At 68.5% G+C, this 53,991-nt stretch carries 43 protein-coding genes and 2 tRNA genes; 19 read left to right on the top strand and 26 right to left on the bottom strand.

Translation table 11 applies throughout. The features are described from left to right. Positions 1-551: 551 nt before the first annotated feature. Positions 552-624: transfer RNA gene (locus ACFYW7_RS12085), tRNA-Ala, on the bottom strand. Between the two features lie 182 nt (positions 625-806). Here ACFYW7_RS12085 and ACFYW7_RS12080 point away from each other — a divergent pair. Then, the gene (locus tag ACFYW7_RS12080) at positions 807-1,355 is read left to right on the top strand and encodes a transcriptional regulator (RefSeq protein ID WP_037614940.1); all 549 of its coding nucleotides are present in this window, start codon (positions 807-809) and stop codon (positions 1,353-1,355) included. A 129-nt stretch (positions 1,356-1,484) separates the two neighbouring features. Further along, on the top strand, positions 1,485-3,572 hold the full coding sequence (locus ACFYW7_RS12075; protein WP_389500846.1) for a protein kinase: 2,088 nt from the start codon (positions 1,485-1,487) through the stop codon (positions 3,570-3,572). A gap of 56 nt (positions 3,573-3,628) precedes the next feature. On the opposite strand, the gene ACFYW7_RS12070 is transcribed toward ACFYW7_RS12075, so the two are convergent. Then, entirely contained in the window at positions 3,629-5,173 is a 1,545-nt protein-coding gene (locus tag ACFYW7_RS12070; protein ID WP_389500844.1) for a hypothetical protein, read from the bottom strand. A 225-nt stretch (positions 5,174-5,398) separates the two neighbouring features. After that, complete coding sequence (locus ACFYW7_RS12065; RefSeq protein WP_217710499.1) at positions 5,399-5,527, bottom strand: DLW-39 family protein; 129 nt, start codon at positions 5,525-5,527, stop codon at positions 5,399-5,401. 327 nt (positions 5,528-5,854) lie between these two features. On the opposite strand from ACFYW7_RS12065, the gene ACFYW7_RS12060 reads away from it, so the two are divergent. Beyond that, positions 5,855-6,265, top strand: a complete 411-nt coding sequence (locus ACFYW7_RS12060) for a DUF6344 domain-containing protein (RefSeq protein WP_389500841.1) — start codon at positions 5,855-5,857, stop codon at positions 6,263-6,265. An 832-nt stretch (positions 6,266-7,097) separates the two neighbouring features. On the opposite strand, the gene ACFYW7_RS12055 is transcribed toward ACFYW7_RS12060, so the two are convergent. The 9 genes from ACFYW7_RS12055 to dnaA all read right to left on the bottom strand — a co-directional run bounded on the left by ACFYW7_RS12055 (position 7,098) and on the right by dnaA (position 20,980). Then, a tRNA-Ile gene (locus tag ACFYW7_RS12055) sits at positions 7,098-7,174 on the bottom strand. Positions 7,175-7,275: 101 nt separating this feature from the next. Next, positions 7,276-7,998, bottom strand: a complete 723-nt coding sequence (locus ACFYW7_RS12050) for a DUF3566 domain-containing protein (RefSeq protein WP_389500839.1) — start codon at positions 7,996-7,998, stop codon at positions 7,276-7,278. 18 nt (positions 7,999-8,016) lie between these two features. Then, positions 8,017-10,608, bottom strand: a complete 2,592-nt coding sequence (gene gyrA, locus ACFYW7_RS12045) for a DNA gyrase subunit A (protein ID WP_389500837.1) — start codon at positions 10,606-10,608, stop codon at positions 8,017-8,019. Positions 10,609-10,650: 42 nt separating this feature from the next. After that, the gene (gene gyrB, locus ACFYW7_RS12040; protein ID WP_389500835.1) at positions 10,651-12,714 is read right to left on the bottom strand and encodes a DNA topoisomerase (ATP-hydrolyzing) subunit B; all 2,064 of its coding nucleotides are present in this window, start codon (positions 12,712-12,714) and stop codon (positions 10,651-10,653) included. A 1,046-nt stretch (positions 12,715-13,760) separates the two neighbouring features. Beyond that, positions 13,761-14,336 (bottom strand): DUF721 domain-containing protein, encoded by a 576-nt coding sequence (locus ACFYW7_RS12035; protein WP_389500833.1) that lies wholly within the window; start codon positions 14,334-14,336, stop codon positions 13,761-13,763. After that, positions 14,333-15,457 carry a DNA replication/repair protein RecF gene (recF, locus tag ACFYW7_RS12030; protein WP_389500831.1) on the bottom strand — a complete coding sequence of 375 codons (1,125 nt, stop codon included), beginning with the start codon at positions 15,455-15,457 and terminating at the stop codon, positions 14,333-14,335. The genes ACFYW7_RS12035 and recF overlap by 4 nt, the downstream gene beginning before the upstream one ends. Positions 15,458-15,597: 140 nt before the next feature. Further along, positions 15,598-16,473 carry a phosphogluconate dehydrogenase (NAD(+)-dependent, decarboxylating) gene (gnd, locus tag ACFYW7_RS12025; RefSeq protein WP_389500828.1) on the bottom strand — a complete coding sequence of 292 codons (876 nt, stop codon included), beginning with the start codon at positions 16,471-16,473 and terminating at the stop codon, positions 15,598-15,600. Between the two features lie 192 nt (positions 16,474-16,665). Beyond that, the gene (dnaN, locus tag ACFYW7_RS12020; protein ID WP_389500826.1) at positions 16,666-17,796 is read right to left on the bottom strand and encodes a DNA polymerase III subunit beta; all 1,131 of its coding nucleotides are present in this window, start codon (positions 17,794-17,796) and stop codon (positions 16,666-16,668) included. 1,141 nt (positions 17,797-18,937) lie between these two features. After that, on the bottom strand, positions 18,938-20,980 hold the full coding sequence (gene dnaA / locus ACFYW7_RS12015) for a chromosomal replication initiator protein DnaA (protein WP_389500824.1): 2,043 nt from the start codon (positions 20,978-20,980) through the stop codon (positions 18,938-18,940). Positions 20,981-21,380: 400 nt separating this feature from the next. Here dnaA and rpmH point away from each other — a divergent pair, with 400 nt between their 5' ends. The 9 genes from rpmH to ACFYW7_RS11970 all read left to right on the top strand — a co-directional run bounded on the left by rpmH (position 21,381) and on the right by ACFYW7_RS11970 (position 28,513). Then, a complete protein-coding gene (gene rpmH / locus ACFYW7_RS12010; protein ID WP_100597229.1) occupies positions 21,381-21,518 on the top strand; it encodes a 50S ribosomal protein L34 in 138 nt (45 codons plus the stop codon). A gap of 21 nt (positions 21,519-21,539) precedes the next feature. Next, entirely contained in the window at positions 21,540-21,911 is a 372-nt protein-coding gene (gene rnpA, locus ACFYW7_RS12005; protein ID WP_389500820.1) for a ribonuclease P protein component, read from the top strand. After that, on the top strand, positions 21,908-22,261 hold the full coding sequence (gene yidD, locus ACFYW7_RS12000; RefSeq protein WP_266760612.1) for a membrane protein insertion efficiency factor YidD: 354 nt from the start codon (positions 21,908-21,910) through the stop codon (positions 22,259-22,261). Before rnpA ends, yidD begins: the two co-directional genes overlap by 4 nt. A gap of 3 nt (positions 22,262-22,264) precedes the next feature. Continuing rightward, the gene (gene yidC / locus ACFYW7_RS11995; RefSeq protein WP_389500818.1) at positions 22,265-23,593 is read left to right on the top strand and encodes a membrane protein insertase YidC; all 1,329 of its coding nucleotides are present in this window, start codon (positions 22,265-22,267) and stop codon (positions 23,591-23,593) included. A gap of 15 nt (positions 23,594-23,608) precedes the next feature. Next, positions 23,609-24,121, top strand: a complete 513-nt coding sequence (locus tag ACFYW7_RS11990) for a protein jag (protein ID WP_389500816.1) — start codon at positions 23,609-23,611, stop codon at positions 24,119-24,121. Between the two features lie 200 nt (positions 24,122-24,321). Further along, the gene (gene rsmG, locus ACFYW7_RS11985; protein ID WP_389500814.1) at positions 24,322-25,038 is read left to right on the top strand and encodes a 16S rRNA (guanine(527)-N(7))-methyltransferase RsmG; all 717 of its coding nucleotides are present in this window, start codon (positions 24,322-24,324) and stop codon (positions 25,036-25,038) included. 368 nt (positions 25,039-25,406) lie between these two features. After that, the gene (locus ACFYW7_RS11980) at positions 25,407-26,480 is read left to right on the top strand and encodes a ParA family protein (protein WP_389501630.1); all 1,074 of its coding nucleotides are present in this window, start codon (positions 25,407-25,409) and stop codon (positions 26,478-26,480) included. Next, positions 26,477-27,568, top strand: coding sequence for a ParB/RepB/Spo0J family partition protein (locus tag ACFYW7_RS11975; protein WP_389500812.1), 1,092 nt, complete (start codon positions 26,477-26,479; stop codon positions 27,566-27,568). Before ACFYW7_RS11980 ends, ACFYW7_RS11975 begins: the two co-directional genes overlap by 4 nt. A gap of 327 nt (positions 27,569-27,895) precedes the next feature. After that, complete coding sequence (locus ACFYW7_RS11970) at positions 27,896-28,513, top strand: GNAT family N-acetyltransferase (protein ID WP_389500810.1); 618 nt, start codon at positions 27,896-27,898, stop codon at positions 28,511-28,513. Between the two features lie 124 nt (positions 28,514-28,637). Here the strand turns inward: ACFYW7_RS11970 and trxA are convergent, their stop codons facing one another. The 7 genes from trxA to ACFYW7_RS11935 all read right to left on the bottom strand — a co-directional run bounded on the left by trxA (position 28,638) and on the right by ACFYW7_RS11935 (position 38,676). Further along, entirely contained in the window at positions 28,638-28,967 is a 330-nt protein-coding gene (trxA, locus tag ACFYW7_RS11965) for a thioredoxin (protein WP_153289627.1), read from the bottom strand. Between the two features lie 44 nt (positions 28,968-29,011). Continuing rightward, entirely contained in the window at positions 29,012-29,977 is a 966-nt protein-coding gene (trxB, locus tag ACFYW7_RS11960) for a thioredoxin-disulfide reductase (RefSeq protein ID WP_389500807.1), read from the bottom strand. A gap of 249 nt (positions 29,978-30,226) precedes the next feature. Next, positions 30,227-31,144 carry an anti-sigma factor family protein gene (locus tag ACFYW7_RS11955; protein ID WP_389500805.1) on the bottom strand — a complete coding sequence of 306 codons (918 nt, stop codon included), beginning with the start codon at positions 31,142-31,144 and terminating at the stop codon, positions 30,227-30,229. Then, positions 31,141-31,866, bottom strand: a complete 726-nt coding sequence (sigM, locus tag ACFYW7_RS11950) for an RNA polymerase sigma factor SigM (protein WP_389500803.1) — start codon at positions 31,864-31,866, stop codon at positions 31,141-31,143. Before sigM ends, ACFYW7_RS11955 begins: the two co-directional genes overlap by 4 nt. Positions 31,867-32,167: 301 nt before the next feature. Next, positions 32,168-33,862, bottom strand: a complete 1,695-nt coding sequence (locus ACFYW7_RS11945; protein WP_389500801.1) for a protein kinase family protein — start codon at positions 33,860-33,862, stop codon at positions 32,168-32,170. 118 nt (positions 33,863-33,980) lie between these two features. Then, positions 33,981-36,221, bottom strand: a complete 2,241-nt coding sequence (gene murJ, locus ACFYW7_RS11940; RefSeq protein ID WP_389500799.1) for a murein biosynthesis integral membrane protein MurJ — start codon at positions 36,219-36,221, stop codon at positions 33,981-33,983. Between the two features lie 46 nt (positions 36,222-36,267). Then, positions 36,268-38,676 carry a DUF6049 family protein gene (locus tag ACFYW7_RS11935; RefSeq protein WP_389500797.1) on the bottom strand — a complete coding sequence of 803 codons (2,409 nt, stop codon included), beginning with the start codon at positions 38,674-38,676 and terminating at the stop codon, positions 36,268-36,270. A 224-nt stretch (positions 38,677-38,900) separates the two neighbouring features. On the opposite strand from ACFYW7_RS11935, the gene ACFYW7_RS11930 reads away from it, so the two are divergent. Beyond that, positions 38,901-40,367 carry a CCA tRNA nucleotidyltransferase gene (locus tag ACFYW7_RS11930; RefSeq protein ID WP_389500795.1) on the top strand — a complete coding sequence of 489 codons (1,467 nt, stop codon included), beginning with the start codon at positions 38,901-38,903 and terminating at the stop codon, positions 40,365-40,367. A gap of 108 nt (positions 40,368-40,475) precedes the next feature. On the opposite strand, the gene ACFYW7_RS11925 is transcribed toward ACFYW7_RS11930, so the two are convergent. From ACFYW7_RS11925 to ACFYW7_RS11910, 4 genes are all read right to left on the bottom strand, one after another. After that, on the bottom strand, positions 40,476-40,970 hold the full coding sequence (locus ACFYW7_RS11925) for a hypothetical protein (protein WP_389500793.1): 495 nt from the start codon (positions 40,968-40,970) through the stop codon (positions 40,476-40,478). A 112-nt stretch (positions 40,971-41,082) separates the two neighbouring features. Beyond that, the gene (locus ACFYW7_RS11920) at positions 41,083-42,345 is read right to left on the bottom strand and encodes an MFS transporter (protein ID WP_389500790.1); all 1,263 of its coding nucleotides are present in this window, start codon (positions 42,343-42,345) and stop codon (positions 41,083-41,085) included. 78 nt (positions 42,346-42,423) lie between these two features. After that, positions 42,424-43,506 (bottom strand): inositol-3-phosphate synthase, encoded by a 1,083-nt coding sequence (locus ACFYW7_RS11915; RefSeq protein WP_389500788.1) that lies wholly within the window; start codon positions 43,504-43,506, stop codon positions 42,424-42,426. A 43-nt stretch (positions 43,507-43,549) separates the two neighbouring features. Continuing rightward, the gene (locus tag ACFYW7_RS11910; protein WP_389500786.1) at positions 43,550-44,233 is read right to left on the bottom strand and encodes a PadR family transcriptional regulator; all 684 of its coding nucleotides are present in this window, start codon (positions 44,231-44,233) and stop codon (positions 43,550-43,552) included. A 374-nt stretch (positions 44,234-44,607) separates the two neighbouring features. Between ACFYW7_RS11910 and ACFYW7_RS11905 the strand changes: the two genes are divergently transcribed. Both ACFYW7_RS11905 and ACFYW7_RS11900 read left to right on the top strand, forming a co-directional pair. Then, positions 44,608-47,349 (top strand): transglycosylase domain-containing protein, encoded by a 2,742-nt coding sequence (locus ACFYW7_RS11905; protein ID WP_389500784.1) that lies wholly within the window; start codon positions 44,608-44,610, stop codon positions 47,347-47,349. A 118-nt stretch (positions 47,350-47,467) separates the two neighbouring features. Further along, a complete protein-coding gene (locus tag ACFYW7_RS11900; protein ID WP_389500782.1) occupies positions 47,468-48,976 on the top strand; it encodes a glycosyltransferase family 87 protein in 1,509 nt (502 codons plus the stop codon). A gap of 90 nt (positions 48,977-49,066) precedes the next feature. Here ACFYW7_RS11900 and ACFYW7_RS11895 read toward each other — a convergent pair whose 3' ends face one another. The 3 genes from ACFYW7_RS11895 to ACFYW7_RS11885 all read right to left on the bottom strand — a co-directional run bounded on the left by ACFYW7_RS11895 (position 49,067) and on the right by ACFYW7_RS11885 (position 51,833). Then, entirely contained in the window at positions 49,067-50,098 is a 1,032-nt protein-coding gene (locus tag ACFYW7_RS11895; protein ID WP_389500780.1) for an alanine racemase, read from the bottom strand. Between the two features lie 128 nt (positions 50,099-50,226). Next, positions 50,227-51,348 carry a peptidoglycan bridge formation glycyltransferase FemX gene (gene femX / locus ACFYW7_RS11890; protein WP_389500778.1) on the bottom strand — a complete coding sequence of 374 codons (1,122 nt, stop codon included), beginning with the start codon at positions 51,346-51,348 and terminating at the stop codon, positions 50,227-50,229. Between the two features lie 164 nt (positions 51,349-51,512). After that, complete coding sequence (locus ACFYW7_RS11885) at positions 51,513-51,833, bottom strand: hypothetical protein (RefSeq protein WP_389500776.1); 321 nt, start codon at positions 51,831-51,833, stop codon at positions 51,513-51,515. A 286-nt stretch (positions 51,834-52,119) separates the two neighbouring features. On the opposite strand from ACFYW7_RS11885, the gene rpsF reads away from it, so the two are divergent. From rpsF to rplI, 4 genes are all read left to right on the top strand, one after another. Beyond that, entirely contained in the window at positions 52,120-52,410 is a 291-nt protein-coding gene (rpsF, locus tag ACFYW7_RS11880; protein ID WP_055610618.1) for a 30S ribosomal protein S6, read from the top strand. A 77-nt stretch (positions 52,411-52,487) separates the two neighbouring features. After that, positions 52,488-53,090: a single-stranded DNA-binding protein gene (locus ACFYW7_RS11875; RefSeq protein WP_389500774.1), complete on the top strand. Its 603-nt coding sequence runs from the start codon at positions 52,488-52,490 to the stop codon at positions 53,088-53,090. Between the two features lie 57 nt (positions 53,091-53,147). Further along, the gene (gene rpsR / locus ACFYW7_RS11870) at positions 53,148-53,384 is read left to right on the top strand and encodes a 30S ribosomal protein S18 (protein WP_003949403.1); all 237 of its coding nucleotides are present in this window, start codon (positions 53,148-53,150) and stop codon (positions 53,382-53,384) included. 18 nt (positions 53,385-53,402) lie between these two features. Further along, entirely contained in the window at positions 53,403-53,849 is a 447-nt protein-coding gene (gene rplI / locus ACFYW7_RS11865; protein WP_389500772.1) for a 50S ribosomal protein L9, read from the top strand. Positions 53,850-53,991: the final 142 nt, after the last annotated feature.

Genomic DNA, 53,991 nt, shown 5'->3' with positions numbered 1-53,991 from the left:
GGCCCCCGGGGGACCCGCCCACGCACGGCGTGTAGGGGGGGGCGGCGCGCCCCCCCCCCAATTTATCCCCACACACCACCCCCGGGGCGGGGGGGGGGGGCGGGCCCCCCCCCCCGCGGCGATGTTTCACGTGGAACAGCCGGGCGGGACCGGCGGTGCCCTGCGGGCGATTTACCCGAACCGCTCACGGTGACGTTTGCAACGGTCTTCATGTGCGGCATCCGTGGAGATGTTGTTGACGGAATGCGCCGACCCGGTTACTCGGCAGCCCGCACGGCAGCTCACACAAGGGCCCTGGCCGGACCCGTCGCGCGCCGGTGGCGCCCCGGCCGACCGCGCGGCGGATCCCCGGGCCCCGCGCCGGCCATCCGTTTGCGCAAAGAAATGCAACGACTGCAAACCCCCTCTTTGTGACGCACGTCACCGAGGGCCGGCGCATGGGTCTCCGGCCTGCCCGACGACCACCTCACGGCAGGTCCGCACACGGTCGAAAGGGGGACATACGAAAACCGGCCAGACGCCGTTGTCGGGCGTCTGGCCGGTCCGAGGTGTGGAGCCTAGGGGAGTCGAACCCCTGACATCTGCCATGCAAAGACAGCGCTCTACCAACTGAGCTAAGGCCCCGTAAGGGGAGCGTCCGACCACAGAAACCATCCGTCGACGGGCGCCGCAGACCAGAGTACCGGGTCACCCCCGGGATCTCGCAAAAAAGATGGGGGTCCCCGTGGACGACCACTCTCCGTAAGATGCTCGACGTGGTTCGCTGTCGCGAACCGCGGTACTTGGGGAAGCGATGGGGAGACGCAATGGACGCCGCACAGCAGGAAGCAACCGCGAGAGCCCGGGAGCTGCAGCGGAACTGGTACGGGGAGCCGTTGGGGGCGCTCTTCCGTAGGCTCATAGAAGACCTGGGCCTGAACCAGGCGCGTCTTGCCGGGGTGCTGGGGCTCTCCGCGCCCATGTTGTCGCAGCTGATGAGCGGCCAGCGGGCCAAGATCGGCAATCCCGCGGTGGTCCAGCGCGTGCAGCTCCTGCAGGACCTGGCGGGGCAGGTCGCCGACGGGAGTGTCAGCGCCGCCGAGGCCACCGAGCGGATGGACGAGATCAAGAAGTCCCAGGGGGGATCGGTGCTCAGCAACACCACGCAGTCGACGACGAGTTCAGGAGCTCCGACGGTCAAGCGGGTCGTCCGCGAGATCCAGTCGCTGCTCCGCTCGGTCGCGGCGGCCGGGGACATCATCGACGCGGCGGACACCCTCGCCCCGACCCACCCGGAACTGGCAGAGTTCCTCCGGGTCTACGGCGCCGGCCGTACCTCCGACGCGGTCGCGCACTACCAGTCCCACCAGAGCTGAGCCGACCGCCCGGCCGTCGACCGCCCGGCGCTGGAGGCCCGAACAACCTTCCAGCCGCCGCACGTCAGGCAGCCGGGCGCCTCGGAAGAGGTCTCCGGACCGACCGCCGAAGGGGAGCGACGCACGACCATGGGTGAGGTCTTCGCAGGCCGGTACGAACTGGTCGACCCGATCGGGCGCGGGGGAGTCGGTGCGGTGTGGCGCGCCTGGGACCACCGACGGCGCCGCTACGTGGCCGCCAAGGTGCTCCAGCAGAGCGACGCGCACGCGCTGTTGCGCTTCGTGCGGGAACAGGCGCTGCGCATCGACCATCCGCACGTACTGGCTCCGGCCAGTTGGGCGGCCGACGACGACAAGGTCCTGTTCACGATGGACCTGGTCGCCGGGGGCTCCCTGGTCCACCTGGTCAACGACTACGGCCCGCTGCCTCCCCTCTTCGTCTGCACCCTGATCGACCAGCTCCTGGCGGGCCTCGCCGCCGTGCACGCGGAGGGGGTCGTCCATCGCGACATCAAGCCCGCCAACGTGCTCCTCGAGGCGACCGGCACGGGCCGGCCGCGGTTGCGCCTGTCCGACTTCGGCATCGCGATGCGGCTCGGTGAGCCACGGCTCACCGAGACCAACTACGTGGTGGGAACCCCGGGTTACTTCGCGCCGGAGCAACTGCTGGGCTCCGAACCCGATTTCCCCGCCGACCTGTTCGCCACGGGTCTGGTCACCCTGTACCTCCTGGAAGGCGCCAAGCCCGACGCCAAGGCGCTGATCGAGTACTTCGCCGAGCACGGCACGCCGTCCGCCCCACGAGGGATACCCGAGCCTCTGTGGCAGGTCGTGGCGATGCTCCTCCAACCGGACCCGGACGCCCGCTTCCGCACCGCCACAGGGGCGCGCAAGGCCCTCGCCGCGGCAGTCGAGTTGCTGCCCGAGCCCGGCCCCGACGACGAACTGATCGAGGTCTTCGACCAGATCGGCCCGCTGCCGGAGGGATTCGGCCCCACGGGCCCTTCGGAAGGGGGCAACGCCTCCGCGATCGGTCCACGAGCCGTGTCCTCCCGTCGCCGTCCGGAGACCGGAACCGGAACCGGCACAGGCACAGGCACCGACACCCGGACCGACACCGGGGTCGACACCCGAACCGGTACCGGCATCGAGCCCCGTGCCGGTACCGAGTCCGGTGCGGCTGTTGAGTCCGGTGCCGCTACCGACTCCGCCTCCCTGTCGGCCTCCCGCCCGCCTTCCCGCTCCACCTCAGGGTCCGGTTCCGACTCCCGCCCCCACCCCGATTCCGGTTCGAGCCCCGTCCCCGACCCCCGCTCCGAAGTCTTCCGCGCCCCGGATCCCTCGCCCGCCCCTGACGAGGGATCCAGCTCCGGACAGGTCCCCGGAGTGGGGAAACCCGTCCCGGGGAACGTCCGGCCCGGTCCCGGGGCCGAAGCGGAGAGCGCGGATCTCGGCGCCGAACGCGGGCTCCCGGAATTCCGCCCCGGAGACGAGGGGCAGGCCCCCGCCCAGGGCGCCGTGGACCCGAGGCCCGCCGAGGACGGCGTACAGCCTCGGCCCGCTCCCGTCGACGCGCGAGTTCAGCCCGCCCCTGAGCCTCCGCGGCCGCTGGCCGCCCCCGCCGCCGTCCAGCCCCTGCCCGCTTCCGAGGACGCCGGGCTTCTCACCGCCCCGGGTGCCACATCCCCGGACCCCGTCGTCTCCAGGACCTCCGCTCGACCCTCGTCGATGTCGGACACCGGCAGTTTCCATCTGCCGCCGCCGCGCTCCGAGACCGGCACCGGCTCCCCGCGCCGGCCGCGGGCCGAGGCTCCGCCCCGCCTGCCCCCGTACCCCCCGGAACAGCGGCACCACCAGGCGGCGCCGGAGACGCCGCCCAACCCGCCCGCCTCCGTACCGCCCCCCGCCCCGCTCTATCCGCCGCCCTTCGACCCGACCCCGACGCCCACGACCGCTGCCACACCCGTACCCGCGCGAGCGGCGGCCCCCCATCGGCTCCCGGCCCCGTCCCCCGACGTCCAGCAGCACACGTACGCCCCCACCGCCGCGTACACCGCTCGGTCCGTTCAGAATCCGCCTCGGACGACGGTGGTCACAAAGGGCCGCAGAAGGCGCGCCCGACCCCGTCCGGGGCCATCCGCCAAGATCGCGGTGCCGATGCTCCTGGTCGCCCTGGCCTGTTTCGCGGTGGGGTTCTGGGCACTGAGCCAGGTCTGAGGCCACGGGTGGGGCGGCCGAGGGCCGAGAGGCACCACGGACGGGGCGGCCGGGTACTAGCCGCTCCGTGGTGCCCCGTGCTCCCAAGGCGCCCGCACCGGTGCCGACGGCCGGCCCGAAGCGGTCTCCGCCTCCTCCGGCGCGGGCCCGTAGGCCGTCGCCGCCCGCCGCCTCGCGACCAGGGTCCACAGGCCGAGCGTCAGCGTCAGTACGGTGCCGGTGCCGATTCCCCCCGCAGCGACCAGCTTCATGGTCCCGCTTCGGCCCTGGCCACCACTCCCACCGTCCCCCGTGCCCTCCGTACCGTCGCCGTCGGCGTCGTCGGAGTCCCCCGTCGGCACCGCGAAGACGTCCTGGGGCCTCGCCGGTCCCGCGTACTCGGGGCCCGCACCCGCCGCTCCGGCCGTGCTCACCCGCAGGGTCAGCCCGAACGGTCCCTCGCCGAAGTGGTCGCCCACCTGCGCGGCGAGATGGACCACCAGGTAGTAGGAACCCGCGAACCGCATTCCGCTCACACGGTCGCTCAGGGCGTAGCGGTTCTCGTAGGCGACGGGAGGAAGGGGGCGGAACGCGGCGGAGCGCTGGCCGCCGGCGTATCCGGTGGCGACGTCGTCGACGAAGCCGCGTACCGGGTTGTAGAGGGACATCGTCATGGCCGTGCCCACAGAGCCGTCGCCGCCGCTCGAACTGCCCAGGGACGCGGTGGCGTAGAGCTGCTGGCCCCAGCCGACCGGCACCTTGTAGAAGCGCGTCTGCCCGGGGCCGATGGCGTCCTGCCAGACTCCCTGTCCCAGTGAACCGGCCCTGCTGAATCCCGCCCCGCCGACGCGGTGCTTCGGGTCCCCCGCCACGGCCTCGGGCGACGCGGAGTTCCAGGCCTCCGGAGCGCTCGTCGAAGCGGGCGCCTCCTTCAGACCGGGCTCCGAGACGCAGCTGAGTTCCAGGTCCCACACGCGGGACGGGGAGGACGTCGTGGCGGCCGGATCCGTCCCGCCCGCCGCACCCGGCGCTCCGGTGCGTTCGACGACCACGTAGTACGTTCCCGCCGTCTGGCAGGCGTACCGCTTACCGCCCGTCTCCCGGGAAGCCCCGGCGGCGATGGGATGCGGGCTCTGGGTGGCCCCGAAGTGAGCCGTTCCGGAGGAGCCGCAGTTGCGGCCGTCGGCGTCCTGGAGGGAGACCTTGAGGCCGTCCGAGTAGGAGACCCGCACGCCGGGCCGCGGGATCGCGGTGGCGGCCACGTACGCGGTGGACACGGAGTCGAGTTCGAGACGGTAGTAGAGCCTGCCCTCCCGGCCCGCGGGTCCTACGGAGCTCTTGTACGTGTGGCCGGGCTCGAGGCGCTCGGAGTAGGTCGTGTCCACCGCGCCCTCGACGGTGGTGGCGTCCTCGGCGAAGGAGTACGGCCCGGGCGTCCCCTCGACGGCCGTCCTCGTGCCGGCCGCCGCGGTCCGGACCCCCGCGGGCTCGGAGGCGGCGGCCCGGTCCACCAGCGTCGGGGACCCGCACAGCGCGGCCGCCGCCATGACGGTGAGCACCCGGCCGTGCCACGACCTCGCGCCCCGGCCCTCGGCACGCCGGCCCCCTGTGCGCCGCCCCATCACGCGCCACCCCTCGTCGCAGCCCTGAGGCGGACCATCCTGCCCCGTCGGCCTCCGCGGCACCCGCGCTATCGGCGGGAGCGGCCGAAAGGCAACGGCCGCCCGGCCGTCATTGTCCGCGGGTCCGCCCGTTTCGCACGCTTTCGCGATGCGTCCGGGCTCCGGAAAACACAAAACCCCGACCGCGAGGGCGGCCGGGGTCTGGTCCGAGACTGTTGTCGGTACTCACGAACCCGTGGGCACGGAGTCAGTTGCCTCCGTCCACAGGTCCTGCTCGGCGCGATCCGCCTGGATCTGGCGGTACACGAGGAGCCCGCCGATGGCAGCCAGTGCGATCAGGAGAAGCTTCTTCACCGCGCGACCTCGTCTTTCGTTGATTTAGGGGACCTCTGCCGCCCGACTATACACACCGACCGATATCGATCGGTGACCTGGATCGGCCCTCAACTACGGCCCCTCACGCAGCAGTAGACAGGGATCCGACCGCTCCGATCTCAGGGTGATCACGCATCGCGGAAAGTAACTTCCCCTGTCATCCATGGACTTTTCTTGGCTTTTACTGCCAAACGGGTGGTGTTCATCTGAACATCAACGCGCCACGTGCGCAGGTCCACCACTTCGCGGCCCGCATACACATGATGAGGAAAGTACGCAAATCGCCCGACCCGAAAGTGAGGGGCCATGACCCAGAACAAGGTCATGAAGCTGTGGACCGCCATCGTCACCGCCTTCCTGGCGCTGTGCACGACGCTGGGACTCATCACGACCACCGCGGCCGCCGCGGTACCGCAGGCCGGCCCGGTCCGCAACGCCGAGGTGTCCGTGACGGCCCCTGCGCCGACTCAGGGAACCTGGTCCCACAGCCGGGCACTGCCCCCCACCATGAAGCAACGCATCCGCGCCGAGGCCCACGGCTCCTCGCCGAGCTGCCGCCACCGCACACCGGCGGACGACGCCCTGACGGACCCCGCCGCCCCCGCCGATCCGGAGGCCGCCGTCGGCCCCGAAGCCTGCTCCGGCCCCGAGGCCCTCACAGCGCCCGCCACGGAGCCCCTGACCCGCCTCGCAGCCTCGGCACCCCTCCAGCGCTGAGACCCGCGCGGGGAGCACCGTACGAGGTCGGCACGAGAAGTCGGCACGAGCGGCGAGCACCCTGAGAGAAGTCGGTACGAGAAGTCGGTACGAGCAACAGGCACGGGACCCGGTCCTCCGCCCGGGGCCTCCAGCACGGGACGCCGTCCCTCGCCGGTCACCCGCGGTCGACACAGCGCGCCTCCCCGGCCCCTTCCCGTCCTTGCGCCCCTCTCCTCCCCTTCTCCCCCTCACAGCTCCTCCCGGTCGCGCACGCGCCCCTTCATGCGGCCCAGCGCGTGACCCACACCCCTCACATACCCTGACGTAGCGGCGAACTTGCGTACAAAGCACCCAGGGCGAAGGCCCGGCGACTCGGACGAGTCGCCGGGCCTTCGACGTTTCACGGAGCCAGGACCGACCTTCTCTTCAGAGCCCGGTGGAACGGTCAGCCCGAAAGGGCTCCTCACGGACCTTCAGCCGCCCGGTGGGCCTCGCGGTCTCCACCCGATCGGCGTCCGGCGGGCCCGCCACCGCGGCGGCACCCTGCGGCCACCGCCACGGGACACAGCCCGCCGGAAGTCCCCCGCTTCGACCGGCGCGCCCCGAACGCCGCCACCGACCGGATCCACACCGGCCCTACGAGGATGGGCGCGCCCTGGAGGATCCAGGGGCCGGTTCCGGCCCCTGGAAGCCCGCTCCAGGCTCCCGCGTCCCAAAGAGACCGTCATGGCCGGGGCGGCGCCGTCTACTCCGACTCCATCAGGATCGGGATCGGTCATCGCGCCGCAGGACGGATATCAGCCGTGGACGCCGAAGAACCCCGGTCCAAAAGGACCGGGGTTCTTCGTACTGGTGGGGCTAACAGGATTTGAACCTGTGGCCTCATCCTTATCAGGGATGCGCTCTAACCAACTGAGCTATAGCCCCGCCGCGCTTTGCGGTGTGTGTCCCGCGCGCTGACCTCTGAAGATTAGCGCACGACGCGGCCAGTCCCAAAATCGATAGTCGGAGGGCGTTTGAGCGGACCCTCACTCGTCCTCTGCGAGCGTCAGCTCGACACCGCCGACGAAGCCGGCGGAGAGGTTGTAGATGAACGCTCCGAGGGTCGCCAGAGCGGTCGCGAGGACCACGTCGATGACCGCGATGACGGACGTGAACATCAGGACGTGCGGGAGCGAGAGGAACGACTGCAGGTCGAAGCCGTTCGACTCGTTCGAGCCCGTCGCCTCGGAGATCGTGCCGCCGACGGTCGAGAAGACGCCCATGGCGTCCATGACCATCCACAGCACCGCGGCCGCCACGATCGTGCAGATGCCGAGCGCGATGGAGAGCAGGAAACTGACCTTCATCACCGACCACGGGTCGGCCTTGGCCACCCGCAGCCGAGCCTTGCGCGTGCGCGGCGTCGTGCGGGCCCCCGTGCGCGGTCGGCGGACCGCGCCCGACGGCGGCTGCGCCGGATACGCCTGCGGCGGGTGGTACGGCTGCGTGGGCTGCTGGCCCGGTCGCTCACCGGGCAGCGGCGACGGCGACACCGGCGCCGGACCTGCCGACGGCACGCTCGGCGGCGTGGGCGCCCCGACCGGAGCCGCCTTCCCGCCCGCGTACTGCTGGGCCTGCTGGTCTCGGGTGTCCGTCACAGTTCCCCCCTGGGATCCATGAGAGTCATGGGAGTCAGTCGCCTCCGTGGCGGTGCCACGGCCGCCGTCCGTTTCCGTACCGGTCGATCCGGCGCCCGTGGCTCCGCTCACGAATACTCACTCCTCGCGCTACTCGGCCGAGGACGACTCGCCCTCTTCCGTACCGACAGCCTCGATGCCTTCGGCGTTCTCGTCCACGGCGTCACCGCCGTCGACCTCTTCCGCCTCACGACCGGCCTCGGCGTTACGAGCGATGCCGACCACGGCATCGCGCTTGCCCAGGTTGATCAGTTGGACGCCCATGGTGTCACGGCCCGTCTCCCTGACCTCGTTGACTCGCGTACGAATCACACCACCGGACAGTGTGATGGCGAGGATCTCATCGGTCTCCTCGACCACCAGCGCGCCGACGAGGGAACCGCGGTCCTCGACGATCTTGGCGGCCTTGATACCCAGGCCACCACGACCCTGGACGCGGTACTCGTCGACGGCGGTCCGCTTCGCGTACCCACCGTCTGTCGCAGTGAACACGAACGTACCGGGTCGAACAACATTCATCGAGAGAAGCTCATCGCTCTCGCGGAAACTCATGCCCTTGACGCCCGAGGTCGCACGGCCCATCGGTCGCAAAGCGTCATCCGTCGCGGTGAACCTGATCGACTGAGCCTTCTTGCTGATCAGAAGCAGATCGTCCTCGGCCGAGACGAGTTCGGCTCCGATCAGTTCGTCGTCGGATCCGTCCTCCGTCTCACGGAGGTTGATCGCGATGACGCCACCGGCGCGAGGCGAATCGTAATCCTTGAGCGGGGTCTTCTTGACCAGTCCGCCCTTGGTGGCCAGCACCAGGTAGGGCGCCGCCTCGTAGTCACGGATGGCGAGGATCTCGGCGATCGCCTCGTCCGGCTGGAAGGCCAGCAGGTTCGCCACGTGCTGTCCACGCGCGTCGCGTCCGGCGTCCGGGAGCTCGTACGCCTTGGCCCGGTAGACGCGGCCCTTGTTGGTGAAGAACAGCAGCCAGTGGTGCGTCGTCGACACGAAAAAGTGGTCGACGATGTCGTCCTGCTTCAGCTTCGTACCGCGGACGCCCTTGCCGCCCCGCTTCTGCGAGCGGTAGTCCTCCGTCTTGGTGCGCTTGATGTAGCCGCCGCGCGTGATGGTGACGACGATGTCCTCTTCGGCGATCAGGTCCTCGATGGACATGTCACCGTCGAAGGGCACCAGCTTGGAGCGCCGGTCGTCACCGAACTTCTCGACGATCGCGGCGAGCTCGTCGCTGATGATGCCGCGCTGGCGCTCCGGCGAAGCCAGGATCGCGTTGTACTCGCGGATCTTGGCCTGGAGCTCGTCGTGCTCCTGGATGATCTTCTGGCGTTCCAGGGCGGCCAGTCGGCGCAGCTGCATCTCGAGGATCGCGTTGGCCTGGATCTCGTCGATCTCCAGGAGGCCCATCAGGCCCTCTCGCGCGATCTCCACGGTGTCGCTGCGCCGGATCAGGGCGATGACCTCGTCGATGGCGTCCAGGGCCTTCAGGAGGCCCCGCAGGATGTGCGCGCGCTCCTCGGCCTTGCGCAGCCGGAACTTCGTCCGGCGGACGATGACCTCGATCTGGTGCGTCACCCAGTGGCGGATGAACGCGTCCAGGGAGAGGGTGCGCGGCACTCCGTCGACGAGCGCCAGCATGTTCGCGCCGAAGTTCGTCTGCAGATCGGTGTGCTTGTAGAGGTTGTTCAGGACGACCTTGGCGACCGCGTCCCTCTTGAGCACGATCACGAGCCGCTGACCGGTACGCGAGCTGGTCTCGTCACGGACGTCCGCGATGCCGCCGACCTTGCCGTCCTTGACCAGGTCGGCGATCTTCTGCGCGAGGTTGTCCGGGTTGACCTGGTACGGGAGTTCGGTGACCACCAGGCACTGGCGGTTCTGGATCTCCTCGACGTCGACGACCGCGCGCATCGTGATGGAGCCGCGGCCCGTGCGGTAGGCCTCCTCGATGCCCTTGCGGCCCACCACGAGGGCGCCGCTCGGGAAGTCGGGGCCCTTGATGCGCTCGATCAGCGCGTCCAGGAGCTCCTCGTGGGAGGCCTCGGGGTTCTCCAGGTACCACTGGGCGCCGGCCGCGACCTCGCGCAGGTTGTGCGGCGGGATGTTGGTGGCCATACCGACCGCGATGCCCGCCGAGCCGTTGATCAGCAGGTTCGGGAAGCGGGCCGGCAGGACCGTCGGCTCCTGGTTGCGGCCGTCGTAGTTGTCCGTGAAGTCGACGGTCTCCTCGTCGATGTCACGGACCATCTCCATGGACAGCGGCTTCAGCTTGCACTCGGTGTACCGCATGGCGGCCGCCGGGTCGTTGCCGGGAGATCCGAAGTTGCCGTTGGAGTCCACCAGCGGCATCCGCATCGACCACGGCTGCGCGAGGCGGACCAGCGCGTCGTAGATCGAGGAGTCGCCGTGCGGGTGGTACGTGCCCATGACGTCGCCGACGACGCGGGCGCACTTGTAGAAGCCCTTCTCGGGCCGGTAGCCGCCGTCGTACATGGCGTACAGGACGCGGCGGTGGACGGGCTTGAGACCGTCCCGTACGTCGGGCAGCGCGCGCGACACGATGACGGACATCGCGTAGTCGAGGTACGAGCGCTGCATCTCGGTCTCGAGCCCGACGGGCTCGAGACGCAGGACGATGTCGCCGTCTTCAGGAGTGCTCGGCGTGTTCTCGTCGGTCATTGCTGGTGAAGATCCTTTCTGACGCGGTCAGCTGAGACCGACTCAGATGTCGAGGAAGCGGACGTCCTTGGCGTTGCGCTGGATGAACGCGCGGCGTGCCTCGACGTCCTCGCCCATGAGGACCGAGAACAGGTCGTCGGCCTGGGCGGCGTCGTCGAGCGTGACCTGGCCGAGCACGCGGTGCTCCTGGTCCATGGTCGTGATGCGCAGTTCCTCGGCGTTCATCTCGCCGAGACCCTTGAAGCGCTGGATCGAGTCCTCGCGGACCCGCTTGCCGGCCTGGCGGCCGAGCTCGATCAGCGCGTCGCGCTCGCGGTCCGAGTACGCGTACTCGAAGTCGTCCCGGCCCCACTTGATCTTGTACAGCGGCGGGCGGGAGAGGAACACGTGCCCGGCCTCGACCAGCGGCCGCATGAAGCGGAACAGGAAGGTCAGCAGCAGGGTGTTGATGTGCTGGCCGTCGACGTCGGCGTCCGCCATCAGAATGATCTTGTGATAGCGGAGCTTCGCGATGTCGAAGTCCTCGTGGACCCCGGTACCGAAGGCGGAGATCAGTGCCTGGATCTCCTGGTTCTGCAGGATCTTGTCGATCCGCGCCTTCTCGACGTTGAGGATCTTTCCTCGGATCGGGAGGATCGCCTGGTACTGCGGGTTGCGGCCGGACTTGGCCGAGCCGCCGGCGGAGTCACCCTCGACGATGAAGATCTCGCACTTGGTGGGGTCGTTCGACTGGCAGTCGGAGAGCTTGCCCGGCAGCGACGCCGACTCCAGGAGGCCCTTGCGGCGGGTGAGGTCACGCGCCTTGCGGGCCGCCACGCGCGCGGTGGCCGCCTGGATGGACTTGCGGATGATGTCCGCGGCCTCGTTCGGGTTGCGGTCCAGCCAGTCGTTGAGGTGCTCGTAGACCGCCTTCTGGACGAAGGTCTTGGCCTCCGTGTTGCCCAGCTTGGTCTTGGTCTGGCCCTCGAACTGAGGCTCGCTCAGCTTCACCGAGATGATCGCGGTCAGACCCTCGCGGATGTCGTCACCCGTGAGGTTGTCGTCCTTCTCGCGAAGCAGCTTCTTGTCGCGCGCGTACTTGTTGATGAGCGAGGTCAGCGCCGCACGGAAGCCCTCCTCGTGCGTACCGCCCTCGTGGGTGTGGATGATGTTGGCGAAGGAGTAGACGCCCTCGGTGTAGCCGCTGTTCCACTGCATCGCGACCTCGAGGGACAGGCTCTTGTCCTTGTCCTCCGCCTCGAGGTCGATGACGGTGGGGTGCACCGCGTCTCCCTTGCGGGAGTTGAGGTACTTCACGAAGTCGACGATGCCGCCTTCGTAGTGGTACGTGACGGTCTTGACCTCGTCCTTCTCGTCAGCACCCGCCTCGTCCGCCCCGGCGGTGGCCTTCGCCGAGTCGCGCTCGTCAGTGAGTTTGATCGTCAAACCCTTGTTGAGGAACGCCATCTCCTGGAAACGCCGCGAGAGCGTCTCGAAGGAGTACTCCGTGGTCTCGAAGATGTCCGCGTCGGCCCAGAAGGTCACCGAGGTGCCGGTCTCGTCCGTGGCCTCGTGCTTCGAGAGCGGGGCCGTCGGAACGCCCAGCTTGTAGTCCTGCGTGTACCGGTGGCCGTCCGTCTTGACCTCGACGGAGATCTTGCTCGACAGGGCGTTCACGACGGAGACGCCGACGCCGTGCAGACCGCCGGAGACCGCGTAGCCGCCGCCGCCGAACTTGCCTCCCGCGTGCAGGACGGTCAGCACGACCTCGAGGGCCGGCTTGCCCTCGGACGCGACGATGCCCACCGGGATGCCGCGGCCGTTGTCGACGACGCGTACGCCACCGTCCGGGAGGATCGTGATCTCGATCGTGTCCGCGTGGCCGGCGAGCGCCTCGTCGACCGAGTTGTCCACCACCTCGTACACGAGGTGGTGAAGTCCACGCTCGCCCGTCGAACCGATGTACATGCCGGGTCGCTTGCGGACCGCGTCCAGACCCTCGAGGACGGTGATGGCACTGGCGTCGTACGAGGCTGTGACCTCGCCGTTCGCGCCGATGTCGGTGGACGGGATGTTCTCGTTGGGGTTGCCGGAATCGGCCACGAAGCGCCCTTTCTGGCACAGCACAAGCCGAACTCCCGGCGGGTGGCCGGAGCGGCTGCGGCGTGATGCGTTGGTAAGCCTTGGTCAGCGTTGCTCGGTGCGTCCCACAAGTGGGGCGGGATTATCTTCCAGTCTACCGGTAGCGCCGACAGTGATGGGGGTTTGCCGGTACCTGAGTCCGCATGTGCCGCCCTGAACCGGACTCGTCCGACTCCCCATATACGGACCAGGGCCCAAAGAGGCTTACAGCGGCACTCAGCGCTTCGAGGTGTCAACCCTTGGCTACTGACGAGTCAGGGCGAGGTCCGGCACCGCGCGCGGTTGACCTCGGCGGTCGTCCGGAGCCTCTCCGAAGAGACCTCGCGGGACGGGCGGAGCGGGTTCCTGGCGGCGTCTGACATGGCTCTGACCAGGGACGATCGATGGTGGGGCGCTTCCGGGAACGGGGCCGGCGAAGTGCCGGGACGGCCGCGGTCGAACGCACCCGCCGACCCGAGGGATCGGCGGGTCGTCCGCGGGCGGGGGCCCCGACAGGGGCGAAGCCGCGGCCGACGCCGACCGCCCCTGACGTACGGCGACCGCGCGCGGGCCGAAGGGGCCCTCGAAGCGCTCGTTCTCGGCCACGCACGACCGCCCGAAAACATTCCTCGTCGATCGGCTCCACGGTCGGGCGCGGCCACGATCACCGGGCTCGGCGACCCGGCTCTCCCACCGCCCGACGGAGCGAACGGCACCACGCCGGCAGGGTCGTTCGCGGTGGAGGGCGGAACATGGCCGGAGTCGCCCGCCCCGAGGTCGCCGCCGCCGACGGCGGCGTCCGTCACGGCCTGCCGGGGGCGGGACCGGGGCGTCGTTCCGGGTGCCGCCGCGAACGGTCGCCGCCAGGGGAGCCGAGGTTCGCCGAGGGCCGGGTGGACGGTCCTCCGCAGGGACTCAGGGACGACCGACACCGGCGACCGCGGGTACCGGGTCGATGCGCCTACGGAGGCGAACGACAGGTGTGGCGCGGGCCGGTCGGGCTCCGACGCGCACGGCGGACCTTACGCGGCCCGCCGGTCACCGTCGGCCGGTCACCCGTAGGTGTCGCCGGGGCCCGTGCTGCCCGGGGCGCGCAGCGGCCCGAAGCGGCGCGGCGGGCCTGCGGGCCCCTGGACCTTGATCAGACGTACCGCGCCGTGACCGAGGTCCTGGTTCAGCCGTGCGACCAACTGCGGTGCCAGCAGGCGCAGCTGGGTCGCCCAGGCGGTCGAGTCGCACTGGACCGTCAGCACCCGCTCGGCCGGGTCGTCGTCGTAGCGCAGCGGAACACAGTGGTTGGCCAGGTCCTCGCCGACGATCTGCGGCCAGCGGCCCATCACGCCGCCCACCGCGGCCGGGGTCTCCCAGCCGCGCTCGGTGAGCAGCCGGTTGATGGCGGCGCCGAGCGCCAGGGGGTCACGTCCGTCGGCACCCGAGCCGGAGCGCAGACCGCCGCCACGGCGGGCCTGCTTCTTCTGCTGGGCCGCGTCCCCACGCGCGCGTGCCTGCTCCTTCGCGGCGCGCAGCGCCACGCGCGCGAGGTCGACGCCGGAGTGCTCGGGGGTCTTCCCGCGGGGTGCGGCGCCGGAACCGCCCTCGGCTCCGGCTCCCGATGTGTTCTCCGTCATACGCGCTCCACCGTTCCTTCGGACACGGCGTACCGCGTCCCGGTCAGAACATCCGGCACGTCGTCGTCCACGGCGGCCGTCACCAGCACCTGCTCACCGGGGGCGACGAGCTCCGCGAGGCGTTCCCGGCGGCGGCTGTCCAGCTCCGCGAAGACGTCGTCGAGGACCAGCACCGGCTCGTTGCCCTCCGCCCTGAGCAGGTCGTACGAGGCCAGCCGCAGCGCCAGCGCGTACGACCAGGACTCGCCGTGGGAGGCGTACCCCTTGGCGGGCAGCTGCCCGAGCCTGAGCACCAGATCGTCCCGATGGGGCCCTACGAGGGTCACGCCCCGCTCGATCTCCGGCTTGCGGGCCTCTTCCATGGCGGCCATCAGCTGCGCGTAGAGCTCCTCGCGCGCGTGGGCCGTGATGCCGGGCGAGGACGGCTTGTACTCCAGGGCCACGGGCCCGCCGCCGGGCGCCAGCTGTTCGTAGGCCTTGTCGGCCAGCGGTTGGATCGCGGCGACCAGTTCGAGGCGCTGGGCGAGCAGTTCCGCGCCCACCCGGGCGAGGTGCTGGTCCCACACCTCGAGCGTGGACAGGTCCATGGTGCGGCCGCCGTGCCGCCGTGCCAGCGCGGCCGACTTCAGGAGGGTGTTGCGCTGCTTGAGGACCCGGTCGTAGTCGGACCGGACGCCCGCCATGCGCGGGGAACGGGCGGTGATCAGTTCGTCGAGGAACCGGCGCCGCTCACCGGGGTCGCCCTTGATCAGGGCGAGGTCCTCGGGGGCGAACAGCACGGTCCGCACGATGCCGAGCACGTCGCGGGGCCTGACCTGGGAGGACCTGTTGATACGGGCGCGGTTGGCCTTGCCGGGATTCAGCTCCAGCTCGATGAGCTGCTGGCGCTCGCCCTGGCGGACGTTGGCCCGGACGATCGCGCGGTCGGCGCCCATGCGGACGAGCGGCGCGTCGGAGGAGACACGGTGGCTGCCCAGGGTCGCGAGGTAGCCGACCGCCTCGACCAGGTTCGTCTTGCCCTGTCCGTTGGGGCCCACGAACGCGGTGACGCCCGGGTCCAGCGGTACCTCGACCCGGGCGTACGAGCGGAAGTCGGCCAGCGACAGATGCGTGACGTGCATGGTCGTTCGCCGACCTCCCCCAGCATGGTGTTTCCGGTGTTACGGGTTCTCCCCGGGATCCGTGCGGACCCCGGTCCTCAGCTTCTTCCCCCGGCTGTGGACAACCGGGTCACCCGGGTGTGGAGAACCCGGGGCGTCGATCAGGCCTTCTCGACGGCGTGGCCGCCGAACTGGTTGCGCAGGGCCGCGATCATCTTCATCTGCGGCGAGTCGTCCTGCCGCGAGGCGAAGCGGGCGAACAGCGACGCGGTGATCGCCGGGAGCGGCACCGCGTGGTCGATGGCGGCCTCCACGGTCCACCGGCCCTCGCCGGAGTCCTGTGCGAAGCCCTTGAGCTTCTCCAGGTGCTCGTCCTCGTCCAGCGCGTTGACGGCGAGGTCGAGCAGCCAGGAACGGATGACCGTGCCTTCCTGCCAGGAGCGGAAGACCTCGCGCACGTCCGTGACGGAGTCGACCTTCTCGAGCAGCTCCCAGCCCTCGGCGTAGGCCTGCATCATGGCGTACTCGATGCCGTTGTGGACCATCTTCGCGAAGTGGCCCGCACCGACCTTGCCGGCGTGCACCGCTCCGAAGTCACCCTCGGGCTTGAGGGCGTCGAAGATCAGCTGCACCGCGGCGACGTGCTCGGCGTGGCCGCCGTACATCAGCGCGTAGCCGTTCTCCAGGCCCCAGACACCGCCCGAGACACCGCAGTCGACGAAGCCGATGCCCTTGATGCCCAGCTCGACGGCGTGCTTCTCGTCGTCCGTCCAGCGCGAGTTGCCGCCGTCCACGACGACGTCACCCGGCTCCAGCAGCGCGGCCAGTTCGTCGACCGTGGACTGGGTCGCGGCGCCCGCCGGGACCATGACCCACACGACACGCGGGCCCTTGAGCCTGCCCACAAGTTCTTCCAGGCTGTGGACATCGGCGAGGTCCGGGTTGCGGTCGTATCCGATGACGGTGTGGCCTGCGCGGCGGATCCGCTCGCGCATGTTGCCGCCCATCTTGCCGAGGCCGACGAGACCGAGCTCCATCAGTTGTTCCTTAGGGGTTGCGACGTGGCGTGAGGGCACTCTCGTACCTGGTCCGAGCCTAGACCTGGGGGTACCACCCACGCCTTTCGGGCACCTGGGGAACTCACGCACATCTGTGGGCATAGCCGCTCAGACGTATGCCCGCCCACGGTGCGGCCCGCCGGACCCCTGGGGACCGGCGGGCTCCGAAGGTCAGCCCGACAGGCGCACCGGCATGATCAGGTACTTGTAGGCCTCGTCCGCCTCGGCGTCCACGGCGGGCTTGCCGCTGAGCAGCGCGGGCTTCGTGGACGTCGTGAAGGAGAGCTGGGCCACCGGCGAGTCGATGGCGCTGAGGCCGTCGAGCAGGAACGTCGGGTTGAAGGCGATCGAGACGTCGTCGCCCTCCAGCTGGGCGTCGACCCTCTCCACAGCCTGTGCGTCGTCGCTGGAGCCGGCCTCCAGGATCAGCACGCCCTGCTCGAAGCTCAGGCGCACCGGGGTGTTCCGCTCGGCGACCAGGGCCACGCGCTTGACGGCCTCCACGAAGGGGGCGGTCTCGATGACGGCGATCGAGTTGAACTCCGTCGGGAACAGCGAGCGGTACTTCGGGAGGTCGCCTTCGAGCAGACGGGTGGTCGTACGGCGCCCGGCGCCCTCGAAGCCGATCAGACCCTCGCCCGCGCCGGAACCGGACAGGGCCAGGATCACGCTGTCGCCGCTCGTGAGGGCCTTGGCGGTGTCCAGGAGCGTCTTGGCGGGCACCAGGGCGACCGCGGACGCCTCCGGGTTCTCCGGCTTCCACAGGAACTCACGGACCGCGAAGCGGTAGCGGTCGGTGGACGCCAGGGTGACCCGGTCGCCCTCGATCTCGATCCGCACGCCGGTGAGCACGGGGAGCGTGTCGTCGCGGCCGGCCGCGATGGCCACCTGGGCGGCGGCGGAGGCGAAGACCTCACCGGGGACGGTGCCGGTCGCCGACGGCATCTGTGGAAGGGCCGGGTACTCCTCCACAGGCAGGGTGTGGAGGGTGAACCGTGAGGAGCCGCAGACCACGGTGGCCCGTACACCGTCTGTGGAAATCTCAACCGGCCGGTTGGGGAGGGCGCGGCAGATGTCGGCGAGGAGGCGGCCGGACACGAGGACCGTGCCCTCCTCGTCGATCTCCGCGTCGACGGAGACCCTCGCCGAGACCTCGTAGTCGAAGCTGGAGAGGCTCAGGGCGCCCTGCTCGGCCTTCAGCAGGAGGCCTGCGAGCACCGGAGCCGGCGGGCGGGCCGGGAGGCTGCGTGCCGCCCAGGCCACTGCCTCCGCGAGTACGTCGCGTTCCACCCGGATCTTCACCGTTGCCGCCTCCGTCTGTTGCCGGCGCTCTCGCCCTGCTGGCCTTCGTCGTCTGTCGCGGTGTCGTTCGGTCCTGTGAGGGGAAGGACACCGGGGACCAGTCTGACGCACCGCGCTGACAGTCGGTGCCCCTCGGGGTCAAGTCGTGCCGAGCGGCACCTGAGCCGCCGAGAGCGAGTTGTGCACAGCCCCCACTTCGAAACGGTTTCCAGGCTCTCTCTAGTTGGTCTTAGTAGTAGGCCCTGTGGAAACCGTGGATAACCCCGTTTTCGCAGCTCAGAGGCGTTTTTTTATCCACCGAGCCTGTGGGTGGAGGCGGTGGACAACCGGGGCTGTCTGTGGACGACGAAAAGTTCTGCACACTCGATGCACAGGCAGGGGCCAGTTCTCCCCAGATCCGTCCCCAGCTTTACCCGCGTTCCCCACAGGCCAACCCGGCGCCTTGGTGTGACGCCTTTCACTCGACGCAGTGAGCGGACGCGTTGTGTTGCCGAACAGTGGACAGAGGTGTGGAGAAGCCGAGGATCACTGGGGACAACCGGCTCGAGCCTGTGGGCCGCCAGTGGACAACTTCGTGCACGGCCTGTGGATCTTTTCTTTGTCCACAGCCTGTGGAGAATCTTCGTCCACGAATCCACAGGCGGTTGACCTGGTCTGATGCTCTTTCAACAGTGCTGCCTGTGGACACTATCTGGACAACTTCGCAGTCCCCAGGGTGTGGACACCAGAAAGTCACCACATCTGTGGAGAGAGCCCGTAACCAAGCGCGGATTCGAACAGCAGGTGTCGGGCCGGTAGCGGTGCGGACGGGACGGGAGACCCCTGAGCGGGTGTCAGAACCCCTCGGGAAGCGTTTCCGGACCCCTCGGAGGGGGTCTTCGGACCGCTCCGATGCCGCGGCTGAGCCGTTCCGAGCGCGCGCCAGGACTCGCGGAACGTGGGGGGAACCGGCTCCGCGCGTACGGCGATCCGGCCCTCGGACGGTGCGGGGCGGCCCGGAGCGTGTGGAGTTGCCCGGAGCGCGCGCCGGGACGGGAACGGCGAAGGGCGCCCCGGGACGATGTCCCGGGGCGCCCTTGCCTGGTACGGCAGCCTCCGACGTCGGCCGAACCCGCCGACCGTGCCGGCGGCGTGAGCCCTGTCAGCCGTTCTTGATGCGGTTCGTGAGTTCGGTGACCTGGTTGTAGATGGAGCGGCGCTCGGCCATCAGCGCGCGGATCTTGCGGTCCGCGTGCATCACGGTCGTGTGGTCGCGGCCGCCGAACTGCGCGCCGATCTTCGGCAACGACAGATCGGTCAGCTCCCGGCACAGGTACATGGCGATCTGCCGTGCCGTCACCAGGACGCGGCTGCGCGAGGACCCGCACAGGTCGTCCACCGTGAGCCCGAAGTAGTCGGCGGTGGCCGCCATGATCGCGGTCGCGGTGATCTCCGGGGACGAGTCCTCGCCTCCGGGGATCAGGTCCTTGAGGACGATCTCCGTCAGACCGAGGTCCACCGGCTGCCGGTTGAGCGACGCGAACGCCGTCACCCGGATCAGCGCCCCTTCCAGCTCGCGGATGTTCCGCGAGATCCGGGACGCGATGAACTCCAGCACCTCCGGCGGAGCGTTGAGCTGCTCCTGCACCGCCTTCTTGCGGAGGATGGCGATACGGGTCTCGAGCTCGGGCGGCTGGACGTCGGTGGTCAGACCCCACTCGAAGCGGTTCCGCAGACGGTCCTCGAGCGTCACCAGCTGCCGGGGCGGCCGGTCGCTGGAGAGCACGATCTGCTTGTTCGCGTTGTGGAGCGTGTTGAACGTGTGGAAGAACTCCTCCTGCGTCGACTCCTTGTCCGCGAGGAACTGGATGTCGTCGACGAGCAGGATGTCCATCTCCCGGTACCGCTTGCGGAAGCTGTCGCCCTTGCCGTCCCGGATGGAGTTGATGAACTCGTTGGTGAACTCCTCCGAGCTCACGTACCGGACCCGTGTGCCCGGGTAGAGGCTGCGCGCGTAGTGCCCGATCGCGTGCAGCAGGTGCGTCTTGCCGAGTCCCGACTCCCCGTAGATGAAGAGGGGGTTGTACGCCTTCGCCGGCGCCTCGGCCACGGCCACGGCGGCGGCGTGCGCGAACCGGTTCGACGCGCCGATCACGAACGTGTCGAAGAGGTACTTCGGGTTCAGCCGCGCGGTGGGCTCGCCGGGGCCCGGCACCGCCGGGGACTGCGAGGCCTTCGGCCCGGTGGCACCGCCCCCGGACGGCAGCGGGGAACCGCCCCGGCGCCCCGGACCGCCGCCGGACGGATCCTGAAGATCACGGCGGTCGGGACGCTGGTCGTAGTCCTGGCGCTGCTGCTCGTAGGGCGAGCGGTCCATCGACTGCGGCCGGTAGTCCTGCGGCGGCGAGGCGTAGGGGTCCCGCTCGGGGAAGCCGAGGCGCTGCTGCTGCCAGCCGTAGTCGTCCTGGGCGTGACGCGGCCAGGCACCCGGCTCCGGGCGCTGGTAGTCCGGGTAGGCGGGACGGGCGGTCGGCAGCTGGTCGCCGGGGTCGCCGGGAAGCGGTTCGGAGCGGCCACCGCGGTGGTCGTCGGCGCGGTGCCGGCCGTACCCCTCGTATCCCTCGCGGCGCGGGGAGTCGTACGGGTTGCGGTCGTCGCGCCCCTGACCGCCGTCGTAGCCGCCGCGGGAGTCCTCACGGCTCTGACCGTCGTAGGCGCCGCGCTCGTCCCGGCCCTGGCCGTCGTACGCGTTCCGGTCGTCGCGACCCGGTCCGCCCTCGTACGTGCCGCGCTCGTCCCGTCCCTGACCGCCGTCGTAACCACCGCGGTCCTCGCGGCCCTGGTTCTCGTAGGAGTCACGGCCCTGGCCCGCTCCGGCCGGGATCTCGGGTCCCTCGTAGCGGGGCGGCGCGGGAGCCGCGGGCTCGCCGGCGGAGTCGTCGACGGTGATGGCGATGCGGATGGGGCGGCCGCACTCGCGGCTCAGCGTCTCGCTGACGATCGGGGCGAGCCGGCCTTCCAGCACGTTCTTCGCGAACTCGTTCGGGACGGCGAGCAGGGCGGTGTCCGCGACCAGCGCCAGGGGCTGACAGCGTTTGATCCAGTGCTCGTCCTTCGCCTCGACACCCTGCCCGCGGCCCTCGCCGAGAAGTTGTTCCAGTACGCGTGGCCACACTGCGGCAAGATCGGCAGGTACGTCAGCCACAGGGCACGCTCTCTCACGGGTCCCACGAACGTGTGGTTCTGGGAACAGGTTGGGAAGTCAGTCGGGTGGGGCGGGGACAACAAAACCGCTGGCGCGGTGGGTGAAGGGAACGAATCGGAGTTCAGCCACGGTAGTCAGGGCGACCGGTGCGGTTCAAGTTGTTGTCCCCAGCCTGTGGATAGTGTCTCCCGGCAGAGGCCGGTTTGACCGGATGGCGTAGCCGCGCGTACCGTAACCAGGTCGAGTTGTCGATGGCTGCTGCCGCCTGCCTCCGATGGGCACAGATCGCGAAGAGCGATCGGGAAGCGGTGCACTCGGGCGTAATACGAGTTTCCTCGTGGGCGCACGGTGACAGCCAGGACGGCACCCCGCCACCACCGATTCTTTCTGGAGCCCCCTAGTGAGCAAGCGCACCTTCCAGCCGAACAACCGTCGTCGCGCCAAGACCCACGGCTTCCGCCTGCGGATGCGCACCCGTGCCGGCCGCGCGATTCTCGCGAACCGTCGTGGCAAGGGTCGCGCCGAACTTTCCGCCTGATCACAAACAGGTCATGATCTCGTGCTGCCTACCGAGCATCGGCTGAGGCGGCGCGAAGACTTCGCGACCGCGGTACGCCGAGGACGCCGGGCCGGACGCCCGCTTCTCGTCGTCCATCTACGTAGCGGTGCACCGGACCCGCACGCGCCTGGGGAGAGCGCTCCCTCGACGCGTGCGGGTTTCGTCGTGAGCAAAGCCGTGGGTGGGGCTGTCGTCCGCAACAAGGTGAAGCGCAGGCTTCGCCATCTGATGCGGGACAGAGTCGACCTCTTGCCCCCCGGTAGCCTGGTAGTCGTACGAGCGCTGCCCGGTGCGGGCGACGCCGACCATGAACAGCTGGCCCGAGACCTGGATGCCGCCCTGCAGCGGCTGCTGGGAGGGGGCGCGCGATGAAGTACCCACTGCTTGCTCTCATCAAGCTGTATCAGTGGACGATCAGCCCGTTGCTCGGGCCGGTCTGCAAGTACTACCCGTCGTGCTCCCGATACGGCTACACCGCCATCGACCGGCACGGTGCGATCAAGGGAACGGCACTGACCGCCTGGCGCATCCTCCGGTGCAATCCGTGGTCGCTGGGCGGTGTGGACCATGTTCCGCAGCGCAAGCGTCCACGGTGGCACGAATTGCTGCGTAACGCCTGGCGTGCACGCAAGGGCGGGACCTCCGCCGCCGAACCGGCCACCGGGGAGACCACTGCCCCGGGTCCGGCCGCCGAGACCCCGTCCCATGCTCAAGGAGCCTGATTAGTGGACACGATTGCCGGCCTTTTCAGCTTCATCACGACACCCGTTTCCTGGGTCATCGTCCAGTTCCATGCTGTGTACGGGAAGATCTTCGGTCCCGACACGGGCTGGGCCTGGGGCTTGTCCATCGTGTCCCTGGTGATCCTGATCCGTATCTGCCTGATCCCGCTCTTCGTGAAGCAGATCAAGGCCACTCGGGCCATGCAGACGCTGCAGCCCGAGATGAAGAAGATCCAGGAGCGCTACAAGAACGACAAGCAGCGCCAGTCCGAAGAGATGATGAAGCTGTACAAGGAGACGGGTACCAACCCGCTCTCCTCGTGCCTTCCCATCCTGGCCCAGTCGCCGTTCTTCTTCGCGCTGTACCACGTGCTCAACGCCATCGCCACGGGCAAGACGATCGGTGTCATCAACGAGGACCTGCTCGCCAGCGCCCGTCAGGCGCACATCTTCGGTGCCCCGCTCGCTGCCAAGTTCACCGACAGCGCCGCGAAGGTCGAAGCGCTCGGTGCCACGCTGACCGACGTCCGTGTCGTCACCGCGATCATGATCGTGATGATGTCGGCTTCGCAGTTCTACACCCAGCGTCAGCTGATGACGAAGAACGTCGACACCACGGTGAAGACGCCCTTCATGCAGCAGCAGAAGATGCTGATGTACGTCTTCCCGGTCATGTTCGCCGTCTTCGGCATCAACTTCCCGGTCGGTGTCCTCGTCTACTGGCTGACCACCAACGTGTGGACCATGGGTCAGCAGATGTATGTCATCCGCAACAACCCGACCCCGGGTTCGAAGGCTCAGGCCGCCTACCTGGATCGCCTGCAGAAGAGCGTCACGCAGCACGGCAAGACGCGTCGCCGCGGCGAGAAGGCCATCGTCAAGGCGATTGTCGCGAAGGGCCGCGACCGTAACGAGTTCGAGCGCAAGTTCATCAACGGCCTGACCAAGGCGGGCCTCGTGGCCCAGCCGGACGGTGCCGTGACGACCGGCGAGAACACGACGGTCGTCGAGACCGAGGACGGCACCACGACGACCACGGCGGCCCCCGCTCCCAAGCGGCAGCAGCCGAAGCGGCAGTCCAAGTCGCAGCGTCAGTCGGGTGTGGTGCCGGCCGGTACCGCCAAGCCGACGGACGAGGCCGAGCCGAAGACCTCGCTGACCAAGTCCGACGAGCCGCAGGACGCCAAGCCCTCCGCCGCACAGCCCGCCACCGGAAGCGGCAGCAAGCCCGCGACCGGAAGTGGCGGCAAGCCCGGCGCCGGTACCCGCAGCAAGGCCCAGTCCGGACAGCGCAAGGGCCCGCAGCGGCCCAAGTCCCCGTCCAAGAAGTAAGAAGGAGTCCATCCCGTGACGGAAGGCACCACCACCTCCGCCGCCGCTGAGGGCGACACCCTGACCCGCCTGGAGCAGGAAGGCGAGATCGCCGCGGACTACCTCGAAGGTCTGCTCGACATCGCCGATCTCGACGGTGACATCGACATGGACGTCGAGGCCGACCGCGCCGCTGTCTCGATCATCAGTGATTCGGGCGGCCGCGACCTGCAGAAGCTGGTCGGCCGGGACGGCGAGGTGCTGGAGGCGCTCCAGGAGCTCACGCGCCTGGCCGTGAACCGGGAGACCGGGGACCGCAGCCGGCTCATGCTGGACATTGCGGGCTTCCGCGCCAAGAAGCGCGAGGAGCTCTCCGAGCTGGGTGCCAAGGCCGCCGCCGAGGTCAAGAGCTCCGGCGAGCCGGTGAAGATGGACCCGATGACGCCCTTCGAGCGCAAGGTCGTGCACGACGCGGTCAAGGCCGCGGGCCTGCGCAGCGAGTCCGAGGGCGAGGAGCCGGAGCGCTTCGTCGTCGTGCTCCCCGCCTGATCGGTACGTACATTCCTTCGGCCCCGTCTGTTGCGCAGACGGGGCCGAACTTTGTCAGCCTGATAGTCCCCACAGCTGTGGTCCCCGACCTCGATCACTGACCCTGGTTCCCGAACCCTCGGTCCTCGACAGCTGTTGGCCCTGATAGTCCTGGTGATCAGCGCTCAGTGCGCTTATGCGGTACGGAAGGACGGTCCCCCGTGACGGAGGCAGCGGAGCTTCCCCCCACGCCCGAACAGGCGCGTGAGGTCTTCGGCGATCGCTTCGCGGACGCGGTCCGGTACGCGGAACTGCTGGCCGAGGCGGGAGTGCAGCGTGGCCTGATCGGTCCTCGCGAGGTCCCACGGCTGTGGGAGCGGCACCTGCTGAACTGCGCGGTGCTCTCCGAGGTCGTTCCCGAGGGAGTGACCGTGTGCGACGTCGGTTCCGGTGCAGGGCTGCCCGGTATCCCGCTGGCGCTCGTCCGGGACGATCTCAAGATCACGCTGCTTGAGCCGCTCCTGCGCCGGACCACCTTCCTCACCGAGGTCGTGGAGATGCTCGGTCTCGACCATGTGACCGTCGTGCGAGGCCGCGCCGAAGAGGTCATGGGAAAGCTCCAGCAGGTCCACGTGGTGACGGCCAGGGCGGTTGCCCCGCTCGACCGGCTGGCGGCCTGGGGTATCCCCCTGCTGCGCCCGTACGGGGAGATGCTCGCCCTCAAGGGCGACACCGCGGAGGAGGAGCTGAAAGCCTCTGCCACGGCCCTCAGCAAGCTCGGCGCCGTGGAGACGTCCATCCTTCATGTCGGTGAGGGCATCGTGGACCCGTTGTCCACCGTGGTGCGCGTGGAGGTGGGCGAGAGCCCCGGCGGTGTGCGCTTCGCGGCGAAGCGGGCCAAGGCCGCCCGGACCGGCCGGACACGTCGTCGGCGCTGACACCAGGTGAAGTGAGCATCATCGCTCCCGGTCCCCGCTCGTGGGGCCGGGAGCTTTCCTGTCGGCACGGCGGGTTCCGGGAGTTCTTTCTCACTCCGTCGGGACAACCCTGATCGTGAGCCGTACTCCACACAAGCAGGCGAACCTGTACATATCGGAGTGTCGCGCCGCGTTGGGCCGAGGGGCTGGGCATCGTGTTTCACGTGAAACGTCGCTCACTGTTGCACGGCATCATTGGTCGCGGCCGCGCCCCGGCCGAACCTCGCGACCGGAGGCCTCTCGGTTCGCTCGGAGAGGGGGCGGAGTTGTCCACAGAGGTGGATTTCTCCACAGAACAACGGGCCTCGCTGGTTCACCACCCCGATGGCATGGGAGGCTCTGTTCATTGCGAGCCTGAAGTCGAGGAGAGTGAATCCTTGCGGTCCGACGCCAACATCGCGGGACCGATGACCGATCCGGTCCCCGGTCCCCGTACCGAGTCGATGGGGGAGGATGTTTCACGTGAAACACCGCCCCCGATGGACGACACTCCGATTGGTCGTGCTGCCCAACTTGCCGTGGAGGCGCTAGGCCGCGCCGGGGAGGGCCTGCCACGGCCCGAACAGACCCGAGTCATGGTGGTCGCCAACCAGAAGGGTGGGGTGGGGAAGACCACGAGCACGGTCAACCTGGCCGCCTCGCTGGCCCTTCACGGCGGGCGGGTCCTGGTGATCGACCTCGACCCCCAGGGCAACGCCTCCACCGCGCTGGGCATCGATCACCACGCCGAGGTTCCGTCGATCTATGACGTCCTGATCGACAGCAAGCCACTCTCCGAAGTCGTGCAGCCGGTACCTGACGTCGAGGGTCTCTTCTGTGCCCCCGCCACGATCGATCTCGCCGGTGCGGAGATCGAGCTGGTCTCGCTGGTGGCCCGAGAGAGCCGCCTGGAACGAGCGATCCAGGCGTACGAGCAGCCGCTGGACTACATCCTCATCGACTGCCCGCCGTCGCTCGGTCTACTGACGGTCAACGCGCTGGTCGCCGGCGCGGAAGTCCTGATTCCCATCCAGTGCGAGTACTACGCGCTGGAAGGGCTGGGGCAGCTCCTGCGCAACGTCGACTTGGTGCGGGCCCACCTCAACCCGAGCCTCCACGTCTCGACGATCCTGCTCACCATGTACGACGGCCGGACACGCCTCGCTTCCCAGGTCGCGGAGGAGGTACGCACCCACTTCGGTGAGGAGGTGCTGCGGACGAGCATTCCTCGCTCGGTCCGTATCTCGGAGGCTCCGAGCTATGGACAGACGGTCCTGACCTACGATCCGGGTTCGAGCGGTGCTCTCTCGTATCTTGAGGCCGCGCGGGAAATCGCGCTCCGAGGGGTCGGAATGGCGTACGACGCGCAACATGCCCATGTGGGCGGACAGAACGATCAGAACATGGTGGAGGGGATCCAGTGAGCGAGCGACGACGAGGTCTGGGGCGGGGCCTTGGCGCACTGATCCCTGCGGCTCCCACGGGTGAGCGTTCGGGCGTTTCGGCGAGTGGGAATTCCTCCTCGGCTGCCGCACCCGTACTCACGGCGGAGCGCGGGGTGGCGGCGGCCAAGGTGACCACGCTGCCGCCTGTTTCACATGAAACGGAGGAGCCGTCGTCGAGCGGAGTTCCCGACGGGCTCCAGGAGCCCGTCGGTGCTCACTTCGCCGAGCTGCCCCTCGACTACGTCACGCCGAACCCGCGCCAGCCGCGTGAGGTCTTCGACGAGGACGCCCTTGCCGAGCTGGTCACCTCCATCAAGGAGGTCGGGCTTCTCCAGCCTGTCGTCGTACGACAGGTCGGTCCGGCGCGCTACGAACTCATCATGGGTGAGCGGCGCTTCCGCGCCTGCCGCGAAGCGGGCCTTGAGGCCATTCCCGCGATCGTTCGGGCGACGGAGGACGAGAAGCTCCTCCTGGACGCGCTCCTCGAGAACCTGCACAGGGCCCAGCTGAACCCGCTGGAAGAGGCGGCGGCCTACGACCAGTTGCTCAAGGACTTCAACTGCACGCACGACCAGCTGGCGGACCGCATCGGCCGGTCGCGTCCACAGGTCTCCAACACGCTGCGTCTGCTGAAGCTCTCGCCGTCCGTTCAGCGTCGTGTCGCCGCCGGGGTCCTCTCTGCGGGGCACGCGCGGGCACTGCTCTCCGTCGACGACTCGGAGGAGCAGGACCGCCTGGCCCACCGCATCGTGGCGGAGGGGCTCTCCGTGCGTGCCGTGGAAGAGATCGTCACCCTCATGGGGTCCCGTCCGCAGACTGCTCAGCGCTCCAAGGGGCCGCGAGCCGGCGGTCGGGTCTCTCCGGCGCTGACCGATCTGGCGACGCGTCTCTCGGACCGCTTCGAGACGCGGGTGAAGGTCGATCTGGGCCAGAAGAAGGGCAAGATCACTGTCGAGTTCGCATCGATGGAAGACCTGGAGCGCATCCTCGGTTCCCTCGCCCCGGGCGAGGGACCGGTTCTTCAGAAGAGTCTTCTGGACGACGACTCCGACGACGCGGAGGCCTGAGCAGGCTCTGGGTGGACCGGTCGCCGATCGATCCACCCAGGAGAGCGGGCCGTGTCCGGGGCGCACCGGGACACGGCCCGCTCTTTGCTTTCTGACGGTACCGACGCCATCGCATCGTGGATACGATGCGATGGGTATGGCGCATCCACCTGGCAGCACCTTCATCGGGGAGGCAGGGGCCATGCAAACCGTCAGCCGTACCGGACTGGTGACCGCAGCACTGGGCTTGGGAGCGGTCGGCGGATTCGTCGGCAGCCTGCTCAAGGAGCGGAGCCGACTGACAGCCGCCCGTGACGCCGCGGGCGAAGGAAGCGAGGAACATCCTTCATGGGGCGTCGGCTCGTACCGCTCACGCTGGACAACCTTCCGGACCTTCCCCAGCGTTGTCGCACGTGTGTCTTCTGGGAACTGGACCCCGTCAGCAGCGAAGCCGCGGTAAGAGCGGGCACACCCGCTGTGGAGAAGGAAGCCTGGATCTCCTCGGTGCTGCTGGACTGGGGATCCTGCGGTCGGGTCGTCTACGTGGACGAGGTGCCGGTGGGCTTCGTTCTCTACGCGCCACCCGCTTACGTTCCCCGCTCCACGGCGTTCCCGACGAGCCCGGTGTCGCCGGACGCTGTTCAGTTGATGACCTCGTTCATCATGCCCGGCTATCAGGGACAGGGACTGGGCCGGGTGATGGTTCAGACGGTTGCCAAGGACCTGCTCCGCCGCGGGTTCAAGGCGATCGAGGCTTTCGGGGACGCTCGCTGGAAGGAACCCGCCTGTGTGCTTCCTGCCGACCATCTGCTCGCGGTGGGCTTCAAGACCGTGCGTCCCCACCCCAGATACCCCCGGCTGAGGCTGGAACTGCGTACGACGCTCTCCTGGAAGGAAGACGTGGAGATGGCGCTGGACCGCCTCCTGGGAGCGGTACAGAAGGAACCGGCGCTCCGTCCGCTGTGACGGTCGGCCAGCCGCTCCGTGATCTACGGCCGGAGCTTCCTCGATACGCGAAATGGGCCAGCCCGGAGGGGCTGGCCCATTCGTGTTTCACGTGAAACACACGCGGCGTGTGCCGCCTCGACTGCTAGGCGATGAAGTCCTCGAGGTCCCGCACGATCGCGGCCTTCGGCTTCGCACCGACGATGGTCTTGGCGACCTCGCCGCCCTGGTAGACGTTCAGGGTCGGGATCGACATGACGCCGTACTTGGCGGCTGTGCCCGGGTTCTCGTCGATGTTGAGCTTGACGATCTCGATCTTGTCGCCGTACTCGGCGGCGATCGCCTCGAGCGAGGGAGCGATCTGGCGGCAGGGTCCGCACCAGGCGGCCCAGAAGTCCACCAGGACAGGCTTGTCGCTCTTGAGGACGTCCTGCTCGAAGGAGTCGTCGGTCACGTTCTTCAGAGTGCCGGCCACGGCGGGCTCCTTAGCTTGTTGGTGCGGTGGGGAGGACGGGAGGATCAGACGGTGGCGGTCGCTGCGGCGGTCTCGCTGTCCGCAAGCGAGGCGAGGTAGCGCTCGGCGTCGAGAGCGGCGGAGCATCCCGTACCGGCGGCGGTGATCGCCTGGCGGTACGTGTGGTCGACGACGTCACCGGCACCGAAGACACCGGTCAGGTTGGTGCGGGTCGAGGGCGCGGCGACCTTCAGGTAGCCCTCTCCGTCCAGGTCGAGCTGACCCTTGAAGAGCTCGGTACGGGGGTCGTGACCGATCGCGATGAACAGACCGGTCACCGGCAGCTCCGAGGTCTCGCCGGTCTTCAGGTTGCGCAGGGTCAGACCTGCCAGCTTCGGGTCGCCCTTGATCTCGGCCACCTCGCTGTCCCAGACGAACTTGATCTTCGGGTCGGCGAAGGCACGCTCCTGCATCGCCTTGGAGGCGCGGAGGCTGTCCCTGCGGTGGACGATCGTCACGGACTTGGCGAAGCGAGAGAGGAAGGTCGCCTCCTCCATCGCTGTGTCGCCACCACCGATGACGGCGATGTCGTGGTCCTTGAAGAAGAAGCCGTCACAGGTCGCGCACCAGGAGACGCCTCGCCCGGAGAGGGTGTCCTCGTTGGGCAGGCCGAGCTTGCGGTGCTGCGAGCCCGTGGTGACGATCACGGCCTTGGCGCGGTGCACGGTGCCGGCGGTATCGGTGACGGTCTTGATCTCACCCGACAGGTCGACGGCGACGACGTCGTCCGGAACGAGCTCGGCACCGAAGCGCTCCGCCTGGGCGCGCATGTTGTCCATGAGCTCGGGGCCCATGATGCCGTCCTGGAAGCCGGGGAAGTTCTCCACCTCGGTGGTGTTCATCAGCGCACCGCCGGCGGTGACGGCGCCTTCGAAGACCAGCGGCTTCAGCGACGCGCGCGCGGTGTAGAGCGCCGCCGTGTAGCCGGCGGGCCCAGACCCGATGATGATCACGTTACGGACGTCGCTCACGACTTGATTCCTCGTCTCTGGAGACTGCTGCGTACTGGTGGGAGCCTCGCTCAGTACTCTCACCCCACCCAACGGATCCTAAGGGGCTTCAATTCCCGTTGTGTCAGGGCACACGGAGACCGGACTCCGGACAGCGATGCCAAGCGGCACCCGGGCAGAACACTGCCGGGCGTCCTGGCGTCGGAGAGGGTGTCTCACGCCCTCGGGACGGGGGCGGCCGACGTGGTCGGAATCCTGAGTCCGACGCATTCAGGGGCGGGCGTACGACCGCTTCAGCAGGAGCTTGCCGGGCGCCGAGGCAGCCTGTTTCGCGCAGGAGGAGTCGACGATGTACGCCGTGACCTTCGTGTTGTCGGAGACATCGGACAGTACGAGGAGATAGGCACCGGTCCCTTGGTACGACCCCTCCTTGGAGGCCAGCACCGTTCCCTCGTCTCCGGTCCCCTGCTCCACACACTCAGGGACGTGAGGCACCGGGGAGATCAAGGTGCTGATTCCACCCGAGTCCGCTCCGGTGCCCTGTGATTCGGCTCCCCAGGGTTTCGCGCTACCCGAGTCGTGGCCCGACTTCTTGGTCTTCTCGAGAAGACCGGAGACCTCGGTCCTCAGCGTCTTCTCGGAGAAGGTGCCCCGCGCCTCGGACTCCTGCTGGGTCGCTGTCTGGGGCCCCTTGCCGGAGCTGTCGCCGCCCAGCGTCTGGACGAGGATGGCACCCAGCCCCAAGGTGGCGGCGGTGAAGGCGGTGGCGAGCAGGGCGGTCCTGCGGCGCCCGTGGCGCACCCGGTGGGGGCGGCCAGGTCCGGTGGTGGCACGAGGGTGTCCCGACGGGCGGCCGGTGGTCGATGTTTCACGTGAAACACGAACGTGGTCGACGTCCGCGTCCGTTGTCTCCTCTGTCTCCTCGGAAGCCGGGGCATTCGACAGAGCTTCCGCGGCCAGAGCGGCGTCGATCCGGTCGGCGACATCGTCGGGCATACGGGGAGCGTCCGGCATGCTGCCCAGCAGGCCGCGGATCTCTTCCAGGGACTCGTAGGTGTCGGCGCAGGGCGCGCACTCATCGAGGTGCTGTCGTACGTCCTCGGTCCGTGATGGCGAGAGCAGGCCTTCGGAGAGGTCGGAGATCTCGGCGACGTCCGGGTGCCCGGCCTTGTCCGTCGTGGATGTCACGCTCGCCCACCTCCGCCCTTCACAGCCGCTGAATCGCTTGGCCCTGTGTCACGAGTTGCCGTCCCGTGTGGTCCCGCTGCGGGTGGGACGGATGTCCCCTGCGTCCGGTTCCGTCCGCCGTCCGGCTTCTTGGTTCTGTCGCCGCCGGCGTTCTCCGGTCTGAGATGGGTGAGCAGGGGGAGGAGCCTGGCTCTGCCGCGCGCGCAACGGCTCTTCACCGTGCCGGTCGGCACATCGAGGATGCGGGCCGCCTCGGCCACGGGGTAGCCCTGCATGTCCACCAGGACGAGGGCCGCGCGTTGGTCGGTCGGCAGAGTGTTCAGTGCCTCGATGAGCTCGCGATGGAGGTCATTGCGTTCGGCGGGAGCGGAAGCCGACTCGTGCGGTTCGAGGAGCTGTTCCATGCGCTGGGTGTCATCGACGGGAGACGTCTTTCTGGAGGCCGTCTTACGGGCGCGGTCCAGGCAGGCGTTCACGGTGATGCGGTGCAGCCAGGTTGTGACGGCCGACTGGCCCCGGAAGGTGTGGGCGGCCCGGTAGGCCGAGACGAGGGCGTCCTGGACCGCGTCAGCGGCCTCCTCCCGGTCGCCCAGGGTCCGCAGGGCCACCGCCCAGAGGCGGTCGCGATGGCGCCGCACGAGCTCGCCGAAGGCCTCAGGATCGCCCGCGACATGCCGAGCCAGAAGATCCTCATCAGGTGCTTCCTGCCGCTGGTCGCGCACGTACCCGGCCCCCTCCCGACTCCCCGAGGGAGTATATCTCGCACGCGTTTTGCCCGATTTTGTCGTCTGGGTGAAGAGTTCTTCGAGTGAGGCAAGGCTCTTGAGAGGCCGACGGCGATCGGTGAGCGCAGTGTCGGTGGCGTCTCAGCGCACCCTTCCTGTCCCGCGGCTGAGGCAGAGGTGATGTGCCGGAGGACCGTACGACGCGGCGAAGCTCCTGGCGCACGCGATTCTCGATCAAGATCGTCCGTGTGCGCCAGGAGCTTCGTGAGCTTGTCCACCCCACCTGCGGCTCAGGCTTTCAGCTGGTCACCTTGATGTCCGCCACCCTGCCCCGGTAGGTGCCTTCCTCCGTCAGGGGCAACTCGGTCAGCCACACCAGGACGTACCGGGTCCGCAGGGTCTTGCCGGGCTTCAGTTCCACCGTCGTGCCTGAGCCCTCGGCCGCCTTGGTGTAAGCGGAGAAAGAGGTCGGCCTCGAAGGGGCGTCCGCACCCGCTCCGCGCAGTTCGACCGAAGTGTTGCCCAGGAGGGTGACCGTCACCTTCCCCACCCGCTGCACCTTGCCCAGGTCCAGGATCAGACCGAGGCCCGGCTTCAGGTTGCCGAAGTTCGCGCCCTTGTAGAAGTCGGTCTGCCAGTAGGTACCCGAGGCGTTGTCATAGGCCTTCCCCACGTCGGCCGGCTTCTCGGACTGATCGCCGAACGGGTCGAAGTCCCGGGCTTTGGTGATCGCGATCGGTTTGCCGGACGCGGGCTTCTTCGGGGCCTTGCCGCCGTCGTCCGTCGTCTGGGCTGTCGGGGTGTCCTCGGACTTGTCGCTCTGGTCCATCAGCGCGTCCGCGAGCTGCCAACTGCCCAGGCCGAGAGCGGCGATGAGGAGAGCGGAAACAGCCCACTTCAGGGCCTTGCCCGTACGACTCTGCAGCGGGGGCGGCGGATTCGGCACGGGCGGGGTGCCACCCGGACGCGGTGACTGGCGGCCGTACGTGCCCTGTTGGTACGTCGTGCGCTGGTACTCGGGCGGTGCGGTGAACGTCGGCTCCGGCGGGCGGATGCGGGGCATCTCGCTGATCGCCTTCACGAGCTCCTCGGGCGTGGTGCACGGGGACTCGTGGCGCGAGGCGGTCGCACCGTCGTTGGCGAGCGCGCGCATGGCGAGCTCCGACAGGCCCCGGTGGACACCGGCCCGCACCTGGTCGGGTGCGATGAGACCGACGCCCTTGGGCAGACCCGACAGACCGTAGGCGTCGTTGTCGTACGGCCAGCGCTGGGTGAGGGCGGCGTACAGGAGTGCGCCGATCGCTTCCGTGTCCGTGCGCTGCGGGGTGTCGGAGCTTATGCCGCGAAGCGCGGCGTTCACGGCGAGCCCGCGCAGGCGCCACTGGCCGGACGACGTGCGGAGCACGGCACCCGGAGTCAGCTTCAGATGTGCGAGGCCCTCGCGATGCGCGGCGGCCATGGCCTGGGAGACCTGACTGACCATCTGGTAGGCCTCGTGCACCTCAAGGGGAGCCGCGGCCAGGAGAGCAGTCAGTTCGGTGGCGTCCGGCAGCCACTCGTGCACCACATAGACGAGGTCGTTCTCCTCGACCGCGTCCAGGACCTGGACGAACCGGGGATCGCCCAGCAACGCGGACGAGCGGGCCGCCGCGAGTACCGAGCGTGCCCGCGGATGATCGGCGGGCAGCAGATGCACACCCACGGCGCGACGGAGCTTCTCGTCCATCGCGCGCCAACTGCTGAAACCGTCCAGACGGGTGACGCACTCTTCGAGACGGTATCGCCTGGCGAGTTTGTGACCGCTGTGCAGTTCGGGCGGTGAGGCCTTTCCGGGACTCTCGGTCCCGCCGCTCCCCTGTGCCTCTTCGCTGTCCGTTTCCTGCTCCCAGTTCTGGGCCACCCCGTCGGACGTGGTTTGGTCCGCCTTGGCGGTCAGCGGTTCGTCACCGCTGTTGTCTGCCACGTCGACGGCAGCCGTGCTCCGTTCCGCCACCGTCGTCCCTGCCTCCCCATCCGTTGCGCGCTGTCCGACGCAGAAACCAATTGTGCCCACAGTCCGACGCTATGCACGACACACGACGACGGACGATGGTTGTGCGCGTACCCCCGCCTCAGCGCCCCAGGCGCCCGCGGACCATTCCGACCATTGAGTTGAGTTCCTCGATGCGCATCTTGCGCGCCGCGATGTAGAAGACACCGAGCAGGGCGATCGAACCGACGACGATCGCCGCGATCGAACCGACCACTCCGTACCCGAGAGCCTGCGTGATCGCGAAGCCTACGGCGCCGCCCACGACGGCACCCGGGACGGACGCCAGGCAGAGCCGCGCGTACGTGCGCAGTACACGGGCGCCGTCCAGGTCGCCGCCCAGTCGCCTGCGCAGTCGCTGCCAGGCCACTCCGACACCCACCGCGTACGCCAGGCCGTACGCGCCGGCCATGCCGACGACCGCCCACTGCGCGGGCAGCACCACGTAACAGAGGGCTGAGCCGGCCGCGTTGACGGCGGCCACGATGACCGTGTTGTAGAAGGGGGTCCGGGTGTCCTCGTAGGCGTAGAAGCCACGCAGGACCACGTACTGCACCGAGAACGGGATCAGGCCGAGCGCGAAGGCCATGAGGACGTAGCCCTGGGACTGGGCGGCCGGGATGCCGCTCGAGCCGAAGAGCAGGGTGCACATGGGGATGCCCAGGGCGATGAACAGGAAGGCGACCGGGACGATCGCCACCGCCGAGGTCCGCAGACCCTGCGAGATGTCGTCACGGACGGCTCCGGGATCCCCGTCGTGGGCCGCTCGTGAGATCCGCGGAAGCATGGCCGCCATGACGGAGACCGTGATGATCGCCTGCGGCATGCCCCAGATCAGTTGGGCGTTGGAGTAGGCCAGGATGCCTGTTCCGCCCTTGCCGGAAGCCTCTTGCGCCGCGGTCGCGAGCTGGGTGACGACGAGGACGCCCGCCTGGTTGGCGAGGACGAAGAGCACGGTCCACTTGGCGAGCTGGATCGCCTTGCCGAGACCGTGGCCCCTCCAGTCGAAGCGCGGACGGAACCGGAACCCGGCCTCGCGCAGATACGGGACCATCGCCGCGGCCTGGACGACCAGGCCGAGCAGGGTGCCCACGCCCAGCAGCCGGATGCCGTCCGCAGGGATGTTGTCCTCCGACATGCCGGAGTGCCGGGCCGTTCCGTAGACCCAGAGGAACAGGCCGAAGGTGGAGATCATGACGATGTTGTTCAGGACCGGGGTCCACATCATCGCGCCGAACTTCCCGCGGGCGTTGAGGATCTGTCCCATCACCACGTGGACGCCCATGAAGAAGATCGTGGGCAGGCAGTACCGGGCGAAGGTGACCGCCACGTTGTTGGCCGCCGGATTGCTCGCGATGGAGTCCGACATCAGCTGGATCAGCAACGGCGCGACGAAGACCGCGGCGGTGACGATCACGGCGAGGGCGACCATGACGAGCGTCAGCAGGCGGTTGGCGTACGCCTCGCCGCCGTCCTCGTCGTCCTTCATGGACCGCACGAGTTGGGGCACGAAGACGGAGTTGAGCCCGCCGCCGACGGTCAGGATGTAGATCATCGTCGGCAGGGTGTACGCGACGGTCCAGGCGTCACCGAGTGTCGCGGCACCCAGGGCGGCCGTGATGATCATGGTGCGGACGAAGCCCGTGAGGCGGGACACCAGCGTGCCCGCAGCCATCACGGCGCTCGACTTCAACAAGCCGGAGGCGCGGCCGCCGGACTTGGCCGGAGCGGAGGCCGGTGGCTGAGCGGCGACCGGGGCCGGTTCAGGGGCCGGCGTCGGTGCCGGGACGGCCGGGGAGGCATAGGCGTGACGGACACCGCCCTGCTGCTGGTCCTGGAAGAGGTGGGCGAAGGCGTCGGGTTCATGCTGCTCCTCGCCCGCCTGGGTGACCAGATCGTCCACTCCCACGAACTGGGTGGTCCGGGCGTCCTCGCCGTAGGGCAGGTGCCGTGTCGGTCCGGCCGGCTCCGGAGGGGGCGTCTGGGCCCACACCCGCGGATCGGGGGCGTACTGCGACGCGGGCGGCTGGCCGTAGAGCGGTTGCTGGGGAGAGTAGGTCCCGGGCGCCGGCGGAGGGTGCGCGGCGCGGTCGTAGAGAGCCTCCGCCACGGGGTCCTGTGCCGAGAGGTCCTGTGCCCGGTAGGGATCCTGGTCGTAGGCGTCCTGGAGGTACACGTCCGCGGGAGAGCCCGGAGACGGCTGACCGGCCTCCGGCGTGGCCTCGGGGTAGCCGGAGCGGCCCGCGTCCTGGTCCGGGTAGTCCTCGGGGTAACCCGAGGATCCCGCGCCCTGGCCGCGGTCACCGTCGTACGGCGCGTTCATGGTTACCCCACCTCATCGTCCCCGGGCCCACCGGCCACGACATCGCTCAACGGTCCACTCTCTCACCCGTGCCGGACGGGTCGGCGCTTTCCGGTGCGGTGTCCGGTGTTGGGTCACTCGGGTGCTCCGGGTCGTCTGCCTCGGGCTCCGAGTCGGAAGCCCGTTCGGGACCGTCCTTGGAGTCTTCGGTGTTCACAGTGTCCACGGTGCCGTCCGTGTCCTTGCTCACGCCCCCCTCCTTGGGCCCGTTGTCCGGTTCCTCCTCCGTCTGCAGAGCCGCGGCGCGCTTGCGCTGCGTGTACATACGGAAACCGGCGAGCACGAGGAGCAGGACGCCGCCACCGATGACCAGCATCACCGTGGAGGTGATCTCGGTGACCTTCACCTCGAAGGTGACCGGACTGCCGTAGGGCTGCCCGTCCTCCGTGTAGAGCTGGGCGACGACCTTGACCGGCCCGTTGGCCTTGGTGGAGGTCGTGAACTTCACCGACTGGCTGTGCTCGCCCGCGACCTGGATCTGCTGCTCGGCATTGCCGATCTTGAGGCGGGTGGGCTGCTGGGACGTCAGGCGCAGCACCAGATGGCCGACACCCTGCACGAGGTTGTTCTGGACGGTCACCGGGATCGTGGCACTGCGTCCCGAGAGCTTCGCGTCCGACTTGGGGATCAGGTGGACCAGGTTCATCAGCCCGTCCAGGTACGTCTCCACACCCTGGCGGAAGGACGCGGCCTCCGTGGGGCGACCACGCCAGGACAGGGACATGCCCCGGTCTATGGCCCGGCCGAACGGCGTGACCACGCGGGACTCGTCGGTGAGGATCAGCCGGAACTTGTCGAGCTTGCTCTGCGTCTGCTGGATCCGCTCGAAGGCCGCGCGCGGCAGCTCGCGGTTGCGCAGCGCCGAGGGGTACGCGGAGGTGGGCGGCACCTTCGTGGTGGCGCCCGGGTCGGGCTTGGCCTTGGCGGCCTCGGCCAGTCCCTGGGACTCCGTCCAGTTCCCCTGCTGGAGTACCCGCAGGGCCGCAGCCATGGACTGGGCCTGGCTGGCGGTGGGCATGCGCTGCGGAGCGACGACGATGCTGCGTTCGTCGTCCGTGTCCTGCAGGTTGATCATCAGGCTCTGCGCGAGGAACTTCTGGACGGCGAGTGTGGAATTGTCGGCCCGCACCATGTCGCCCTGGAACGCGGTCGACAACCGTTCGTCCGCGACCACCGCGGTCGTTCCGCCGCCGATGGGACGGGCGGCGCTCGGTGTGTACTGCAGGCCGCCCGTCTCGCGCAGGCTGTCACTGCGGACGAGCACCTTGTCCGCGCCGGCGGAGGTGGCGACCTGGACGATCGAGGGGTCCACCGCGCCGTCCACGGGCCAGGCGAAGTCCGTGCTCGGCTTCACATGGGCGATGGTCTCCACCGTCTCGGCGGCCACGTCGGTGGCGTCCTTGAGGTGACTCAGGGAGCCGGTGACGTCCTTGCCGCGGTGGGCCAGCGACGCGAGGTCGGGGTCGGCGAAGGGCAGGGCGACGACGTTCTGGTTCTGGACCGCCTTCTCCAGTTTGGCGAGCCAGGCGGTGGCCACGGCCCGGTTCTCCCCGGGGATGGTCGTGCCGTCCTCCTGCTGGATCCGGTAGCCGCCGTGCATCGCGTCGACGGAAGCCAGCAGGTCCGGGTCGAGCACCCACGTGACATCGAGCCCGCTGCCGAGCGACAGCAGCTGGTCCAGACGTCCGCCGGGGGAGATCTCTTTGGCGAGGTCGTCGTTCTTGAAGACAGGTGTCTGCTGCTCGTCGGAACCGGTCTCCGCCGTGAGGTGGACGGTGGAGATGAGCGGCCAGAGATACGTCGTCTTCGTCTTCGTGTCGGCCGCGTCGGGCTGCCAGGGCAGGAACGTCCGCTTGATGCCCAGGATCTGGTCCCACTGCTGAGCGGTGGTCCGGCCCGTCAGCGAGACGCCGAGCTGGTAGACCCCGTCGGAGCCGAGGTCCAGTTCCTTGACGGGCACCGAGATGCTGAACCGCTGCGAGCTGCCGGCCGCGAGGCGTGTGACCTTCGCGACGTACTTGCCCCCGACCTCCGCGGCGTCGAGACCCGGCTGGAAACTCGTTCGCCTAGCGGCGGTGTCGATGGCGGAGCGGGAGCTCAGGGACGGTCCCACGCGGATGCCCACGTGGCCATCCGTGATCGTCTGCCTGCTCTTGTTGGTGACGGAGCCGGAGACCGTGACGGTGTCGCCGTCGGTGGGGGCGCTGGGGCTCAGGGAGTCGAGGTGGATGTCCACCGCGCCCGATCCCGTGGCGTCGGCCACGGCGGCCGTCTCAGCGGCTTGAGCGGGCACGCCCAGGGGCAGCTGGAACAGCCCGGCCAGCAGCGGCGCCCCGGCCAGCAGTGCACCGCTGCGCCGGAGCCACCGGCGGGCAGGTGAGGGACTCGTCCCTTGGAAGTCTGCCGCCTCGGCCACGCGCTCGCCCGTCCCTCGTCGTCGTCAGTGGTCGTCGGAATGTGCGTCCACGCATGGTAACGATGTGCGCTGAGAGGAAGTGCCGCGGAGTGGTCCACAAGATCGGCGCACGGCGCCGGCTGCCCCGTATATGCGCGTATTGGTGCCCGTGAGGAGTGCGGGCGCAGAGGTGTGAATTTTATCGAGGCGCTCTCGGTGGCCTCGGCCACGTACCCTTTTTTGTTGTGCCGAACGCCAATGAAGACAATTCCAGTGCCCTGAGCCAGGTGCAGCGCCGCGCGGTGAGTGAACTGCTGCGGGTGTCCCCTGTCGCCGACGAGCTCGCCCGCCGTTTCCAGGAAGCCGGGTTCTCGCTCGCCCTGGTCGGCGGCTCGGTCCGGGACGCGCTCCTCGGCCGGCTCGGCAATGACCTGGACTTCACGACGGACGCCCGACCCGAGGACGTACTGAAGATCGTCCGGCCCTGGGCGGACGCGGTGTGGGAGGTCGGGATCGCCTTCGGCACGGTGGGCGCACAGAAGGACGCCCGCGTGGACGACGGGGAGCAGTCGTTCCAGATCGAGATCACGACCTACCGCTCCGAGGCGTACGACAGGACCTCGCGCAAGCCGGAGGTGTCCTACGGCGACTCCATCGAGGAAGACCTCGTCCGTCGTGACTTCACGGTGAACGCGATGGCTGTCGCTCTGCCGGAGAAGGAGTTCATCGACCCGCACGGCGGCCTGAACGACCTGTCCGCTCGTGTTCTGCGGACACCGGGCACGCCGGAGGCGTCCTTCTCCGACGATCCGCTGCGGATGATGCGGGCCGCGCGGTTCGCCGCCCAGCTCGACTTCGAGGTGGCTCCCGAGGTCGTCACCGCCATGACGGACATGGCCGGGCGCATCGAGATCGTCTCGGCTGAGCGGGTGCGGGACGAGCTGAACAAGCTGATCCAGTCCGTCCACCCGCGCAAGGGGCTGACGCTGCTCGTCGACACCGGGCTCGCCGACCACGTGCTGCCCGAGCTTCCCGCGCTGCGGCTGGAGAGTGACGAGCACCACCGGCACAAGGACGTCTACGAACACACGTTGATCGTCCTGGAACAGGCGATGGCGCTGGAGGAGGACGGGCCGGATCTGGTTCTCCGGCTCGCCGCGCTGCTCCACGACATCGGCAAGCCGCGGACGCGCCGCTTCGAGCAGGATGGTCGGGTCTCGTTCCACCACCACGAGATGGTGGGCGCCAAGATGACCAAGAAGCGGATGACAGCGCTCAAGTACTCGAACGATCTGGTGAAGGACGTCTCACGTCTGGTCGAACTTCATCTGCGCTTCCACGGGTACGGCACCGGCGAGTGGACCGACTCGGCTGTTCGCCGCTACGTCCGTGACGCGGGCCCGCTCCTCGGGCGTCTCCACAAGCTGACCCGATCCGACTGCACTACGCGCAACAAGCGCAGGGCGATGGCGCTCTCCCGCGCGTACGACGGCCTTGAGGATCGCATCGCACAGCTCCAGGAGCAGGAAGAGCTCGACGCGATCCGCCCCGATCTCGACGGCAACGAGATCATGGAGGTCCTGGGCGTCGGGCCGGGCCCCGCGATCGGCCAGGCATACAAGTTCCTGCTGGAGCTCCGGCTGGAGAACGGCCCCATGGAGCGTGATGCCGCCGTGACGGCACTCAAGGAGTGGTGGGCCGAGCAGGGCTGAGGAGTAGTCGGTCACTCGATGTTTCACGTGAAACATCGAGGCCGGGAAACGCGAAGGGGCGGTGTTTCACGTGAAACACCGCCCCTTCGCGTCACCGGCTTCCGCCGGCTACTTGCTGTCTCCCAGGCAGAGGGTGAAGGAATCACCCGTCTCCTCCCACGTCAGCGTCGCCGTGGTGCCCGCGACGCTCTGACAGGTCAGCTGGGCGAGCGAAGCGCCGTCCGCCTTCTTGAGGACCTTGTGCGTGGCCTTGGAGTCGGCGCAGTCGACCTGGACCACGTCCGGGTCGTTGGCGCTGCCCTTGTTGTACAGGCAGTCGCCGACCGCCAGCTTCTTGGCGTCCTCGCTGTCGCTGATCAGCCAGCCGCCCACGACGACGGCCACGCCCGCGATGGCCAGGACTATGCGCAGGTACTGCCGGAAGCCCCGCTTCGGAGGCTGCGGCGGGACCGGGGCGTACCCACCGGTCGGCTGCGGCGGCAACCCGGGCTGACCCGGCTGCTGCGGGTACCCCTGAGGGGGCTGCTGGGCGAACGGGTTCTGGCCCTGGGGCGGCTGACCCTGGGCGTACGGGTTCTGGCCTTGGGGCGGCGGAGTTGTCACTTGGGGGTCCCCCTGGAACGTAAGTCCGTGTCGCGAATAAGACGCACATAAGCTATCGGGACCCTGTGACAGCGCAGGGGTGAGAAAGGGCTCTGTGGCACTGATGTGACACTTACTGAAGTTCAAATCGCCCTATAGCAGCCGCAATTGAGGCGTAGACCAACGCTACTGTCACGACCAGGGCAACCGACTGCCCGTCAGGGGGCAGCATCAGGGCGGCTATCGCGGCGGCACCGACGAAGGCGACGTTGAACAGGACGTCGTAGACGGAGAAGATCCGACCGCGGAATCCGTCGTCCACGGAGACCTGGACGATGGTGTCCGTCGCGATCTTCGCGCCTTGTGTGGTCATGCCCAGCACGAACGCGGCGAGCAGCATGAGAGTGGGGGTGAACGGGATGCAGAGCGCCGGCTCCAGGACCGCGGCGGCTCCGGCGCAGACGATGATCCAACGGCCCGGACCGAGTCGCCCGGCCGCCCAGGGCGTCACCACGGCGGCCACGAAGAAGCCTGCCCCCGAGACGCCCACGGCCAGCCCCAGGAGCGCGAGACCGTCGTCCGAGCCGGATGCCCAGGAATAGCGGCAGAGCATCAGCACCATGACCGTCAGGGCGCCGTAGCAGAAGCGCATCAGCGTCATGGCCATCAGGGCCCAGGCCGCCCTCCGTCGGGGGTTCCCCGCGAGATGACGCAGACCCGCCGCGAGGCCACGCGCAGTGCCGGAGAGTGCCGTGGCCAGCCGTGGCGGGCCCAACTTCTGCTCAGGCCCCAGTAGTTCCGGCGCGATGCGCAGAGCGGCCAGGGCCGCACACAGGTACAGCGTCGCGCCCATGAGAACCACCACCGCGTCGGAGTCCGCGACGAGGAGGCGTACGGCGAACGCGAGGCCTCCCCCCGCGGTCGCCGCGAGTGTCCCGGCGGTCGGCGAGAGGGAGTTGGCCAGCACCAGACGGTCGGCGTCGACGACACGGGGCAGCGAGGCGGAGAGCCCGGCCAGGACGAAGCGGTTGACCGCAGTGACAGCGAGAGCGGAGGCGTAGAAAAGCCGGTCGGGGACGTCGCTCAGAATCAGGGCCGCCGTCACACACGCCAGCGCGGCGCGCAGCAGATTGCCGTACAGGAAGACCTGCCGCCGCCGCCAGCGGTCCAGGAGGACCCCCGCGAAGGGGCCGACGAGGGAGTACGGGAGCAGCAGCACGGCCATCGCGGAAGCGATCGAGGCCGCCGACGTCTGCTTCTCCGGTGAGAAGACGACGTAGGTGGCCAGAGCGACCTGGTAGACGCCGTCGGCGCCCTGGGACAGCAGCCGCACGCCGAGCAGGCGTCTGAATCCCTGGAAGCGCAGGAGGACGCGCAGGTCACGCACGACGGCCATGGGGAACAGCCTCACATACGAGGAGGGTCCCCGGGCACAATGCCCGGGGACCCTCCTCGGCAAGCGCGAAGCGCGGCTTTAGCGCTCGACCTCGCCCTTGATGAACTTCTCGACGTTGGCGAAGGCCTCGTCGTCGAAGTACTGGACCGGCGGGGACTTCATGAAGTAGCTCGACGCGGAGAGGATCGGGCCGCCGATACCGCGGTCCTTGGCGATCTTCGCGGCGCGCACGGCGTCGATGATGACACCGGCCGAGTTCGGGGAGTCCCAGACCTCGAGCTTGTACTCCAGGTTCAGGGGGACGTCGCCGAAGGCACGGCCCTCGAGGCGGACGTACGCCCACTTGCGGTCGTCCAGCCAGGCCACGTAGTCCGAGGGACCGATGTGGACGTTCTTCTCGCCCAGCTCGCGGTCGGGGATCTGCGAGGTGACGGCCTGCGTCTTCGAGATCTTCTTGGACTCGAGGCGGTCGCGCTCCAGCATGTTCTTGAAGTCCATGTTGCCGCCGACGTTGAGCTGCATGGTGCGCTCAAGACGGACACCGCGGTCCTCGAACAGCTTCGCCATCACGCGGTGCGTGATGGTCGCGCCGACCTGCGACTTGATGTCGTCGCCGACGATCGGGACGCCCGCCTCGGTGAACTTGTCCGCCCACTCCTTGGTGCCGGCGATGAAGACCGGGAGAGCGTTGACGAAGGCGACCTTGGCGTCGATGGCGCACTGGGCGTAGAACTTCGCCGCGGCCTCGGAACCGACGGGCAGGTAGCAGACGAGGACGTCGACCTGCTTGTCCTTGAGGATCTGGACGATGTCGACCGGGGCCTCGGCGGACTCCTCGATGGTCTCGCGGTAGTACTTACCGAGACCGTCCAGGGTGTGACCACGCTGGACCGTGACGCCCTTGTTCGGGACGTCGCAGATCTTGATGGTGTTGTTCTCGCTGGCACCGATGGCGTCGGAGAGGTCGAGGCCGACCTTCTTCGCGTCGACGTCGAACGCGGCGACGAACTCGACGTCACCGACGTGGTAGTCGCCGAACTGGACGTGCATCAGGCCGGGCACCTTGGCCGCCGGGTCGGCGTCCTTGTAGTACTCGACGCCCTGAACCAGCGAGGCGGCGCAGTTGCCCACGCCGACGATGGCTACGCGAACCGAACCCATTCCGGTTGCTCCCTGTGTCTATCGGTGAAACCCCGAATGGGTCTCACGTTGCGGTGTCGTCGGACGGATCCGGCCGGGTGCTGTCCCGGTGCCGGGGCAGGCCGCCCGTCTCTCCAGATGTGTTGTCCTGCTGAGCGGAGCCTTCGGGGGCGGAACGCTTGATGTCCCGTCCGGCCCGCTCGCTCTCGATGAGCTCGTTCAGCCAGCGCACTTCGCGCTCCACGGACTCCATTCCGTGGCGCTGGAGCTCAAGCGTGTAGTCGTCGAGGCGCTCCCGGGTGCGCGCCAGCGAGGCGCGCATCTTCTCCAGGCGCTCCTCCAGACGGCTGCGGCGACCCTCTAGTACGCGCATGCGCACATCGCGTGACGTCTGCCCGAAGAACGCGAACCGAGCGGCGAAGTGCTCGTCCTCGTAGGCGTCGGGTCCCGTCTGCGCGAGAAGTTCCTCGAAGTGTTCCTTACCTTCGGCCGTCAATCGATAGACGATCTTGGCCCGGCGCCCCGCGAGCGTTGCCGTGAGGGCGTCTTCGGGTGTGGATCCTGATTCCTCGATCAACCAGCCGTTGGCGACCAGCGTCTTGAGGCAGGGGTAGAGCGTTCCGTAGCTGAAGGCGCGGAACACTCCCAGTGACGTATTGAGTCGTTTGCGCAGCTCATAGCCGTGCATCGGAGACTCGCGGAGCAGGCCGAGTACGGCGAACTCGAGGATCCCGGCACGCCGGCTCATCGTCGCCCCCTCCCTGTCGCTGCCTCGTCGGCACGGTGTTTATGCCGTGCTGATGTATCGACTCGATACATCAGCACGATAGAACGCTCCTGCGGATGCGACAAGAGGGGCCAGGGTGAACGGCGTCACATCACCGATTCATACGAAGCAAGTTGCCTGATTTGGGGTGAACTTCGGTGCTAGGTGGGTTTTGACGGTGCGTAGTCTGTGCGGCATGCACACCACCGGGAACCGAGTGACGTTTGAGAACGTCAACGTCTTTGGTGCAGTACGGGTGAATGCGCAAACGACCGCATCCGTACTTCGGGGGGACCGGAAACCAGCCGCCGTTTCCAGGCGCGCAAAGGTGCGCCTGCCCGAGGAGTAATCGTTCGATGAGCGAGCACCGTCGCAAAACGCCGCAGCCGCAGGGCGGCGGACGTGCCGCGGCCCGCCGCGGCCAGCCCGGCCCGTCCGAAGGCCGCCGTGAGGTACCGCGAGGCGCCACCGGGTCTTCTTCCGATTCTTATGACTCGGGGGGTGCAGAGAGCCCGTTCGGTAGCCGTGCCGAGGCACGGCGGGCCACACAGAGAGGCAATGCCGGAGGCCGGCGCAGAGCCGCCGACGGCGCCGGAAGCGGTGGCCCCGGAGGAGGGGGCGGCCGACGTGGTGGACCCCCGGGTCCGAGCGGGCCAGGACGCGGTCGAGGCCGCGCGCCCGAGCCTGCGCGGAAACGCGTCATCGACTACCCGCGCGCGGGTAAGTACGGTGCCGCGCGTTGGGTGCCGTCCTGGAAGCTGGTGACCGGACTCTGCATCGGCTTCTTCGGCAGCGTGGTCGCGGCCGCGAGCGTCGCGTACGCCCTGGTGGGCATCCCGGTCGTCGGCGAGACCGCCCAGGCGCAGAACAACGTCTACTACTGGAACGACGACACCCAGATGGTCGCCTCGGGTGGTGAGGCCAACCGACAGATCATCGACTACGCGCGGATCCCCAAGGAGATGCGGTGGGCGGTGATGTCGGCCGAGAACAAGACGTTCGAGTCCGACAGCGGTGTCGACCCGATGGGCATCGCCCGGGCCTTCGTGAACATGGCCAAGGGCGGTCAGACGCAGGGTGGCTCCACCATCACCCAGCAGTACGTGAAGAACGCGATGCTGGAGGACCAGTCCCAGACGGTCTCCCGCAAGCTCAAGGAGCTGTTCGTCTCGATCAAGGTCGGCGCCTCGGTGCCCAAGCCGCAGATCATGGCCGGCTACCTGAACTCCGCGTACTACGGGCGCAACGCCTACGGCATCCAGGCGGCGGCGCACGCCTACTTCAACAAGGAGGCCGAGAAGCTCGACGCGAGTCAGTGCGCGTTCCTGGCGGCGGTGCTCAAGGGCGCCACGTACTACGACCCCGCCGGTGCCCCTTCGATCGACCCGGCCGCCACTCCTGAGGCCAACCGCAAGCGCGCCGAGTACCGCTGGAAGTGGATCCTCGACGAAGAGGTCAACGACAAGCGTCTGACCCAGGCGGAGCGGGACAAGTTCAAGAAGTTCCCCAAGATCGAGAGCCCCCGGTCCAACACCGCGCTGAGCGGGCAGGTCGGCTATCTGGTCGACCTGGCCAACACGTACCTGACCACGAACAGCGACACGACCGGCATCACCGAGACCAGGCTTCGCAAGGGCGGCCTCGAGATCCACACGACCTTCGACAAGAACAAGATCAAGGCGCTCGAAGCGGCCGTGAAGAAGGTCCAGAAGGCCAACATCAAGCCCAAGCTGCGCCCGAAGTATGACAAGTACGTCCAGTTCGGTGGAGCTTCCGTCAATCCGGACAACGGTGCCATCGAGGCCATCTACGGCGGTGTGGACGCGACCAAGCACTTCACCGACAACGCCGACGCGACCGGTGCCCAGGTGGGTTCGACGTTCAAGCCCTTCGTCCTGGCGGCCGCCATGCAGTGGGGAGTACGCGATCGTGACGGCACCCCGGACCAGCCTCAGGACGAGCGGACGAAGGTCTCGCCGAAGAGTCTCTACAGCGGCAAGAACAAGCTGAAGATCAAGGACTACGACGGCACCGACTGGACGGACGACAAGGGCAAGGAGTGGCTGCAGACGAACGACGGTCAGCGGTCGTACAACCCGCCCAGCTACAACATCGACCTGCGTGAGGCGATGCGCGAGTCCGTCAACTCCGCCTATGTCCAGCTCGGTATGGATGTCGGCCTGGACAAGGTCAAGGACTCCGTCCTGAGCGCGGGCATCAAGGAGTCCAGCCTCGCCAGTGCCAGGTTCCCGTCGTTCTCGCTCGGCACCTCGTCCCCGAGCGCGATCCGTATGGCCGGTGCGTACGCCACGTTCGCCGCCAGCGGCAAGCAGCGCGATCCGTACTCGGTCGAGAAGGTGACCGACAAGGACGGGAACGTCTTCCAGCACGACACCGTGAAGAAGACGATCACGGCCTTCACCCCGGCGGTCGCCAACAACGTCACCGACGTGCTCAAGACCGTGGTCGAGAAGGGCACCGGTACCAACGCCCAGCTCAGGGGCCGTGAGGTGGCCGGCAAGACCGGTACGACCGACGGCAACAAGTCCGCTTGGTTCGTCGGGTACACCCCGCAGCTGGCCACGGCGATCGGCATGTACCGCCTGGACGACGACGAGACCAAGAAGAACCGCAAGTTCCTGCAGATGTACGGCACGGGCGGCGAGCAGACGATCCACGGAGCCTCGTTCCCGTCCCAGATCTGGCGGGACTACATGGAGGTGGCGCTCAAGGGTGTGGCGCCGAAGGCCTTCCCGGAGCCTGAGGACATCGGTCAGATCATCAACGACGTCCCGAGCCCGACGCCCACGCCCTCGGCCACCGAGAGCGTGACGGAGAGCCCGTCGCCGTCTCCGACTCCGAGCGAGACCCTGATCTCTCCCTCGCCCTCGGCGAGCGAGACCTGCAGGAGGTTCGACTTCGACTGCCAGAACAACGGCGGGACCGACAACGGCGGGACCGACAACGGCGGGACCGACAACGGCGGCGCCGGGGGAAGTGCCAGTCCCTCGCCGACGCTATCCGCCTCCAGCGGGACCACCAGAGGCAATGGCGGAGGCAATGGAAGCGGCGGCCTCTTCGGAGGGTCGAGTGGATAGCCGCCTCCGTGTGCGTTTCACGTAAAACGCACTGTTTCACGTGAAACGAGGGCCGCCGCACCGACAAGGTGGGGCGGCCCTCGGCCTATTCCCAGACACGTACGGCAGGATGTGCGGCATGCCCAGTGCAGAGACCACGCGAGCGAGCGTGCACGAGCCGGAGCTGGTGCGGCCGACCAAGGATGACGAGGTCGCCGCCAGCGGCAGTGAACTGATCGGCGGCCCCATCGGGCGACGGGCCCTGCTCGGGACGTCCTGGTGGACGCCTGTACGAGTCGTCGCGCTGTTGGCGATCGGCATGTTCGCCCTCGGCATGGTCCAGAAGCTCCCCTGCTACGACGGCGGCTGGTTCTTCGGGGCCAGCTCGCAGTACACGCACGCGTGCTACTCGGACATCCCGCACCTCTACCAGGGGCGGGGCTTCGCCGACGGCCTGGTGCCGTACTTCGACAAGCTCCCCGGCGACATGGACTACCTCGAGTACCCGGTGCTGACCGGCGTGTTCATGGAGGTCGCGGCCTGGCTCACCCCGGGCAGCGGAAGCATCCAGGACCAGGAGCAGATCTACTGGATGGTCAACGCGGGGATGCTGATGGTGTGCGCGGCGGTCATCGCCGTATGCACCGCGCGTACCCACCGTCGTCGCCCCTGGGACGGTCTCCTGGTCGCCCTCGCACCCGCTTTCGCGCTCACGGCCACCATCAACTGGGATCTCCTCGCCGTGGCCCTGCTGGCGGCCGCGATGCTCATGTGGTCCCGGGGGCGCGTCCTGGCCTTCGGCATCCTGATCGGGCTCGCCACGGCCGCCAAGTTCTACCCGTTCCTCCTGCTGGGGCCGCTGTTCCTGCTGTGCTGGCGGGCCGGCAAGTGGCGTGAGTTCGGAACGGCGCTGCTCGGCGCCGTGGGCGCCTGGCTGGTGGTGAACCTTCCGGTCATGTACTTCGCGCCCGAGGGATGGGCGAAGTTCTACAACTTCAGCCATGACCGCGGCGTCGACTTCGGTTCGGTCTTCCTGTTCGTCTCGCAGTGGCTGAAGCTCACGATCACCCCCGACGCCGCCAACGCATGGGCGCTGATCATGATGCTGATCATCTGCGCGGGACTGAGCGCCGTCACGCTCACTGCTCCGCGTCGCCCCCGCTTCGCCCAGCTCGCCTTCCTGATCGTCGCGGCCTTCATCCTCACGAACAAGGTCTACTCGCCGCAGTACGTGCTGTGGCTCGTCCCGCTCGCCGCGCTGGCCCGGCCGCGCTGGCGCGACTTCCTGATCTGGCAGGCGTGCGAGGTCGGGTACTTCCTGGGCATCTGGATGTACCTGGCGTACACGACCAGCGGGGACGCTCACAAGGGTCTGCCGACCGACGGCTACCAAGTCGCCATCGCCGTACACCTGCTGGGGACGCTGTACCTGTGCGCGGTGGTCCTTCGGGACATCTTCATGCCGGAGCGCGACCCGGTACGCCGTGCTGGGGACGACGACCCGTCGGGCGGACTGCTGGACGGTGCCGAGGACGTCTTCGTTCTCGGCACGGCCGCCCGTCCGCCGCGGCACGCCGCACACTTCGACGGGTATCCGCCGGTCGACTGGGGCGACCGGAACGCGACCTCCGGGGACAGTTCGCTCTGAGCGAACAGAGTGGGGTGGAGCCACGGAAAAGGCCGTACACGGTGTTCGTGTACGGCCTTTCGGCTGGGTCGGAGTGGTTCGGGCGTGACGTCAGTGCTCGACGACGCGGTCGAACTGCGTGGTGGTGTGCCGCAGGTGAGCCACCAGCTCGTCACCGACCTTCGGCCCCGTGGCCTCTGAGGGCACGAAGAGGATCGACACCTGCATGTGCGGGGGCTCGGCGAACCAGCGCTGCTTGCCCGCCCAGACGAACGGAGAAAGGTTCCGGTTGACCGTCGCGAGGCCGGCGCGGGCGACACCCTTGGCGCGCGGCATGACGCCGTGCAGCGCCTTGGGGGCCTCCAGGCCCACCCCGTGCGACGTACCGCCGGCCACGACCACGAGCCAGCCGTCCCCGGCCGCCTTCTGCTGCCGGTAGCCGAAGCGGTCCCCCTTGGAGACGCGTGTGACGTCCAGGACGGCCCCGCGGTACTCGGTGGCCTCGTGGTCCCCGAGCCACAGCCGCGTGCCGATACGGGCGCGGAAGTGGGTCTGGGGGAACTGCTGCTGAAGTCGCGCGAGTTCAGAGGCCTTGAGGTGGCTGACGAACATCGTGTGCAGGGGCAGGCGGGCCGCACGGAGCCGGTCCATCCAGCCGATGACCTCCTCGACGGCGTCCGAACCGTCGGTGCGGTCCAGCGGCAGATGGATCGCGAAGCCCTCCAGCCGGACGTTCTCGATGGCGGAGTGCAGATGCGGCAGGTCCAGCTCACTCACTCCGTGCCGCTTCATCGAGGACATGACCTCGATGACGACACGGGCGCCCACGAGGCCGTACACGCCGTCGATGGACGACACGGATCGGATGACGCGGTCGGGCAGCGGCACGGGCTCCTCGCCCCGCCTGAACGGCGTCAGGACCAGCAGATCGCCGCCGAACCAGTCCTTGACCCGGGCGGCCTCGTACGTGGTGCCGACCGCGAGGATGTCCGAGCCCAGGCGGGTGGCCTCGTCGGCGAGCCGTTCGTGGCCGAAGCCGTAGCCGTTGCCCTTGCAGACGGGGACCAGCCCCGGAAACTGCTCGGACACCTGCTTGTGGTGTGCCCGCCAGCGCGCGGTGTCGACGTAGAGCGTGAGCGCCATGGCCGGTCCCGGAACCTTTCTCGTGGCTGCGGTGTAGCAGAGGTGTGAAAAGGGATTGTCGCCGATCCGCCGGACCGATGGGGAGATGCCGGGCTGGAACAGCGGCTCGGCATGCGGTTCGGACCGACTCAGCGGCGCGACATGTACATGTCGAGCGCCTTGTGGAGCAGCTTGTTGAGGGGGAAGTCCCACTCGCCCAGGTACTCGGCGGCCTCTCCGCCCGTGCCCACCTTGAACTGGATCAGGCCGAAGAGGTGGTCGGTCTCGTCCAGCGAGTCGGAGATGCCGCGGAGGTCGTAGACCGTGGCTCCCAGCGCGTACGAGTCGCGCAGCATGCGCCACTGCATCGCGTTCGAGGGACGGACCTCGCGTCCGATGTTGTCCGAGGCGCCGTAGGAGTACCAGACGTGTCCGCCGACGACGAGCATCGTCGCGGCGGAGAGGTTCACCCCGTTGTGGCGTGCGAAGTAGAGCCGCATGCGGTTGGGGTCCTCGGTGTTGAGGGCCGTCCACATGCGCTGGAAGTACGAGAGCGGGCGGGGCCGGAAGTGGTCGCGGGTCGCGGTGATCTCGTAGAGCCGCTGCCACTCCTCCAGGTCCTGGTAACCGCCCTGGACGACCTCGACGCCGGCCTTCTCGGCCTTCTTGATGTTGCGGCGCCACAGCTGGTTGAAGTTCCGGTGCACCTCTTCCAGCGACCGGTTGGCGAGCGGCACCTGGAAGACGTAGCGGGGCTGGACGTCACCGAAGCCGGCACCGCCGTCCTCGCCCTGCTGCCAGCCCATGCGGCGCAGCTTGTCGGCGACCTCGAACGCGCGCGGCTCGATGAAGTCGGCCTCGATGTCGCGCAGGCGCTTCACGTCCGGGTTCTGGATGCCGCCCTTGATGGACGTGGCCTCCCAGCGCCGGATGATCACCGGCGGGCCCATCTTCACGGAGAAGGCGCCCTGCTGCTTCAGGTGCGCGAGCATCGGCTGAAGCCAGTCGTCGAGGTTCGGCGCGAACCAGTTGATGACCGGTCCCTCGGGCAGGTAGGCGAGATAGCGCTTGATCTTGGGCAGCTGGCGGTACAGCACCAGGCCCGCGCCGACGATCTCGCCGGTCCTGTCGTCGAACCATCCGAGGCTCTCGGAGCGCCACTCGGCCTTCACGTCTGCCCATGCGGGGACCTGCATATGGCTGGCCGCGGGCAGGCTCTGGATGTATGCCAGATGCTGCTCTCGGCTGATGGTCCTCAGGGTCAGGCTCATTCGGGGCGCTCCTCGGGCTGGTGTGTCCCCATGGGTACAAGGGCTCCGGCTCTCGCGCCGAAGCCTACTGCGCCCTGAGAGCGCCTCGAATGGCCGCATGGAACCTGGACCCCGGGGGATCGGGCGTGAGGCACCCCGAGGTCAGGGGAAAACGGGCGTTCGTCTCAGATCACACCACCGAACAGGCCGCCGTGGGCCAGACCGAGGTAGAAACCGACCCCCGAGAGACCCAGTCCGAGGATCAGCCCGAAGCGTTCCCGGGTCGTCTCGGAGATGAACTGCCCGTAGGCGCCGGCGAGGATCCCGACCAGACCGGCCCAGGAGCTGAGCAGATGGAGGCTGTGGAACATCGACGTGACGAAGGCCAGGACTCCGCAGACCAGGGTCACCACGAGCAGGGTGTCCTGGAGCGGATGAGGCTTGCCGTCGGTGGCCAAGAGTGAGCCGGTGGAGCCGGTGGTGTTGGGTCGCATTGCCTGTGCCATAGGGCACCTCCTGCGGAAGGCGGCGCATCGTAGCGCCATACACACCCGATGTGTACAGATTGACGGCCAACCCGGCCGGATTTCAACCGGAAGCCGGTGTGCAGGTAGTCTGTACCCTCTGCACCGGTGTCTGCCCAGGCTCATGGCCAGGTCACGACCGGGATTGCCGTTCGATTTCGAGCGGTGGGCCCGATTGTCAGTGGCGGCCGATACCGTTGCGTACGCATCACAACCCTCCTGCCACGGAACGACCGTGGCCGCTGAGTCCAAAGGAGGTGGGTTTCACATGCGTCACTACGAAATGATGGTCATCCTCGACCCCGATCTGGAAGAGCGCGCTGTCGCCCCCCTGATCGAGAACTTCCTCTCCGTCGTCCGTGAGGGCAACGGCAAGGTCGAAAAGGTCGACACCTGGGGCCGTCGTCGTCTCTCGTACGAGATCAAGAAGAAGCCCGAGGGCATCTACTCGGTCATCGACCTGCAGGCGGAGCCTGCGGTCGTCAAGGAGCTCGACCGCCAGATGAACCTGAACGAGTCGGTCCTCCGGACCAAGGTCCTCCGTCCCGAGACCCACTGAGCTCTCCAGCTCAGCTGATCTCGGGCATCGAGTAGCAGCACCAGCAGCCAGCAGCAAACCCGCCGAGAGGTTCCCCCATGGCAGGCGAGACCGTCATCACGGTTGTCGGCAATCTTGTCGACGACCCCGAGCTGCGCTTCACCCCTTCCGGTGCGGCGGTCGCGAAGTTCCGTGTCGCGTCCACCCCCCGCACCTTCGACCGTCAGACCAATGAGTGGAAGGACGGCGAGAGCCTGTTCCTGACCTGCTCGGTCTGGCGTCAGGCGGCTGAGAACGCCGCCGAGTCGCTTCAGAAGGGCATGCGCGTCATCGTGCAGGGCCGGCTGAAGCAGCGGTCCTACGAGGACAACCAGGGCGTCAAGCGCACGGTCTACGAGTTGGACGTAGAGGAAGTCGGCGCCAGCCTGAAGAACGCGACGGCCAAGGTCACCAAGACCACGGGCCGAGGCGGTCAGGGCGGTTACGGCGGCGGCGGTGGCGGCGGCCAGCAGGGCGGCGGCTGGGGCGGAAGCTCCGGCGGTGCTCCGCAGGGCGGCGGCGCTCCGGCCGACGACCCCTGGGCGACCGGCGCTCCCGCCGGTGGCAACCAGGGTGGCGGCGGTGGCGGTGGCGGCTGGGGCGGAAGCTCCGGCGGCTCCGGCGGTTCCGGTGGCGGCTACTCGGACGAGCCCCCCTTCTAGGCCCTCAGGGCCGAGGTGGGCCGTACCCCCACTTCTTGATCACACAGGAGATACACCATGGCGAAGCCGCCTGTGCGCAAGCCGAAGAAGAAGGTCTGCGCGTTCTGCAAGGACAAGGTCACGTACGTGGACTACAAGGACACGAACATGCTGCGGAAGTTCATTTCCGACCGCGGCAAGATCCGTGCCCGCCGCGTGACCGGCAACTGCACGCAGCACCAGCGTGACGTCGCCACGGCTGTGAAGAACAGCCGTGAGATGGCGCTGCTGCCCTACACGTCCACCGCGCGATAAGGGAAGGGTGACCGACTAATGAAGATCATCCTCACCCACGAGGTCTCCGGCCTCGGTACCGCGGGCGACGTCGTTGACGTCAAGGACGGTTACGCTCGCAACTACCTGATCCCGCGGAGCTTTGCGATCCGCTGGACCAAGGGCGGCGAGAAGGACGTCGAGCAGATTCGTCGTGCTCGCAAGATCCACGAGATCGCGACCATCGAGCAGGCCAACGAGATCAAGGCCCGCCTCGAAGGCGTCAAGGTCCGTCTGGCCGTTCGCTCCGGCGACGCCGGTCGTCTCTTCGGTTCCGTCACCCCGGCCGACGTCGCTTCGGCGATCAAGGCTTCCGGTGGCCCCGAGGTCGACAAGCGCCGCATCGAGCTGAACGCGCCCATCAAGACCCTGGGCGCCCACGAGACGTCCGTGCGTCTGCACCCCGAGGTTGCCGCGAAGGTCAACATCGAGGTCGTCGCTGCCTGAGTGCAGCGCTCGGCATAGCTGAGAGAAGGGGCGCCCCCCGCGGGGGGGGGGCCCTGTGCGTGCCCCCCCTTAGTTTGGCCCCGCCCGGTCACCCGGTCCCCGGGGGGTCGTGGGTTTACCTGTAACCAACCCCACCGGGGGA

This window comes from Streptomyces sp. NPDC002580, assembly GCF_042889485.1.
Classification (GTDB): domain Bacteria; phylum Actinomycetota; class Actinomycetes; order Streptomycetales; family Streptomycetaceae; genus Streptomyces.
This window is presented reverse-complemented; position numbering and strand designations above follow the sequence as displayed.

Excerpts from the sequence above, each read along its gene's own strand:
- yidD (WP_266760612.1), top strand. The coding sequence starts at position 21,908 with ATGAAGTACCCACTGCTTGCTCTCATCAAGCTGTATCAGTGGACGATC.
- ACFYW7_RS12035 (WP_389500833.1), bottom strand. The coding sequence starts at position 14,336 with ATGACGGAGAACACATCGGGAGCCGGAGCCGAGGGCGGTTCCGGCGCC.
- ACFYW7_RS11980 (WP_389501630.1), top strand. The coding sequence starts at position 25,407 with ATGGGAGGCTCTGTTCATTGCGAGCCTGAAGTCGAGGAGAGTGAATCC.
- ACFYW7_RS12080 (WP_037614940.1), top strand. The coding sequence starts at position 807 with ATGGACGCCGCACAGCAGGAAGCAACCGCGAGAGCCCGGGAGCTGCAG.
- gyrA (WP_389500837.1), bottom strand. The coding sequence starts at position 10,608 with ATGACCGACGAGAACACGCCGAGCACTCCTGAAGACGGCGACATCGTC.
- ACFYW7_RS11875 (WP_389500774.1), top strand. The coding sequence starts at position 52,488 with ATGGCAGGCGAGACCGTCATCACGGTTGTCGGCAATCTTGTCGACGAC.
- ACFYW7_RS11910 (WP_389500786.1), bottom strand. The coding sequence starts at position 44,233 with ATGAGCCGGCGTGCCGGGATCCTCGAGTTCGCCGTACTCGGCCTGCTC.
- rplI (WP_389500772.1), top strand. The coding sequence starts at position 53,403 with ATGAAGATCATCCTCACCCACGAGGTCTCCGGCCTCGGTACCGCGGGC.
- ACFYW7_RS11895 (WP_389500780.1), bottom strand. The coding sequence starts at position 50,098 with ATGGCGCTCACGCTCTACGTCGACACCGCGCGCTGGCGGGCACACCAC.
- murJ (WP_389500799.1), bottom strand. The coding sequence starts at position 36,221 with ATGAACGCGCCGTACGACGGTGACCGCGGCCAGGGCGCGGGATCCTCG.
- ACFYW7_RS12075 (WP_389500846.1), top strand. The coding sequence starts at position 1,485 with ATGGGTGAGGTCTTCGCAGGCCGGTACGAACTGGTCGACCCGATCGGG.
- ACFYW7_RS11900 (WP_389500782.1), top strand. The coding sequence starts at position 47,468 with ATGCCCAGTGCAGAGACCACGCGAGCGAGCGTGCACGAGCCGGAGCTG.
- ACFYW7_RS11920 (WP_389500790.1), bottom strand. The coding sequence starts at position 42,345 with ATGGCCGTCGTGCGTGACCTGCGCGTCCTCCTGCGCTTCCAGGGATTC.
- rpsF (WP_055610618.1), top strand. The coding sequence starts at position 52,120 with ATGCGTCACTACGAAATGATGGTCATCCTCGACCCCGATCTGGAAGAG.
- ACFYW7_RS11970 (WP_389500810.1), top strand. The coding sequence starts at position 27,896 with ATGGGGCGTCGGCTCGTACCGCTCACGCTGGACAACCTTCCGGACCTT.
- ACFYW7_RS11885 (WP_389500776.1), bottom strand. The coding sequence starts at position 51,833 with ATGGCACAGGCAATGCGACCCAACACCACCGGCTCCACCGGCTCACTC.
- rpsR (WP_003949403.1), top strand. The coding sequence starts at position 53,148 with ATGGCGAAGCCGCCTGTGCGCAAGCCGAAGAAGAAGGTCTGCGCGTTC.
- ACFYW7_RS12070 (WP_389500844.1), bottom strand. The coding sequence starts at position 5,173 with ATGGGGCGGCGCACAGGGGGCCGGCGTGCCGAGGGCCGGGGCGCGAGG.
- ACFYW7_RS11915 (WP_389500788.1), bottom strand. The coding sequence starts at position 43,506 with ATGGGTTCGGTTCGCGTAGCCATCGTCGGCGTGGGCAACTGCGCCGCC.
- gnd (WP_389500828.1), bottom strand. The coding sequence starts at position 16,473 with ATGGAGCTCGGTCTCGTCGGCCTCGGCAAGATGGGCGGCAACATGCGC.
- femX (WP_389500778.1), bottom strand. The coding sequence starts at position 51,348 with ATGAGCCTGACCCTGAGGACCATCAGCCGAGAGCAGCATCTGGCATAC.
- ACFYW7_RS11905 (WP_389500784.1), top strand. The coding sequence starts at position 44,608 with ATGAGCGAGCACCGTCGCAAAACGCCGCAGCCGCAGGGCGGCGGACGT.
- recF (WP_389500831.1), bottom strand. The coding sequence starts at position 15,457 with ATGCACGTCACGCATCTGTCGCTGGCCGACTTCCGCTCGTACGCCCGG.
- ACFYW7_RS12060 (WP_389500841.1), top strand. The coding sequence starts at position 5,855 with ATGACCCAGAACAAGGTCATGAAGCTGTGGACCGCCATCGTCACCGCC.